Raw genomic sequence first — 56,686 nt, forward strand, 5'->3', positions numbered from 1 at the left:
GTCCTTCAGGTTCGCGGGGATGTCGTTCCAGTGCGCGGGCTTGTACGGCGCGATCACGCCCTTGTCCTTCGCCTGGAACGCCGACGACACGCCGAGATAGACGACGTCGGCGACCGGGCTCTTCTGCTCGGCGATCAGCTGCGCGATCGCCTGGCCCGAGTTCTTGTTGTCGAACGGCACGCGGATGCCGGTCTTCTGCTTGATCGCCGCGATCTGCGCGGCCCAGTCGGCCCATTCGGGCGGGCAGTTGTAGCAGATCGCGGATTCGTCGGCATGGGCCGCGGGTGCGAACGCGACGAGCGTGGCGCAGGCGATGGGGGCTGCGAGCACGCGCAGCAGCGAGGTCAGGCGAAAGGACACGGTGGATCTCCGGGCGGGGTCGGGGTAGCTTGCGCGCGCCGCGCACGATGGCGTGGCGCGCGTGTTCAGGCTTGGTGCAACTGCAGGTCGGCGGCCGGCGGCGCGACCGTCGCGCCGTCGCGTACCGTATGCGGCAGGATCAGCGACGTGCGCTCGATCGTCGCGCCGCCGATGCATTCGACGAGGCGCTGCCATGCATGGCGGCCGATGTCCTGGTTCGGCGTCGCGACGCTCGCGAGCGGCGGCGCGAGCAGCTCGCCGATCGCGATGCCGTCGAAGCCGAGCACCGACAGGTCGTCGGGAATCGAGAAGCCCGCGCGGCGCAGGCCGCGCATCACGACCATCGCGAGCAGGTCGTTGCTGCAGAAGAGGGCGGTCGGGCGCGTGGCTCGCGCGGTGAGGTGCGCGAGCACCGCGTCGGGCAGCTCGGCCGCGTTGAAGTCGACCTCGACCGGCGGCAGCGTCGCGACGCCGGCCTCCTCGAGCGCCTGCGCGTAGCCGAGATGGCGCTGGCGAGCGCGATCCGACGCGGCGAGCGAACCGGCCAGCATCAGCACGCGGCGATGACCGCGTGCCGTCAGCATGCGCACGCCGTCGTAGGCGGCGCTGCGGTTGTCGACCGACACCGACGGGCGGCGTTGCGTGTCGTTGTGCATCAGCACGTAGTGCGGGCCGTCGCGGTCGAGCATGTCGAGCAGCGGATGCGTGTCCGCATCGGCGACGGTCAGGATCAGCCCCTCGACGCGCTGCTCGCGCAGCGTCTCGATCGCGTGGCGCTCGCGCGCCGCGTCGTATTCGGTCGTCATCAGGATCAGCTTGAAGCCGGCCGCGGTCGCGAGTTCGTCGATGCCCTGCAGGCAGTCGGCGAATACCGGGTTCGACAGCGTCGGCAGGACGACGCCGACGAGCCGCGTGCGCTCGCCGCGCAACTGTCGGCCGAGCGGGCTCGGGCGGAACTGCAGCGTGTCGATGGCGGTGCGGATGGTCGCCAGCGTGGCGGGGCTGACGGTATGCGGCGCGTTGATCGCACGCGAGACGGTGGCGATCGAGAAGCCGGCGAGCGCGGCGACGTCCTTGATGGTAGGGGGCATGAAGTTACGCGATGTAAACGTTTTCGACGGGAGAATTATCGAAAGCGTTTGTGACTTCGCGATGACTCACGAGACGTCTGTTTCGTAAAAGATGCGATACAAACATCAGACGGTTGGCGCCCGGCGAGCGGGGCGGATTCGATTGTATCGGCGGATGCTGCGGCGCGGGAGGAAATCGGCGACGGTGTCGCGCCGACGTCGATTGCGGCGCTCGAGTTCGGGTGTGGACAGGGCAGGGCGACATGTTGCATCGCGATGCAATGCGCGCGAATCAGCTAATGCATGTGCAAGCAATGGTAGAATCGCGTCCGCCCTTTTGCCGGGGTGATGAAATTGGTAAACATAGCGGACTTAAACGATTGAGTGCCCGGCCGGAAACGACCGGTGCAGAACCCTTCAAATTCGGTGAAACCCCTGACGCGCGCCTGCGTCGAGGCAACGCCGAGCCAAGCCTCGCGGTACGAGTGCAGCGAGGAAGGTGTAGAGACTAGACGGGGGGCGCCTAAGGCGCACGGGCGGTAATACCGCCCGCGCGCGACGGCGAAGGCATAGTCCAGCGCACGAACGGCGTCGTTTCGACGACGCCGGCTTTGAAAAAAGCAGTGTGACGAAAATCCGCCGCCTTAACTGGCTTGCCGGTTCGAGTCCGGTCCCCGGCACCAAGATCGCTTCCGTGCGATTCCATGAAGTTCCGAAAACCCGCGAGAAACAAGCCGCTCGCGGGTTTTTTGTTTTTCAGGTCGTGCTTCGATGGCGGCGGCCTGTTCCTGTAGCTCCCCCGCGCCGGCCAAACGCAAACGTACCGGCGATTGAAATATCGATTCCCCGCAATTTGCTTCAGGCGTCCGCTCGTCGCCCGAATGAAGCGCGCTTCAACACCCGGCTATCCGCTTTCCGCGCCGAAAAACAGCCTGCGTTCTGGAGAGCACCTTTCCGCCGCAGGCCGCTAACAGCAGAAAAACGGCTCATTACACTGCGCCCGTCGCATCGCCGGGAAACATCGACGCGACGCACCTTCGCAGCACGCAACCGTTGCGACCAGCAAACGAAAGACCTGGGGGTAAATCGTCATGAACATGCGTTGGGGGATCATCGCACCCGCCGCGTTACTTGCTGCCGCGGCGCATGCACAAAGCAGCGTGACGCTGTACGGCAAGATCGAGGACGGCATCAACTACACGAGCAACGCGCGCGGCCACGGAACCGTGCAACTGCAAAGCGGCTACGACTACGGCAGCCGCTGGGGTATCAAGGGCACCGAAGACCTCGGCGCAGGCTACCAGGCGATTTTCACGCTCGAGAGCGGCTTCGACGTCAACAACGGAAAAATGAGCCAGGGCGGCCGGGAATTCGGCCGTCAGGCTTTCGTCGGCATCGCGTCGGATCGTTACGGCACCCTGACGTTCGGTCGCCAGTACGATCCGAGCGTCGACGTCTTCTCGCCGCTCACCGCAAACGGTAACTGGACCGGCTACCTGTTCTCGCATCCGTACGACAACGACAACACCGACTACTCGTTCCGCGTGAACAACGCGGTCAAGTACGTGTCGCCCGCGTGGCACGGTGTTACCGCGGAGGCGATGTATGGATTCAGCAATCAGGCGGGCGGCTTCGCGAACAACCGTCTCTATGGCGCCGCGCTGCAATACCAGCAGGGCGGGCTGACGGTCGGCGCGTCGTATCTGAAGATCAACAACGCACGCAATGCCGATTCGGCCGGGGCGATCACCGGCGACAACACGTTCGATGCGTCGTCGCAGCAGAACATCGGCATCGGCGTGAATTACGCGTTCTCGAATGCGCTCGTGGGATTCACGTATTCGCACGTCGACGTCTACGATCCGACTTCGAACGCGTATTTCACCGGTACGACGCAGCCGGCGGGCGGTGCGTGGCAGTCGTGGAAATTCGACAACTTCGAGGTGAACGGCCTCTATCACTTCACGACAGCGTTCTACGTCGGCGCGGCATACACGTACACCCAGGCCCGCGTGGCGTCGACGGTCGGCTCGTTCAATCCGAAGTGGCATCAACTGAGCGCGAAGCTGAACTACGACTTGTCGAAACGCACGTCGGTATTCGTCGAAGGTGTCTATCAGCATGCGCTGAACGCGCACACTGGAACCGACTTCGACTACGCGTACGTTCCGGGCGCCGCCGATATCTCGTCGGGTCCGAATCAATACGTCGCGCGTGTCGCGCTGCTGCATCATTTCTGACGCTGCTCTCCGGGCGGTTATCGGTCATGTGTGGGTAAAAGTCCTGAACTTCGGGAAATGTCGGCTCGACGGGCCACGGCGGGCCACTTCGCTGCGACGAAAGCGCCGCCGTGTGATACTTGGCACGCACGTCACACTCGACGCCGTCACCGCCATCGCCGCACGTGACGCGGCCGATGGAATAAAACGACGTTTTTCCTCCCGCAAGACCACCCGCCATGACCGATTCGAACTACCACTATTACGAACCGTCGCAAGGCCACGGGCTGCCGCACGATCCGTTGAACGCGATCATCGGCCCGCGCCCGATCGGCTGGATTTCCTCCCGCGGCAACGACGGCACGCTCAACCTCGCGCCGTACAGCTTCTTCAACGCATTCAACTATCGTCCGCCGATCATCGGCTTTTCGAGCACGGCCGCGAAGGACAGCCTGCGCAACGTGCAGGAAACCGGCGAGTTCGTCTGGAACCTCGCGACGCGCGACCTTGCCGACCGGATGAACCAGACCTGTGCCGCCGTGCCGTACGACGTCGACGAATTCGAGCTCGGCGGCCTGACCGCGATTGCGTCGCGCCTCGTCGGCGTGCCGCGCGTGGCGGAAAGCGGCGTCAACTTCGAATGCAAGGTGACCGACGTGATCCGGCTTCGCGATCACCGCGGCGTCGAGACGCCGGCCACGCTGGTGCTGGGCGAGGTCGTCGCCGTGCATATCCGTCACGACCTGCTGAAGGACGGCCTCTTCGACACGTTCGGCGCCGGCATCATTCTGCGCGCGGGCGGCCCGTCCGCCTACGTGCACGTGACGCCCGACAGCCGCTTCGACATCGCGCGCCCCGACGCGTGATGCATCGCATCATCGACGCATCGCGCCTTCGCGCCTTCGCGCGCCGGAACGATCCGGCGCGTGAGCGCTGAAGCACGCGGACGCGCACCGACGAAGCAAAAGACCCCGCCGAAATCCAGGATTTCGCGGGGTCTTTCGCTTCGTACCCTCCGACACGCGTGACAGACGCGCATCGATTCCGCGCTCCCCGACGCGTTGACGCATCGCAGCACACGCAACCGTTCTTCAAACCCACCGGCAACGCCGCTCACCCATCGTCGCCGCCATGGCAAATCTGCTCACCCCGAACGAGCGGGTTGGGCATCGACGTCCGGCACGGCAAGGCATACATTCCCAAGGTTGGCGTGCTTATCCGCGCGCCAGCCTGCGCGTGAGCCGGCAACCGGCCGCGCGCCTTTATCAGCGTGAGACACAATCGAGCGTGGAGACGACACGATGAGCCTGTCAGAGCCATTGCGTCTGCATGTGCCGGAGCCCACCGGGCGCCCGGGCTGCAAGACGGATTTTTCCTATCTGCATCTATCGCCGGCCGGCGCGGTTCGCCGCCCGCCGATCGACGTAGCGCCGGCGGACACCGCCCATCTCGCCCGCAGCCTGGTGCGCGTGCTCGACGATCACGGCGAAGCCCTCGGCCCGTGGGCGCCGGATCTCGACGATGCGCGCCTGATCGCCGGGATGCGCGCGATGCTGAAGACCCGCATCTTCGACGCGCGGATGATGATCGCGCAGCGTCAGAAGAAAATCTCCTTCTACATGTTGAGCCTCGGCGAAGAGGCGATCGGCGCCGCGCATGCGATGGCGCTGCGTCACGGCGACATGTGCTTCCCGACCTACCGCCAGCAAAGCATCCTGATCGCGCGCGACGTGCCGCTCGAACGGATGATCTGCCAGCTGATGTCGAACGAAGGCGACCCGCTGAAGGGGCGCCAGCTTCCGGTGATGTACTCGGACCGCGAAGCCGGCTTCTTCTCGATCTCCGGCAATCTCGCGACGCAGTTCATCCAGGCGGTCGGCTGGGCGATGGCGTCGGCGATCAAGGGCGACACGAAGATCGCGTCCGCCTGGATCGGCGACGGCGCGACCGCGGAAGCCGACTTCCACACCGCGCTGACGTTCGCGCACGTGTATCGCGCGCCGGTCGTGCTGAACGTCGTCAACAACCAGTGGGCGATCTCGACGTTCCAGGCGATCGCGGGCGGCGAGGGGACGACCTTCGCCGGGCGCGGCGTCGGCTGCGGCATCGCTTCGCTGCGCGTCGACGGCAACGACTTCCTCGCGATCTACGCGGCGTCGACCTGGGCCGCCGAACGCGCGCGCCGCAATCTCGGCCCGACGCTGATCGAGTGGGTCACCTATCGCGCCGGCGCGCATTCGACGTCGGACGATCCGACGAAATACCGGCCGGCCGACGACTGGGCCCATTTCCCGCTCGGCGATCCGATCGCCCGCTTCAAGCAGCACCTGATCGCGAAGGGCATCTGGTCGGACAGCGCGCACGACGCGCTCACGGCCGAACTGGAAGCCGAGGTGATCGCCGCGCAGAAGGAAGCGGAGAAGTTCGGGACGCTGGCCGACGATCGGATTCCGTCGCCGGCCTCGATGTTCGACGACGTGTACAAGGAGCTGCCCGCGCATCTGCGCCGTCAGCGCCAGGAACTGGGAGCGTGATCATGGCGCAACATGAAACAACGACGGCGTCGGCCCAGCCGATGACGATGATCCAGGCGCTGCGCTCCGCGATGGACGTGATGCTCGGCCGCGACGACGACGTGGTCGTGTTCGGGCAGGACGTCGGCTACTTCGGCGGCGTGTTCTGCTGCACCGAGGGGCTGCAGGCCAAGTACGGCAAGTCGCGCGTGTTCGACGCGCCGATCTCGGAAGGCGGGATCGTGGGTGCTGCGGTCGGGATGGGCGCGTATGGCTTGCGGCCGGTCTGCGAGATCCAGTTCGCGGACTACTTCTACCCGGCGTCCGACCAGATCGTGTCGGAAGGCGCGCGGCTGCGCTATCGCTCGGCGGGCCAGTTCACCGCGCCGATGACGATCCGGATGCCGTGCGGCGGCGGCATCTACGGCGGCCAGACGCACAGCCAGAGCCCGGAGGCGATGTTCACGCAGGTCTGCGGACTGCGCACGGTGATGCCGTCGAATCCGTACGACGCGAAAGGACTGCTGATCGCGTCGATCGAGAACGACGACCCGGTGATCTTCCTCGAGCCGAAACGCCTGTACAACGGGCCGTTCGACGGCCATCACGAGCGTCCGGTCACATCGTGGCTCAAGCATCCGGGCAGCGAGGTGCCGGACGGCTATTACACGGTGCCGCTCGACACGGCCGCCGTCGTGCGGCCCGGCAACGACGTGACGGTGCTGACGTACGGCACGACCGTCCACGTGTCGCTGGCGGCTGCCGAGGAGACCGGCATCGATGCGGAAGTGATCGACCTGCGCACGCTGTGGCCGGTCGATCTCGACACGATCGTCGCGTCGGTGCGCAAGACCGGCCGCTGCGTGGTGGTGCACGAGGCGACGCGCACCTGCGGCTACGGCGCGGAGCTGGTGTCGCTCGTCCAGGAACACTGCTTCTACCATCTGGAGGCACCGGTCGAGCGGACGACGGGCTGGGACACGCCGTATCCGCACGCGCAGGAATGGGCGTATTTCCCCGGGCCGGCCCGGGTCGGCGAAGCGTTGCGCCGCGTGATGGAGGCCTGAGATGGGGATTCATGTCATCAAGATGCCGGATATCGGCGAAGGGATCGCCGAGGTCGAGCTGGTGGCCTGGCACGTTCAACCGGGGCAGACGATCGCCGAAGACCAGCCGCTCGCCGATGTGATGACCGACAAGGCGGCGGTGGAGATTCCGTCGCCGGTGGCGGGCAAGGTGCTGGAGCTCGGCGGCCGGATCGGCGAGATGATGGCGGTCGGCAGCGAGCTGATTCGTCTCGAAGTCGAAGGCGACGGCAACCTGAAATCGGGCGCGAAAGCACACGATGCAGGCCCGGATGCGACGCGGCGAGCGGCGGCGGTCGACGTGCCTGCCGAGTCGTCTTCCATAGCTGAGGGATCCGAAACACATGCGTCGTCGAAGGCGGCGACGCACGCCGCGTCCCGCGCGCCGGCCGAGCCGCGCCGCGCGGAACATGCGGCGGCGCCGCGCGCGGCGCTCGCGCCGGGCGAACGGCCGCTCGCGTCGCCGGCGGTGCGCCAGCGCGCGTGGGACATGGGCATCGAGCTGCGCTACGTGCGCGGCACCGGCGAGGCCGGGCGGATCCTGCACGCGGACCTCGACGCGTATGCGCGCACGGGCGGCGGCGCCGCGCGCGGATCGCAAGCGCGCGGCTACGCCGAGCGCAACGACGCAACCGAGGTGCCGGTGATCGGCCTGCGGCGCGCGATCGCGCGCAAGATGCAGGAAGCGAAGCGCCGCATTCCGCACTTCAGCTACGTCGAGGAGATCGACGTCACCGAGCTCGAGGCGCTGCGCGCCGAGCTGAACCGGCGCCACGGCGACACGCGCGGCCGGCTCACGCCGCTGCCGCTGCTGATCCGCGCGATGGTGATCGCGCTGCGCGACTTCCCGCAGATCAACGCGCGCTACGACGACGAAGCCGGTGTCGTCACGCAATACGGCGCGGTGCACATGGGCGTCGCGACGCAGACGGACGGCGGCCTCACGGTGCCGGTGCTGCGTCATGCGGAGGCGCGCGACGTATGGTCGATCTCGGCGGAAATCGCGCGGCTCGCCGACGCGGTGCGCGCGAACCGCGCGCAGCGCGACGAGCTGACCGGCTCGACGATCACGATCTCGAGCCTCGGCGCGCTCGGCGGCATCGTGTCGACGCCGGTCATCAACCATCCCGAGGTCGGCATCGTCGGCGTGAACCGGATCGTCGAGCGGCCGATGATCCGCGACGGCGCGATCGTCGCGCGCAAGATGATGAACCTGTCGTCGTCGTTCGACCATCGCGTCGTCGACGGCGCGGACGCGGCCGAATTCATCCAGGCCGTGCGCGAGGTGCTCGAGCGCCCGGCGCTGCTGTTCGTGGAGTGAGCCCGATGAAGAACGAACACACCACGCTGCTCGTGATCGGCGGCGGGCCGGGCGGTTACGTCGCCGCGATTCGCGCGGGGCAGCTCGGCATTCCGACGGTGCTCGTCGAGCGCGACCGGCTCGGCGGCACGTGCCTGAACATCGGCTGCATTCCGTCGAAGGCGCTGATCCACGTCGCCGACGCGTTCGAGCAGGCGCGCGGGCAGGCCGGCGAGGGGATGCTCGGGATTCGCGTGCGCGCGCCGGAGATCGACATCGCGAAAAGCGTCGCATGGAAGGACGGCATCGTCGAGCGGCTCACGCGCGGCGTCGGCGCGCTGCTGAAGAAGCACGGCGTGCGCGTGCTGCACGGCGACGCGCGCGTCGTCGACGGCAAGACGGTCGACGTCGTCGCCGGCGACCACACGACGCGGATCGCCTGCGAGCACCTGTTGCTCGCGACGGGTTCGGAGCCGGTCGAACTGCCGTCGATGCCGTTCGGCGCGCACGTCGTCTCGTCGACCGAGGCGCTGTCGCCCGCGTCGTTGCCGAAGCGGCTGGTCGTCGTCGGTGCCGGCTACATCGGGCTCGAACTCGGATTCGTCTATCGCAAGCTCGGCGTCGACGTCAGCATCGTCGAGGCGGCCGAGCGCGTGCTGCCTGCATACGACGCGGAACTCGCGAAGCCGGTCGCAGATTCGCTCGCGCGGCTCGGCGTCGGGCTATGGACGGGCCACAAGGTGCTGGGCCTCGCGAGCGACGGCGCGGTGCGCGTGCAGGCGCCCGACGGCGCGGAGAAAACCCTGCCGGCCGATCGCGTGCTGGTCGCGGTCGGTCGCCGGCCGCGCGTCGACGGCTTCGGGCTCGAATCGATGCCGCTCGATCGCAACGGTCGCGCGCTGCGCATCGATGACGAATGCCGGACGTCGATGCGCAACGTATGGGCGATCGGCGACGTCGCCGGCGAGCCGATGCTCGCGCATCGCGCGATGGCGCAAGGCGAGATGGTGGCCGAGCTGATCGCGGGACGGCGCCGCAAGTTCACGCCGGCCTCGATCCCGGCCGTGTGCTTCACCGATCCCGAGGTCGTCACGTCCGGCTGGTCGCCCGACGACGCGAAGGCGGCCGGTGTCGACTGCATCAGCGCGTCGTTCCCGTTCGCGGCGAACGGCCGCGCGATGACGCTGCAGGCGACCGACGGTTTCGTGCGCGTCGTCGCGCGGCGCGACACGCACCTGATCGTCGGCTGGCAGGCGGTGGGGCGCGGCGTGTCGGAACTGGCCGCCGCGTTTTCGCAGTCGCTCGAGATGGGCGCGCGGCTCGAGGACATCGGCGGCACGATCCACGCGCATCCGACACTCGGCGAAGCGATGCAGGAGGCGGCGTTGCGCGCGCTGGGACATGCGCTGCACGTGTGAGCATGTGCCGACCCGTGCGGCTGATCGAAGCCCCGCCACGGCGGGGCTTTTTTGCGTGCGCGGGTCGCAGGCGTCGGCGTCGGGTCTCTCGCGCCGGATTCGATGTTGCTTGTCGCGCCGGCAATATCCGGGTCGCCGACGATCGATCAACGTCGAGGCTGCGCATGCGGGCCTTGCCGCGGAAGGTCACGAAGGCACCCGCGTGTGCGCGGGCTGCGCCGTCACGTCGCGATAGAACGCATCGATCGCGTCCACCATCTGCGCAAGTCCCGGCTGTTCGAGCGGATAGTGGCCGGCGTTGTCGAGCATCACGACCTTGACGGGCACGTTGCGGATCCGCGCGAGGAATGGCTCGCTCAGGTGCTTCGGCGTCCAGCGGTCCGCGGCCGGCTGCGTGAGCAGGATCGGGCAGACGCGGAAGTTCTCCGGTTCGATCGCCGGCCGATACGACATGTACGAATCGAGAAAGGCCATCGTCATCGCGTTGCCGGCCGACGTGCGATCGGACAGCCACACCTTCAGCGCGTCGTCGCGGTTGACGAGCGCGTGCATCTTGCTCGCGAGCGACATCGGGATGCGCATCGCGCGCAGCGGCGTCTTCGCGGTGAAGTGCGTCATCGGGCCGCCGACCCGGCTCATGAACAGGTTGCGTGCGGTTTCGTCGCGCACCTGCCGAAGGCGCTGATCGAGGAACGTCATGCCGACGATGCCGTCGACCCTGCCGTTGAGCGCGGCCACATGATAGGTCAGCATGCCGCCCGCGCTCAGCCCGTAGAGCACGATGGGGCGATCGTCCTTCGCGCGCTCCGCGTCGATCAGGTCGCTGCCGGCGCGCACCCAGTCGTCGTAGCGCACGAGCGCGCCGCGCGCCACTTCGGTCATCCCGTATTCGGGCATGTCCACCGCGATCGTCTCGTAGCCGCGTCGCGCGAGCTGCTCGCCGACGATCATCGACATCTGCCGCCCGTTGGTACCGACGCCATGGAACAGGATCACCTTCACTTTCGCCAGAGGATCGCGATACGTGTCGAGGTGGAGGCGATGACCGTTCCAGCGCCACCATGCCTCATTCGGCTCGCGGTCGGCGGTCCACTGGAAGTCGGACGGCAGGAATGCCTGCATGGCACGCCAGACGGGTTGGTCGGCATAGGTCTTGGACATGGCGGCGGACTCCGGTCGATTGCACGAAAGGGCGGGTTGCGATGGAGCCCATCTTGATCCGGCGGCCGGTCGCCGGCCATGCTGGCGTGGGCCAACCGCTTTAGAATCTAGGCCAACACACGTCACGAGGCGTCCGATGAACGTCTGGAACTTTGCCCGCAGCCCGGCTTCCGTCCTGCTGATGATCGCGTTCGGGCGAGCGCGTGCGATCGCGCCGGCGGCCTTGCTGAAGGGCTCGCAACTCACGCTGAAGCAGCTCGCCGATCCGGACTTCACGGTGCTGACCGCGCAGGAACTGACGGTCGCGTCGAACCTGCTCGCGCTGACAGGCGACGAGCCGGGCGTCGGCCTGACGGTCGGCCTGTCGTATCAGCTGTCGGCCTACGGGCTGCTCGGGTACGGGCTGCTGAGCAGCGCGACCGGCATGGACGCCGTTGCGCTCGCCGGCCGCTATCTGGCGCTGACCTATACGTTCGTCGGGATGACGTACCGTCGCGCCGGTCGACACGACGCGATCGTATTCGACGCGTCGCCGGAACTGTCGACGCCGCTGCAGCGCTTCTTCGTCGAGCGTGCGATGGGCGCGACCTGTCGCGTGCTGCGCGACGTGACCGGCGACGCGTTCGAACTCGCGACGTTCGACGTCGCGTATGACGCGCAGCCGGGCGGCCGGCAGGTACTCGGCACGCGGGTCCGGTACGGGCGGCCCGGCAATGCGATCACGTTCGGGCATGCGCAGCTCGAACGGCCGTTGCCGCAGGCCAACGCCGCGACCGCCGCGATGTGCGAGCGCATGTGCGCGGAGCTGGTCTCGCGCCGGCGCACGCGCGTCGACTTCGTGTCGTTCCTGAACGAATACCTCGCTACGCGGCCGTTCGACCGGCCGCCGCAGCTGAAGGACATCGCGACGCTGCTGAACACGAGCGAGCGCACGCTCAAGCGCCGGCTGCGGGAAGAGGGCGCGTGCTTCCGCGACATCTCGAATGCGGTGCGCAGGACGCGTGCGCAGACGCTGATCGCCGAAGGGCGGCTGTCGATCAAGGAAATCGCGGAGGAACTGGGGTTCAGCGACATGTCGTCGTTCTCGCAGGCGTACAAGCGCTGGACCGGTGTCGCGCCGAGCGTGTCGCGGCTGGCCGGAACGGGCGCGTAGCGGGCGGGATGCGGGTTGCGGTTGACCCTCCCGCGCGAACCGTTCATCGTGGCGGTTCCACGCCGATTCACTGGCCTCGCACGGATTGTCGTCGGATCGGAGCAGCTCGCCTGAGCCGCGGCGGGCGGTGACCGCCGAAAGCGCTCTCGCAAGACTGTTTCGTCATACCAGGCGACCGCGCAACCGTGGCGTGCGCGCTGACCTACGATGAAGACATCGCGTCCATCGTCTGCCCAACCATGTGTACCCACTACCGCGCCCCCGATGAAGACCCGGGCATCAGCGAGCTGAGGATCGGCATCGGCGACCTGTTTCGCCGCGACCCGTGGGAACCCGACGTGTATCCGGACTATGCGGCGCCCATCGCACGTGCCGACGGCGACGGTCTCGCGGTCGTCAGCGCGGTGTTCGGTTTCTGGCCGAAGTTCATGCAGCCCGAGCGTCTCGACGAGCGCGGCCGCAAGCGAAAGAAGCTCGATACGGTGAACGCGCGCGCGGAGACGGTCGGTGAGTCGCGACTCTACGGCAACGCCTGGCGCAATGGCCAGCGCTGCCTGATTCCGGCGCGCTGGATCTTCGAGCCGTGCTACGAGACGGGCCGCAACGTGTGGCACCGGATCGGCGTCGACGGCTGGCAACCGTGCTGCGTCGCCGGCCTCTGGCGGCGCTACGAAGCGGCCGACGGCCACGAGCGGATCGGCATGACGATGCTCACGGTCAATGCGGACGATCATCCGGTGTTCGCGCGCATGCATCGGCCCGGCGACGAGAAGCGGGGCGTCGTGATCCTGCGTCGCGACGACTACGACGAATGGCTGCATGCACGCGACGTCGAGGCCGTGCGGCGCATGCTGACACTCCTTCCTGCGGCCGACATGGTCGCCGCACCCGATCCCGTGTCGCCCGCCGGCGCCTGAGCTTTCGTTTTCCATGCATTTGTCATACGCACAACCGACTGCTCCGCGGGTCGGACGTATCCCGTTTTCTCAGACGATTTCCAAAATTCCCGGATTCCGGGTAATCACCGATATCAGCCAAGTTGTATATACAAGATCATCCGCTGGCAATGTCGGCACACGTCGTGCCCGTTGCGCGCCAGCGTGCTGACCGTGCGTGCGTGGCGCATGCCGGCGATCCACGGCGCCCCGCACCCGACGAGCCGAAAAGGGCGGCTCGGCACGTTTTCCGTCTCGTCTCAACCATTTGTGATCCTCAGTATCTTGGAGATTTACCCGTGTCAACGAATCCCAGTGGAAAAGCCGGCGGTCTGATCGAGGTACGCTCGATCGATTTCATTCCCGACGCCGAACGCCACGGCGGACTGCTGAGCCAGTTCACGCTGTGGCTGTCCGCGAACATGCAGATCACGGCCATCGTCACGGGCGCGCTGGCGGTCGTGCTCGGCGGCGACGTGTTCTGGTCGCTGGTCGCGCTGTTGCTCGGCCAGTTCATCGGCGGTGCGGTGATGGCGCTGCACGGCGCGCAGGGGCCGCAGCTCGGGTTGCCGCAGATGATCTCGAGCCGCGTGCAGTTCGGCGTCTACGGCGCGATGATCCCGATCGTGCTCGTGTGCCTGATGTACATCGGTTTTTCCGCCAGCGGCTCGGTGCTCGCCGGGCAGGCCGTCGCGCAACTGCTGCACGTCGACGACGCGGCCGGCATCCTGCTGTTCGCGGCCGTGATCGTCGTGCTGACGGTGTTCGGCTATCGCGCGATCCACTTCGTCGGCCGGATCGCGAGCGTGATCGGCATCGTCGCGTTCGTCTACATGTTCACGCAGCTGTTCGCGAACCACGACGTCGGCGCGCTGCTCGCGAACAGGCACTTCTCGCTCGCGAGCTTCCTGCTGTCGATGTCGCTGTCCGCGTCGTGGCAGATCGCGTTCGGCCCGTACGTCGCCGACTACTCGCGCTACCTGCCGCGCTCGACGTCGTCGGTCGCCACGTTCCTCGCGGTCGGCCTCGGCTCGGTGATCGGCGCGCAGGCGGCGATGGTGTTCGGCGTGTTCGCGGCGGCGCTGGCCGGCAGCCAGTTCGCGCACCACGAGGTGTCGTATATCGTCGGCCTCGGCTCGACGGGCGCCGTGGCCGCGCTGCTGTACTTCAGCATCGCGTTCGGCAAGGTGACGGTGACCGCGCTCAACGCGTACGGCAGCTTCATGTCGATGGCGACGATCGTCAGCGGTTTCCGCGGCAAGGGCGCGGTGTCGTCGAAGAGCCGTCTCGTGTACATCTTCGGGATGATCTGCGTGTCGACGCTGATCGCGCTCGCCGGCCGCCATTCGTTCCTGAAGGAATTCACCGCGTTCATCCTGTTCCTGCTCGCGTTCTTCACGCCGTGGAGCGCGATCAACCTGGTCGACTACTACTGCTTCACGCGCTCGCGCTACGACGTGCCGGCGCTGTCCGATCCGGATGGCCGCTATGGCCGCTGGAACGTGATGGCGATCACGATCTACGTGGTCGGCATCCTGGTGCAGCTGCCGTTCATGTCGACGCACATCTACACGGGCCCGCTCGTCGACGCGCTCGGCGGCACCGACATCTCGTGGATTCTCGGCCTCATCGTGCCGGCCGTGCTGTACTACGTCGGCGCGCGTGCGTCGCGGCGCAGCATCCCCGAGCGCCTGATCCTGCCGCTCGAACGCGGCGAGGTTCATCACTGACGCATCGCGTCGTCCGCCGGGCCGGCTAGCAGCCGGCCTGAGCGGCCCGCCGCCGCGAGCCCGGCTCGACCGGCAGCCGCGTCGTACCTCACCTTCGTTATCCGCGATGCCGGCATGGCAGACCACCGTGCCCGGCGTCGTTCCATTCTCTTTTCATTGAATAGTAGGACTAAGCAGATGAACGCACGAGACATTCGTTCCCGGGCGCGATCGGCGCATGCCGGTCTTCGCATGGCCGTTACGGCCGCATGCCTGGGTGGGTCGGGCGCCGCGCTCGCGCAGGACGGCGTCACGCTGTACGGCGTGATCGACGAATTCGCGCAGTACGTGAATACCGGCAACGGCTACACGGCGGCGATCGGCTCGGGCGGCCAGTGGGGCAGCCGCTTCGGGCTGAAGGGCGGCGAGGACATCGGCGGCGGCCAGAAGATCGAGTTCGCGCTCGAGAACGGCTTCAACCCGAACGACGGTTCGCTGGCAAGCTCGGGCAGCATCTTCAACCGGCAGGCGTGGGTCGGCATCGCGGGGCAGTGGGGCAAGGTGCGTGCGGGCCGCCAGAATTCGCCGCTGTTCAACGACCAGGGCGGGCAGGACGCGTTCGGCGGCGTCACGCAGGCGTCCGGCATGGACAACCTGACCGTGTTCGCGTTCCGCACCAGCAATACGCTGTCGTACCAGAGCCCCGAGATCGCCGGTTTCCAGGCCGGGCTGTATTTCGGATTCGGCGACGCGGGCGGCGTGCGCTCGGCTGGCTCGAGCCAGCAGTTCGACGTGACCTACGAGCACGGGCCGTTCGCGGCATTCGTCGCGGGCCAGTGGCTGAAGAACAAGACCGCGACCACGACCGATCGCACGATCATGGCCGGCGCGTCGTACGCAATCGGCAAGGCGACGGTGTACGGCGGCTTCTCCGCGGTGAAGTGGGCAGACCTCGGGATCGATTCGCGCGTGTACGGGCTGTCGGTCAAGTACCAGCTCAATCCGGCGAACTACGTCGCGCTCGGCTATGCGTACCTGCACGACCAGAGGTCGCAGGGCGACAACGCGGACCAGTTCGGGCTGATGTACGAATACGACCTGTCGAAGCGCACGAGCTTCTATGGCGCGCTGTCGTACCTGCGCAACCGCAACCAGGCTGGCTACACGCTCGCCGGCGCGGCGAACCCGGGCCTGCCGCTCGCGTATCCGGGCGCGAATGCGCGCGGCGTGCAGCTCGGCATCGTGCATCGCTTCTGACGGTGCATCGGGCGCCGGGCCGCGCGGGCTGGCGCCTGTTTCCCGTCACGGGTGCGCGCAATCGCGTGCCTGCATGCGCGCGCCTACATCCCCAGCCGTTCCGCGAGCGAATGACGCTGCATGCAGCGCTCCATTGCGTCGAGGAACGCCTGCTCCGCAGCGTTCATCTTGCGGTCGCGATGCCACAGCAGGAACACGTCGACGTCGACGAGGCCCTCGTCAGGCGGCAGTCGCCACAGGCGTTGCTGCGCGATGTCGTCGCGCACGATGTGCTCCGGCAGGCAACCGATGCCGTAACCGGCGAAGATCAGCCGCCGCACTTCCTCGAGGCTCGGCGACGACGCGACGATGCGTCCGGTGAAGCCCTTCTGGTCGCGGAACACGGTGAGCGGCGACAGGCTGTCGCCGATCTGGTCGCTCGTAAACGACACGAAGTTTTCCGCGAGCAGGTCGTCCATCCGCAATTGGGTCTGCCCGAACAGCCGGTGATGGCGGCCGCAGTAGATCGCGTAGCGCTGCCGCAGGAAGCAGCGCATCTCCAGCTTGTCGTGCGGCGTGCGGCATAGGCCGAGCCCGGCGGTGGCCGTCTTCTGCAGCAGCGACGACAGGATGTCCGACGAGCGCATCACCTCGATCTGCAGGTCGATGCGCGGATACGCGCGATGGAAGTCGGCGAGGAATTCGTCGTAGACGGGCGACTCGATGCGGCTCACCGTCAGCAGCCGGATCGAGCCGGTCAGGTCGGCCGTGCTGTCGTCGAGCTCCGTTTCGAGCCGCGACACGCCGCCGTAGATGTCGCTCGCGATCCGGTACACGGCTTCGCCCGCCGGCGTCGGCGCGAAGTGCGCGCCGCGCCGCTCGATCAGCTTGCGCTCGAGGGCCTCCTCGAGCCGCCGCAGCGCCTGGCTCACGGCCGGCTGCGTCACGTGCAGGCGCGCGGCCGCGCGGCTCACGCTGCGCTCCTGCATGATCACCAGGTAGGTGCGCAGCAGGTTCCAGTCGAGGCGGTCGTTGAGGAAGGGGGCGAGGTCGGCGCGCATCGGGTCAGTCATTAGCTGAATTTATACGCGAAATAATAACTTGAAATTTGACTAATGATGTGCGGTCGCCGATAAAGGAGGGGCGCCGCACCGTGCGGCGCGAGGCCGCGACAGATGGCCGGCCATCACGATATCGCGCGTGCCGCGGCGCGCGCCAGGAGCCCGCATGACCCAGTCCCTTCCTTCCGCCCGCCAGCCGGCGCGTGCCGCGACGGCCGCGTTCATCGGCACGATGATCGAGTGGTACGACTTCTACATCTACGCGACCGCCGCCGCGCTCGTGTTCGGGGAACTCTATTTCCCGTCGCATGACCGCTTCGTCAGCACGATGGCGTCGTTCGCGACGTTCGCGGTCGGCTTCTTCGCGCGCCCGCTCGGCGGCATCGTGTTCGGCCACCTCGGCGATCGCATCGGCCGCAAGAAGGCGCTGATGACGACGCTGATGATGATGGGCGTCGCGACCGTTTGCGTCGGGCTGCTGCCCGACTATTCGAAGGTCGGCATGCTCGCGCCGGTGCTGCTGGTCGCGCTGCGCGTCGTGCAGGGGATCGCGGTCGGCGGCGAGTGGGGCGGTGCGGTGCTGATGGCGGGCGAACACGCGCCGCAGGGTCGCCGCACCTTCTTCGCGTCGTTTGCGCAACTCGGCAGCCCGGCCGGGCTGATCCTGTCGCTGGTCGCGTTCCGCGCGGTCACGTCGATGGACAAGGCCGACTTCCTCGCCTGGGGCTGGCGCCTGCCGTTCCTCGCGAGCTCGGTGCTGCTCGTGGTCGGCATCCTGATCCGGCTCGGCGTGAACGAGTCGCCGGAGTTCGCGCGCGTGAAGGAGACGAACCGTACCGTGAAGCTGCCGGTCGCCGAAGTGTTCCGCTCCGCATCGGGGCTCGTGCTGCTCTGCATCGGCGCGAACACGATCGGGATCGCGGGCGTCTATTTCACCAACACGTTCATGATCGCGTACACGACGCAGTACGTCGGCGTGTCGCGCTCGCTGATCCTCGACAGCCTGTTCGCGGTCGCGATCATCCAGTTCATCGCGCAGCCGATCGCCGCGTGGATCGCCGAGCGCATCGGCGGCGCGCGTTTCCTGAAGATCGCCGCGCTGCTCGCGATGCTGTCGCCGTACCCGATGTTCATGCTCGTGCAGGGCGGCACGTCCGCGTCGCTCGTCGCGGGCATCGCGCTCGCGGTCGTCTGCATGGCCGGTTTCTATTCGGTGATCGCCGGCTTCGTGAGCGGCGTGTTTCCCGCGCACGTGCGCTATTCGGCGATCTCGCTCGCTTATCAGATCTGCGGCGCGATCGCGGGCGGCCTGACGCCGCTCGTCGGCACCTGGCTCGCGCATCGCTTCGCGGGGCAGTGGTGGCCGCTCGCGGTGTTCTACACGGGTCTCGCCGGCGTCTCGCTGCTTTGCATCGTCGCGCTCGACGCGCGCCGCGCGGCCCGGCCGGCCGCCGCCGAAGCGCTCGGCTCGCGCTGAAACTCAACGAACGAATTCATCGGAGTGCAAATGAAAGACCTGCTGGAAATCGACGGTGCCCGCCTGTGGCGGAGCCTGGCCGACATGGCGCGCATCGGCGCGACGCCGCGCGGCGGCGTGCGGCGCCTTGCGCTGACCGACGACGATCGGCGCGGGCGCGACCTGTTCGCGCAGTGGTGCCGCGACGCGGGAATGACGGTGAGCGTCGATGCGGTCGGCAACCTGTTCGCGCGGCGCGCCGGCACCGATGCCCAGGCCGCGCCGGTGCTGATCGGCAGTCATCTCGACACGCAGCCCGAAGGCGGGCGCTTCGACGGCGTGTACGGCGTGCTCGCCGCGCTGGAGCTCGTGCGCACGCTGAACGATGCGGGCATCGCGACCGACAAGCCGCTCGAGATCGTGTCGTGGACCAACGAGGAGGGCGCGCGTTTCGCACCGGCGATGCTCGGCTCGGCGGTGTTCACGGGCGCGCTGCCGCTCGACGACGCGCTCGCGAAGCAGGATGCCGACGGTGTCACGCTCGGCGCCGCGCTGGACGCATGCGGCTACCGCGGCACGCGCGCGCCGGGCGGCGCGCTCGACGCGTATTTCGAAGCGCATATCGAACAGGGCCCGGTGCTCGAGGCGAACGGCACGACGATCGGCGTCGTCACGGGCGGGCAGGCGATCCGCTGGCTCGACGTGAGCGTGACGGGCGTGGCCGCGCATGCGGGCACGACGCCGATGCCGTATCGCAAGGACGCGTATTTCGCGAGCGCGCAGATCGCGCTCGAACTGGAACGGATCGTCGCGGGCTACGCGCCGCGCGGGCTCGCGACGATCGGGCAGGTCGGCATCCGCAACGCGTCGCGCAACACGATCGCAGGCGACGTGACGTTCACGGTCGACCTGCGCCATCATGACGATGCGCAGGTCGACGCGATGGAGCGAGACCTGCGCGACGCCTGCGCGCGCGTGGCCGCCGCGCGCGGCGTTCAGGTGTCGATCGACACCTGCTGGCGCAGCCCGGCGACGCCGTTCGACTGCGCCTGCGTCGAACTGGTCGCGCAGGCGGCGGACGCATTCGGCTACACGAACGAGCGGATCGTCAGCGGCGCCGGTCACGACGCGATCCTGCTCGCGCGCCGCGTGCCGACCGCGATGGTGTTCATCCCGTGCGTCGACGGGCTGTCGCACAACGAGGCCGAAGACGCGTTGCCCGACGACGTGACGCGCGGCACGAACGTGCTGCTCAACGCGGTGCTCGCGCGCGCGGGCGTCGCGACGCGCGTGGCCGCGGCCGCGCACGACGCATGACACGGCGAATCGACGAGGACCCACGATGAAAACCTATTTCCACCCCGAACAGTTGCTGCACCATCCGCGCACCTACCTGTCGCGCGGCAGGATGCGCGAGCCGCAGGAGGTGCCCGAGCGCGCGGCGCGGCTGGTCGCGGCGGTGCATGCGCTCGACTTCGACGTGCGCGAGCCGGCCGACCGCGGCACCGCACCGATCGCGGCCGTGCACGACATGAACTACCTGCGTTTTCTCGAGGAAGCGCACCGCGACTGGAAGCGGATGCCCGACGACTGGGGCGACGAAGTGATGTCGAACGTTTTCGTGCGCGACCCGAACCCGCTGCGCGGCGTGCTCGCGAAGGCCGCGCGCTATCTCGCCGACGGCAGCTGCCCGGTCGGCGCGAACACGTGGCGCGCCGCGTACTGGTCCGCGCAGAGCGCGCTCGCGGCCGCGGCGGACGTGAACGACGGCGCGCGCGATGCGTACGCACTGTGCCGGCCGCCCGGCCATCACGCGCGCCGCGATGCGGCCGGCGGCTTCTGCTACCTGAACAATGCGGCGATCGCCGCGCAGGCGCTGCTCGGCCGCCATCGCCGGATCGCGATCCTCGACACCGACATGCATCACGGGCAGGGTGTGCAGGAGATCTTCTACGGCCGCGACGACGTGCTGTACGTATCGATCCACGGCGACCCGACCAACTTCTATCCGGTCGTCGCCGGTTACGAGGACGAGACGGGTGCGGGCGCCGGCGACGGCTACAACCTGAACCTGCCGATGCCACACGGCGCGCCCGAGTCGGCGTTCTTCGAGCGGCTCGACGACGCGCTGCGCGCGCTCGCGCGGTTCCAGCCCGACGCGCTCGTGCTCGCGCTCGGCTTCGACATCTACAAGGACGACCCGCAATCGCAGGTGGCCGTCACGACCGACGGGTTCGGCCGGCTCGGCGGCGCGATCGGTGCGCTCGGCTTGCCGACGGTGATCGTGCAGGAAGGCGGCTATCACCTCGAGAGCCTCGACGTGAATGCGCGCGCGTTCTTCGGCGGGTTCGCCGGCGCGCGCTGAGCGCTGAGACGTCGATACGTCGATACGTCGATACGTCGGTACGTCGGTACGTCGGTACGTCGGTACGTCGGTACGTCGGTACGTCGGTACGTCGATGCGTCGAAACGTCGATACGTCGATACGTCGATACGTCGATACGTCGATACGTCGGTACGTCGGTACGTCGGTACGTCGAAACGTCGATGCGTCGAAACGTCGAAGCGGCGGCGCGCGATGCGCAGGCCTTCAACGAAAATGCCCGCACCGGAATCCCGGCGCGGGCATTTCTCAATCGCGGTGCCGCGTATCGGCACCATGCGGATCACCGGGCGCTTACGAATTCGCGGCGACCGGCGCGCGGCGGCGCTGGATCATCTGCAGCGCGACGAGCGCGAGCCCCGCCGCCGCGATCAGCCCGCCGACGAGCGGCACCGCCGCGTAGCCGAAGCCGGCCGAGATCGCCGCGCCGCCCGCTGCCGCGCCGACTGCGTTGCCGAGGTTGAACGCGCCGATGTTGACGGCCGACGCGAGGCCCGGGGCTTCGTGTGCGGCACGCATCACGCGCATCTGCAGCGGCGGGACCACCGCGAACGTCGCGACACCCCAGACCAGCAGCGTGACCGCGGCGCCGGCATGGGTGCGCGCGAGCAGCGGGAACGCGGCCATCGTCACGATCAGCAGCACCAGGAAGCCGATCAGCGTGCCGTCGAGCGAGCGGTCGGCGAGGCGGCCGCCGGCGATGTTGCCGATCGAGAAGCCGACGCCGATCAGCACGAGCATCGCGGTGACGAAGCCGGGCGTCGCGCCGCTCAGGTGTTCGAGCGTCGGGGCGACATACGTGTACAGCGTGAACATCGCGCCGGCGCCGAGCACCGTGGTCCCGAGCGCGCCGAGCACGACCGGGCGCGTCAGCACCGACAGTTCGGCACGCAGGTTCGGCATCCTGCCGGCTGCGCCCTTCGGCAGCGCGGCGAACAGGCCGGCGATCGCGATCAGGCCGAGCACCGCGGTCGCCGCGAACGACATGCGCCAGCCGATCATCTGGCCGAGCCAGGTCGCGGCCGGCACGCCGCCGACGTTCGCGATCGTGAGGCCCATGAACATCGTCGCGACCGCGCTGGCCTGCTTTTCACGCGGCACGAGGCTGGCCGCGACCACCGAGCCGAGCCCGAAGAACGCGCCGTGGTTCAGGCTCGTGACGAGTCGTGCGAGCAGCAGCGTCGTGTAGTCGGGCGCGACGGCCGACAGCAGGTTGCCGATCGTGAAGATCGACATCAGCGCGATCAGCGCCGAGCGGCGCGACCAGCGCGCGAGCAGCAGCGTCATCAGCGGCGCGCCGACCATCACGCCGATCGCATACGCGCTGATCAGCATGCCGGCCTGCGGAATCGACACGTGCACGCCGTCGGCGATCACGGGCAAGAGGCCCATCGGCGAGAACTCGGTCGTGCCGATGCCGAACGCACCGGCGGCGAGCGCCAGCAGCGGCAGTGCGGCGCTGCCGCCCGGGCGGGAAGGAGAAGAAGTCGTGGTGTTCACGCGATGCGCTCCGGTAAGCATGGGGCAACGGCACCGGGCCGTTGTGGACAGGGTGAAGTGTGCCTGCGTTACTTTTGCGGAAAAAGCCGTGCTCGGGCGAAATTATCTTGATTTCATGTCAACAATGCGCGATTGGGCTGCACGCGCGTACGGCCCGCAGCGCGGGGCTTCCCGCGCTGCGACGGCCGGCCGCCGGCCGTGCGGACGATCGAACCGTATCCGGAGCAAGGTTTTCGTCGTCGGACGGAACGCGGTGTCCGGGCGGGTGCGCGATCCGCTTGCGCGTCGCGCTCGATACGCGGCGGGTGTTCGGCGTGATGCGGGCGGCAGGCGGGGCAGGCGCGCGCGGGGGGGGGCGACCGGCGTACCGTGTCGTCAGGCCGGTCGGGCGACGGGCCGCACAGCCGGCGGGCCCGGCGCGAGCGCGTCATCCTTCCCGCCAACCCACCCTTTGCCGGCGCGGCTTGCCGCCCAAAAAAATCCCCGGTCACAGGGGGACCGTGGCCGGGGCGGAAAGGCATCCTCTCTTTGGCACGAGGGTGGATGCGGGCGCAGTATATTTCGGTGCATAACGTTTCGAAGTAACGTTAAACGGCCCTTTTTGGCGTCAATTTGAAAATTCCGGCGTGATGGCGTCGATCGTCACCGATTCGAAAGATTGGTCGTGCGCTCGGACGGACGTTCCGGGTGCGCGAAGACGCTAATACCGGCCGTCGTCCGAAGCGACTGCGCGCAGACGGCCGAATCCGCTGCCGCGCGCCGAGGCGAAATCCGCCGGCGTCGCGCGGGTCGCGCATGCTAGGCCGGTCGGTCAGTCCGCCCGTCCGGCCGCGTCGCGCACCGCCTCGAGAAACCGCGCGACGACGGGCGAAGCCGGCGCCGCCGCACCGTCGAACACGAACTCGATGTCGAAGCGGCTCGCGAGTTCGTCGAGTGCGACAAGCCGGACCGTGCGCGGGCACGTCGGCGACGCGCTTTCCGGCACGAATGCGCAGCCCATGCCGGCCGCGACGAGACCGATCAGCGTCGGGATGTCGCTGCCGACCTGCGCGATGCGCGGCGTGAAACCGGCCCGGTCGCACTGGGCCATCAGGAAGCGGTGGTGCGCGGCGGAGCGCTGCGCGTCGAACCAGACGAACGGTTCGTGCGCGACGTCGGCGAGCGTGCGCGGCGCGTGGAAGCGGCCGCCGGGCGGCGCGGGCATCGCGAGCACGAAGCGGTCGCTCAGCAGCCGCACGCCCGACAGATGCGGCGCCTCGTCGCGGCGCCACGCCATGATGCCGCCGTCGAGCTGGCCGCGCATCAGCGCCGCCGCCTGTTCGGCCGACAGCATCGGCGCGATCGACAGCTTCACGTCCGGACACGCGTCGCGAAACGCCTTCAGCACGTTCGCGACGACCGGCAGCGGCAGACAGTTCGGCAGCGCGCCGAGGCGCAGTTCGCCGAGCTGGCCGGCCGCGCTGCGCAATGCGCGTTCGCGGCTGTCCTGCAATGTCGCGAGCAGGCCGGTGGCATCCTGCAGGAAACTCGCGCCGGCCGCCGTGAGCGTGACGCCCGTCGCGCGGCGGATCAGCAGCGGCGTGCCGATCGCATCCTCGAGCTCGCGGATCTGCCGCGACAGCGCGGGCTGGACGATGCCGGCCGCGCGGGCGCCGGCCATCACGCTGCCGGCTTGCGCGACGGCCACGAAGTAACGCAGGTGACGCAGTTCGATCTGGCGCATGCGGTGTCGGCTCCGGTGTTCGGTCTCGATTCGGTGGATATGCCTGTCAAGCATAGCAAGTGCCATCCGATGGTATTGGAAAGCATGGCGGGCGTGCCGTACGATGGTCGTCGTTGCCGGGCCGGTTCACTGGCCCGTGCGTTCTCCTTGCCCCGATTCCCGACCGTGTCCCGCACCATGCCGCTTCATATCCAGACCCCCTATATCCGCTCGCAAATCGCGTCGCGCCGTCTCGGCAAGAACATCCGGCTGAAGCTCGACGCGCTGCAGCCGTCCGGCTCGTTCAAATTGCGCGGCATCGGCGCGGCGTGCGAAGCACGGCATGCGGCCGGCGCGCGCCGGTTCGTGTCGTCGTCGGGTGGCAATGCGGGCATCGCGGTCGCGTATTGCGGCCGCGAACTCGGTGTGCCGGTGCTCGTCGTCGTGCCGGAAACCGCGTCGGCCCGCGCGCGCGAGCTGATCCGCGTCGAGGGGGCGGAGGTGGTCGTGCACGGTGCGAGCTGGGCCGAGGCGAATGCGTTCGCGCTGTCGACCGTCGGTACGCAGGACGCGTTCGTGCATCCGTTCGACGATCCCGTGCTGTGGCAGGGGCACGCGACGATGATCGACGAGATGGCGGCGGCCGGCCCGAAGCCCGACGCGGTCGTGCTCGCGGTCGGCGGCGGCGGGCTGCTGTGCGGCGTGCTCGAGGGGCTCGCGCGCAACGGCTGGCACGACGTGCCGGTCGTCGCGGTCGGGACGGAAGGCGCCGACAGCTACGCGCGTTCGGTCGCGCACGGACACCCGGTCGAATTGCCGGCGATCACGAGCATCGCGACGTCGCTCGGCGCGAAGCGGCCGTGCGACGCGGCGGTCGCATGGGCGAAGCGGCACGCGATCCATCCGGTCGTCGTGTCGGATGCGCAGGCGGTGGCTGCGTCGCTGCGGTTCCTGGACGAGCACCGGATCGTCGTCGAGCCGGCGTGCGGTGCTGCGCTGGCCGCGCTCGAACAACCGGTGCCGGTGCTGGCTTCGGCGTCGGAGATCGCGGTGATCGTGTGCGGCGGCGTGACGGCGACGGCCGAGCAGATGCGGACGCTGAACGCGACGCTGCGGTAACGCGCTCGGGCATGTGACGCAGCGCAGCCGGATCGTGATGCGGACGAAGACGTCGCGGTGAAGTGACGGCGAAGTGACGGCGGGGCGGGACCGATCGCGGGCATCCGCGGAATCGGGGGCGTGTCGTCTGTCGCGACGGGCTGTTTCCGCTCGCGGGTTACGTCACGCCGGGCGCGCGCAGCCAGTGGCCGGGGGCAAGATCTTCTCGCCGGAGGGTGACGGGGCGGGGATCGGCCGGCGCACCGCGCACACGGTGCACGGCGCGGCGAGGGCGCGCGCGGTCAGTTCGCGGACGGCGCGCTGGCGCCGGTCGGTGCGGACGAGGCGACGGGGTCGGCAGCAGCGGGTGCGGACGTCTTGCCTGCCGGCGTCGGAGCAGCGTTCGAGGGCGTCGGCGCGGACGCCGCCGGCGCAGGCACCGTCGATGCCGGCGTGGCAGCGGCAGACGTCGACGTGGCCGGCGTCGAAGCGGACGTAGGCGCCGAAGCGGAAGTGGGCGTCGAAGCTGAAGCGGCTGCGGAGGCTGACGCGGGCGTCGAAGCCGAGGTGGGCGCCGAGGTCTTAGCAGGTACCGCAGCCGAAGCAGGCGCCGAAGCCCGCGCCGAGGCCGAAGCTTGTGCCGAACCCGAACCCGAACCCGAACCCGAACCCGAACCCGAACCCGAACCCGAACCCGGCGCGGCACCCGCCGCAGCCCCCGAACCCACTCCGGCTCCCAACCCCGACCCGACGGCCCGCATCGTCCCCGGCGCGACCACGGCCGATGCCGCAGCAGGCACGGCCGGCACGACCGACGTGCCCGACGTCGGCGCGACACTCGGAACGGACAGCGGCACCGGCGCCGCCGGCGGCGTCGGCACGACCGGCGTCGTCATCTTCATCGGCTCGCCCTGCGGCGTCGGCGCAGGCTCGGGCAGCGGCGTCACGGGCTCCTTCTCGGCCGCCTTCACGGTCGCGCGATCGCGGCGGGCCGGATCGATCTTCAGGAAATGCTCGACGAGATTGAAGAAGCGCTCGTAGAACACGCCGGCGGGAATCGTCTCGCTCGCGGTCTTCACGAGCGCGTCGTCGCTCGACCCGATCGGCAGCGACAGCGAACCGAACACGCTGAGCCCGACGCTCGCCGACGTATTCGACTTCTTCAGCGTGTAGCGGTCCTGCACCGCGTTCACGTACGCGATGCTCGACGAGCCGTCGGCAGTCGCGTCCGCGCACACGACGTGAAACTCGATCACGACGTGCATGTCGTTGCTCGGCTGGAAATTCTTGCTGCCGTCGACCGCATCGTTGCGCGACGACGACACGACATAACCCTGGCTCAGCAGCGCGCGCCGCGCGGCCTCGCAGGACGCGTCGGATTTAGAGTGGAACGTGTGCGCATACGGGCTGCTCGTCGCGTCGAACTGCTCCTGCTGGTAGATCGGCTTGGGTGGCGACGAGCACGCCGCCAGCACGGTCGCGGCCGCGAGCGCGCACGAAACGGAAAACAGGCGAAATCGGTTGTGCATGGCGTCTTTCAATAGGCTCGGCGAGATGCCGCGCGGGGCCGCGGGCGCAACGCACGCGGCGGCGGGGCCGGTGCGATGCGCGTGGCAATCTCGTATGGCCGGGGCGTCATTATAGTTTCGTTTGATGTCGCGCTCGCTTCAACCGGCCGGCGCCGGCCGCGCGGCGGCGAGCAAGCGCGACGCCAGCGGGTGGTGTTCGCCGCGCCGCGAACGGATCGCGTGGATCTCCTCGGTCACGTCGCCCGCGCGGCCGAGCCGGCGCAGCCCGCGCAGCAGCGATGCGTCGTTCGCGCCGAGTTCGCTGAGCGGAAACACGCCGAGGCCGCGCGCCGCGAACACGGCCATCAGCGCGCTGTCCTCGAATTCGCCAGCGATGCGGAGCACGATCCGTTCCCGCTCCAGCCACAGGTCGAGGCGCGCGCGCAGCGCCGAGTGGGCGGTCGGCAGCAGCACCGGCAGCTCGGCGAGGCACGCCGGAAAGCGCTGTCGCGCGGCCGGCGTGACGAGCGCCGCGGGCCCGTACCAGTCGACCGGCGACGCGACGAGCCGCTCGCTCGTCACGCGCAGGTTCGACCCCGACGGCGCGCCCTGGCCGGCCAGCACGAGGTCGAGGTGATGCAGCGCCAGTTCCGCGAGCAGCGCGTCGTGCTCGCCCTCGTGGCACAGCAGCCGCAGCGTGGGCGTGTCGAGCACCGGCGCGAGGAGCGCATGCGCGGCGAGCTTCGAGATCCCGTCCGCGAGGCCGACCGCGAGCCGTACGGTCGGCTGGCTGGCCGCCGCGCGCACTTCGTCGGGAATCAGCCGGCCCATCTCGAAGATGGCCTCCGCACGCGCATACGCGGCCTGGCCCGCGTCGGTCATCGCGACACCGCGCCCGGCCGGGCGCAGCAACTGGTGGCCGAGCGACTTTTCCAGCTCGCGGACCTGCGCGCTGATCGTCTGCACGGCCATGTCGAGCCGCTCGGCGGCGCGTGCGAAGCCGCCTTCCTTCACGACGACCCAGAAATAGTACAGATGGCGGAAATTCAGCATCGGATCGTTATTTCGTAAAAACCGAACCAAAGATCAGATTTTCTCTGATTTTTGCGAAGTCGTGCGCTACCTATCATCGGGCTTTCCACCTTCGAATCGGCCCTTTTCATGGACTCCCTGCTGACGCTTGCCGCCGACCCCGCCGTCTGGGCCGCGCTCCTGACGCTCGTCGTGATGGAAGTCGTGCTCGGCATCGACAACCTGATCTTCATCTCGATCCTCAGCAACAAGCTGCCCGAAGCGCAGCGCGCCCGCACACAGCGCCTCGGCATCGCGCTCGCGCTCGTGATGCGCCTCGCGCTGCTCGGCAGCGTCGCGTGGATCGCGAGCCTGACCGAACCCGTGTTCACGCTGTTCGATCACGCGTTCTCTTGGCGCGACATGATCCTGCTGTCGGGCGGCCTGTTCCTCGTATGGAAGGCGACCACCGAGATCCATCACCACGTGTCGCATGACGGCGACGGCGCGGGCGCGTCCGGCGGCGCGGCCGGCCTGACGATGTGGGCCGCGATCGGCCAGATCGTGATGCTCGACATCGTGTTCTCGATCGACAGCATCGTGACCGCGATCGGCATGACCGAGCACGTGCCGATCATGTTCGTCGCGGTGATCGTCGCGGTGTCCGTGATGCTGTTTGCCGCACAGCCGCTCGCACGGTTCATCGACCGCAACCCGACCATCGTGATGCTCGCGCTGTCGTTCCTCGTCGTGATCGGCATGACGCTGATCGCGGAAGGCTTCGGGTCGCACGTGCCGAAGGGCTATATCTACGCGGCCATGGCGTTCTCGGCGTTCGTCGAGGGCATGAACATGCTGGCGCGGCGTGCGAAGGCGAAGCGCGTGGCGCGCGGCGAAGGTCGCTGAGCCGGGAGGGCGGGCCGTGGCCCGCCCTCGATTCGGAATGTCCGACGAAAGGAGAAACGCGATGAAATGTCCGGTCTGCAAGACGCCCGACCTGCTGATGGCCGAGCGACAATCGATCGAGATCGACTACTGTCCGACGTGCCGCGGCGTGTGGCTCGATCGCGGCGAACTCGACAAGCTGATCGCGCGCGAAACCGGCGACGGGCCGGCGCGCCGCGACGAGGTGCCGGTGCGGCACGATGCGCAGGCGCCGCGCGGGCGTGACGACGGCTGGGGGCGCGACGGCCGCGCGCACGACGACCGTTACCGGCACGACGGCCGGCGTCGCAAGAAGTCGGTGTTCGACCTGTTCGATTTCGATTGACCGCGACGGCGAGCGTGTCCTGCTCGGCACATCGAAAAAAAGCCCCGCCGCGCGTCATGCCCGGCGGGGCTTCGTCATTCGTCATTCGTCATGCGCGTCGCGTGACGAACACGCGCCGACGTTACGCGTTGCCGGCCGTCACGTCGATGCGGCGCGGGCGCGTTTCCTCGCGGCGCGGAATCGTCAGCGTGAGCACGCCGTCGCGCAGGCTCGCATCGATCCGCGACGTGTCGAGGTCGGGGCTCAGCACGAACGTGCGCACGTAGCGCGGCGCGCGGACTTCGGCATGACGCACGCGCAGGTCGGCCGGCGTGTCGATGCGCGTGTCGGCTTCGATCGTCAGCGTGTTGTCGTGCACCTTCACGTCGAGGTTTTCGCGCGGCACGCCGGGCAGGTCGGCACGCAGCGTGACGCGCTGCCTGTCTTCGACGATATCGACGGCCGGCGTGATCGCGGGCCGGCGCGCGGCTTCGGCGGCGGCTGCCTGCGCGGCACCGGTCTGGCGTTCGGTCAGGGTCTGGCTCTGGCTCGTATTCATATCGTTCTCCTGAAGGTTACTGAACGGTGATCGCGCGCGGCTTCGAGGCCTCGCGCCGGCCGACGCGAATCAGCAGGCAGCCGTTTTCATAACGGGCGCTGACGTTGTCGGCGTCCGCGTTCTGCGGCAGCTCGACCACGCGGCGGAATGCGCCGTGAAAGCGCTCCTGCGCGTAGGTGCGTACGTCGTCGCCGGCGTCGTGCGGTGCGGGTTTGCGCTCGCCGCTGATCGTCAGCAGGTCCTTGTCGATCGAGACGTCGAAGTCGGCCGCGGCCATGCCGGGAGCGAACGCGACGATCTCGATCGCGTCGTCGGTCGCGCCGACGTTCAGCGCGGGGAACGCGCTCGGCCGCACCGCGCGGATGCCGGTCGGGGGCTCGCCGAACAGGCTCGCCATCTGCCGCTGCACGCGGGCGAATTCGTCGAACAGGTCGTGACCGAAATGAATACCGCTCATGAGGATCCTCCGGAACATGAGGCGCGAAAGACACGATGGCGCGACGCCGATGGCGAGTGCGACGCACGGTTTTCCGCTGAGTCGAAACGGGGGCAGTGCGCGTGACGGGCACTGCCTGGCAACGGGTAATTAGAGGCCGCCGCGGTGGTTTTCAAGAGGGAAAGTGCAATCGGCATCAACGCGTCGTGACGGGGATCGATGCGACAATCGTCGCGCTATCCACAGACCACGGAGACGGAACGGACATGGACATTCAACGCATCGCGATCGTCGGGGCCGGCGTGATCGGCGCGAGCTGGGCGGCTTTCTATCTGTCGAAGGGCTTCGACGTCGTCGCGACCGATCCCGCACCGCAGGCCGACGCGCGGCTGCGCGACGCGCTCGCGGCCTTCCTCGGCGAGCGGGCCGCCGAACTTTCCGCGCGGCTGTCGTTCGACGCCGATCTCGTGCGCGCGCTCGACGGCGTCGATTTCGTGCAGGAAAACGGCCCCGAGCGGCTCGACCTGAAGCGCGCGCTGTACCGGCAGATGGACGACGTGCTGCCCGCGCGCGTGCCGATCGCGTCGAGCTCGTCGGGCCTGAAGATGTCCGAGATCCAGACCGCGTGCGACAGGCATCGGGAACGCTGCCTGATCGCGCATCCGTTCAACCCGCCGCACCTGATTCCGCTCGTCGAGCTGGTCGGCGGCAGCGCGACCGACCCGAGCGTGATCGCGCGCGTGAAGGCGTTCTACGACGCACTCGGCAAGCAGACGATCGTGCTCAACAAGGAGATGACCGGCCACGTCGCGAACCGGCTCGCGGCCGCGCTGTTTCGCGAGGTGTATCACCTCGTCGGCGAGGGCGTGGTGAGCGTCGCCGATGCGGACAAGGCGGTCGCGTGGGGGCCGGGCCTGCGCTGGGGGCTGATGGGGCAGTGCCTGACCTATCACCTCGGCGGCGGCGCGGGCGGGATCGCGCACTTCCTCGAACACCTGTCGGGGCCGATCACGACGTGGTGGGACGATCTCGGCACGCCGTCGTTCGACCCGGCCGTCGATCGCAAGCTGAACGACGAACTGCGCGCGATCCAGGGCGAGCGTTCGATGCAGGAACTGGCGGCCGAGCGCGACCGGCTGCTCGTCGAGCTGGTCGACGCGCGGCGCCGCAGCTTCCTGCCCTGAGCGCGTCGCCGCGCGGCGTTCCGGTCGCGCCGGGAAGGCTATTGCTGCACGGCCGTTTGCGGTGCCGGCTGCGGCGTCTGCGCGAGCCACGCGGGCAGCGCGGCCTGCACCAGTTCGCGATTGCGCGCGCGCGTCGCGGCATCCGGCGGATAGTTACCGTCGTTGGTCGGCAGTTCGCCGTCGAGGTAGGCCTGCTTCAGCTGGGCGACGACTTCCGCGCGCGTGAGGCCCTGCGCGGGGGCGGCGGCATCGGTTTGCGCAAAGGCGGGGGACAGCAGCGCGGCTGCGGCGGCCGCGACGGCGATTCGCACGACGTTCATGGTGTGCTCCGATCAAGGGGACGGGACAGCGGACGCGCGGCACACTGCCGTGCGTTCCGATGCGGCCCATTGTCGCGAGCGGGGACTGCGCGGACGCTGACGCGTTCCGGGCAAGATGGTCAGTTGCGCGCGAACACCGCGGCGGCGTTGGCGTGAAGGCGGCAGCCAGCGTTACAGCTCGGCCGCTGCCGCGATCAGCGTCGCTTCGAGCGCGAGCGTCGAGCGCGACGCGGCCGCCGGCCGGTCGATCACGTATTCGAGTTCGCCGAGTTCGGGCAGCCCCGCGTCGAGCCGCGCGAGCCCGGCCGGAATCACGTAGCCGGCGAACGCGCTGACGCCGAGCCCCGCGCTCGCGGCCGCGCGCAGCACCGCGATGCTGCTGCTCACGACGGCGATCCGGTAAGGGCGGCCGACCGCCTCCAGCGACTCGAGCACGCGGCGGCGCGATACGCTCGGCTCCGGATGCATCGCGAGCGGCAGCACGGCCTCATGGCCGGTGATCCGCGAATCGGGGCCGGTGCACCAGTACAGCGGTTCGCTGCGGATCACGCGGCCGCGCCGGCTGCCCGCGACGCGTTTCGCGAACACCAGGTCGTGACGGCCTTCGTCGAGCGCATCGAACAGGTCGCCCGACAGCCCGGTCGAGATCGCGAGCTCGACTTCCGGATTGCGCTGCACGAAGCTCGCGAGCGCGGCCGTCAGGTGCGCGGACGCGAAATCCTCCGACATCGCGAGCCGCACCTTGCCCGACAGCGGCGGGCCGCACACCGACGTGACGGCCTCGTCCATCAGCTCGAGGATGCGCACCGCGTAGCGGAACAGCGCGTCGCCGTGCTGCGACAGGTGCACGTTGCGCGTGTCGCGCTCGAACAGCGGCCGGTCGAGCAGTTCCTCGAGGCGGCGGATGTGCTGGCTGACGGTCGACTGCGACAGGCTCACGCGTTCGGACGCGGCGGTGAAACTGCCGGACTGGGCGACGGCGACGAAGCTGCGCAGCAGCTCGGGCGGTAATGGACGCATTGCTAAATCCACTGAATCGGTTTCGACAACTTCATAAATGGCCGGATGGTGCGGCGCTAGTATCGGATCACGCGCTGGTGCGGCCCATGCAAACGGGGCGCACCGGACGCGTAGCCCGTGTCGCGCCGCCGGCTCCATCGGTCAGTCTAAGCCATCCGGCGTCCGGCCCGAAACCGCATCATCCCATCGACCGCCCGAGAACGCGCTCGCACGACGAGCCGCCGGGCCGCGGCGCCCCGCCGCAGGAGACACCCAGTCCGCGCCCGGAACCGGCATGCGGGCCCGACTCCCGCACGCGTCAGGCACCCGTCACGAAGAGACTGGAGACGACTCATGATCATCTACGGAACCGCGCTGCTGGCGTTCTGCCATCTGGCCGGACTGTTCCTCGGCGACCTGCTGGGCGCAGCGATCGGCGTGAAGACCAACGTCGGCGGCGTCGGCATCGCGATGCTGCTGCTGATCTGCCTGCGCCTGTGGCTGCACCGGCGCGGCTGGCTGCCGAAGGAGACCGAGGCCGGCGTCGGTTTCTGGGGCGCGATGTACATCCCGGTCGTCGTCGCGATGGCCGCGAACCAGAACGTCGTCGCCGCGCTGAAGGGCGGGCCGGTCGCGCTGCTCGCCGCCATCGGCGCGGTCGCGATCTGCGCATGCTGCATCGCGGTACTCGTGCGCACCGGGCGCGACGACACGGCCTTCGCGGGCGTGCCGCAATTCGAAGAACAGTAACGGAGGCCGCGATGCTGCAGATGCTCGAAAAAACCGTCGCCCACAACGGGCTCGTCGCGTCGTTCGCGCTGGTCGGCCTGATCATGTGGCTGTCGTCGCTCGCGTCGCGCAAGCTCACCTTCGGCCGCGTGCATGGCTCCGCGATCGCGATCGTGATCGGCCTCGTGCTTGCGTACGTCGGCGGCGCGTTCACCGGCGGCGAGAAGGGGCTGGCCGACGTCAAGCTGTTCGCCGGCGTCGGCCTGATGGGCGGCGCGATGCTGCGCGATTTCGCGATCGTCGCGACCGCGTTCGAAGTGCAGCCGACCGAGGCGCGCAAGGCCGGCCTCGTCGGCGTCGTGTCGCTGCTGCTCGGCACCGTGCTGCCGTTCATCGTCGGCGCGTGCATCGCGCGCGCGTTCGGTTATACCGATGCGGTCAGCATGACGACCATCGGCGCGGGCGCCGTCACCTACATCGTCGGGCCCGTGACGGGCGCCGCGATCGGCGCGAGCTCCGACGTGATCGCGCTCAGCATCGCGACAGGCCTCGTGAAGGCGATCATCGTGATGATCGGCACGCCGGTCGTGGCGAACTTCATGGGCCTGAAGACGCCGCGCTCCGCGATGATCTTCGGCGGCCTCGCCGGCACCGTGAGCGGCGTGAGCGCGGGCCTTGCCGCGACCGACCGCCGGCTCGTGCCGTACGGCGCGCTGGTCGCGACGTTCCATACCGGCGTCGGCTGCCTGCTCGGGCCGTCGGTGCTGTTCTTCACGACACGCGCGCTGGTCGGCGCATAGCCGCCACGCGTGCGATCCGGGCGATCGGTGCGCAAGCGCCGGCGCGTGCGGGCCGCGGCGGGGCCGCATCCATCGCGGCGTCCTCTGAGTCGCATTCGTCAACATCATCAATCGGCGGCGGCGCCAGGCTTAGAATGCCGCTGAACCATCGAAGCGGGAGAACTGTTCATGACGGGATGGAATCACGCGCGGCAGGCGCGCGATGCGCGGCTCGCGGCCGGTGCGGCTTACGCGCACGGCAAGCGGGTCGATGCGCGCGACACCGTCGCGTTGCTCGAAGCGGTGCTGCGGCCCGGCGACCGCGTTTGCCTCGAAGGCGACAACCAGAAGCAGGCCGACCTGCTCGCCACCGCGCTCGCCGACGTCGACAGCGCGAAGATCCACGACCTGCACATGGTGCAGTCGGGCGTCGTGCTGCCCGAGCATCTCGACGTGTTCGAGCGGGGCATCGCGAAGCGTCTCGACTTCGCGTATTCGGGCCCGCAGTCGCAGCGCATCGCGAAGCTGCTGTTCGGCGGCAAGATCGCGCTCGGCGCGGTGCACACCTATCTTGAACTGTTCGCCCGCTACTTCATCGACCTCACGCCGCAGGTCGCGCTGATCGCCGCGGTCAGCGCCGATGCCGACGGCAACCTGTACACCGGCCCGAACACGGAAGACACACCGACCGTCGTCGAGGCCACCGCGTTCAAGGACGGCATCGTGATCGCGCAGGTCGACCGCATCGTCGACAAGGTGCCGCGCGTCGACATTCCGGGCGACCGCGTGCATTTCGTCGTCGAGGCCGGCCGGCCGTTCTACGTCGAGCCGCTGTTCACGCGCGACCCGGCCGCGATCACCGAGACCCAGATCCTGACCGCGATGCTCGCGATCAAGGGCATCTACGAACCGTACGGCATCAAGCGCCTGAACCACGGGATCGGCTTCAACACGGCCGCGATCGAGCTGCTGCTGCCGACCTACGGCGCGAAGCTCGGGCTGAAGGGCAAGGTCTGCACGCACTGGGCGCTCAATCCGCACCCGACGCTGATTCCCGCGATCGAATCGGGCTGGGTCGAGCAGGTTCACTGCTTCGGCTCCGAAGTCGGGATGGACGACTACATCCGCGCGCGCTCCGACGTGTGGTTCACGGGCCCCGACGGGTCGCTGCGCTCGAACCGCGCGTTCTGCCAGACCGCCGGCCTCTACGCATGCGACATGTTCATCGGCTCGACGCTGCAGATCGACCTGTCCGGCCATTCGTCGACGGTCACGGCCGAGCGGATCGCCGGCTTCGGCGGCGCGCCGAACATGGGCAGCGACGCACGCGGCCGGCGTCACCCGAGCGAGCCGTGGCTGAAGGCCGGTGCGGAGGCCGACCCCGACACGCCTGCGGCGCTCAGGCGCGGCCGCAAGCTGGTCGTGCAGATCGGCGAGACGTTCGGCGACAAGAACGTGCCGATGTTCGTCGAGAAGCTCGACGCGCTGAAGCTCGCCGACAAGCTGCAGCTCGACCTCGCGCCGATCATGGTCTACGGTGACGACGTCACGCACATCGTCACCGAGGAAGGGATCGCGAACCTGCTGATGTGCCGCGACAAGGACGAACGCGAGCACGCGATCCGCGGCGTGGCCGGCTATACGGAAGTCGGCCGCGGGCGCGATCGCAGGCTGGTCGAGCGGCTGCGCGAGCGCGGCGTGATCCGCCGCCCGGAGGATCTCGGCATCGATCCGCTCGACGCCGACCGCCGCTGGCTTGCCGCGCGCTCGATCAAGGATCTCGTGCACTGGTCGGGCGGCCTGTATGCGCCGCCGGCCCGGTTCCGCAACTGGTGAGGAAGAGGGCATGGAACAGTTGAACTATCGCTTCACCGCGCGCGAACGCGCGCAGGGCGAACTGGCCACGGCGCTCGTCGGCGTGGTCGCGTCCGGCAATCTCGAGGTGCTCGTCGAGCGCGTGCTGCCGGGCAACGAATGCGAGATCGATATCCGCACCGCGGCGGTCGGTTTCGGCGCGGTGTGGCAGGCCGTCGTGTCGGACTTCGTCGAACGGCGCGCGCCGGGCGGCCTGAAGCTGTCGATCAACGACGGCGGCGCGCGGCCCGACATGGTGTCGCTGCGGCTCGCGCAGGCCGTGCGAGCGATCGAGGGAGGCGCATGATGACCGACGCGATCCACGACGCACCCGCATTCGTCGCGAACCGCGCGAGCTGGTACGAAGCGTCGGCGCGCCAGCGCGTCGACGGGCTGCTCGACGCGGGCAGCTTCACGGAATTTCTCGGGCCGGGCGATCGTGTGACGAGCCCGCACCTGCCGCTGTTCGACCTGCCGCAGCAGTTCGACGACGGCATGGTGGTCGGCCGCGGCCGGCTCGACGGCAAGCCGGTGTTGGTCGCCGCGCAGGAGGGCCGCTTCATGGGCGGCGCGTTCGGCGAAGTGCACGGCGCGAAGCTCACGGGGCTGCTGCGTGCGGCGCGCGACCTCGGCACGCCGGTGCTGATCCTGTTCGATACGGGCGGCGTGCGGCTGCAGGAAGCGAATGCGGGCGAACTGGCGATCGCCGAGATCATGCGTGCGCTCGTCGACGCGCGCGCGGCCGGCGTGCCGGTGATCGGGCTGATCGGCGGGCGCGCGGGCTGCTACGGCGGCGGCGGCCTGCTCGCCGCCTGCTGTTCGGCGCTCGCGGTGTCGGAGCAGGGGCGCATCAGCGTGTCGGGGCCCGAGGTGATCGAGACCAATCGCGGCGTCGAGGAATTCGATGCGAAGGACCGCGCGCTGATCTGGCGCACGATGGGCGGCAAGCATCGCCGTCTGATCGGCGGCGCGGACCGCTACGTGGCCGATACGCCCGACGCGTTTCGCGCGGCCGCGCTCGACCTGATCGGCCGTGCGCCGAACTTCGACGCGGCGATGCTGCGCGCGGAGCAGGCGCGTCTCGAAGCGCGCGTCGAACGGTTCGGCGCATGCAAGGACGCGCTCGACGTGTGGCGGGCGCTCGGCGCGAGCGAGCCGGAAGCGATTCCCGGCATGCCCGACGATGAATTCGCGAAGCTCGCCGATCAACTGCAGGAGGCGCAGCATGACGCTCGATGAAGTTCTGACCTCGCTGTTCCCGAACGGCCACGCGATCACGCGGACCGGCGGCTTGCTGGCGGGCCACGCTGATCTGACCGGCACGCGCGTCGACGTGATCGGCGTCGCCGACCGGCTGCCGTTCGGCATCGACGAAGCCGTGACGCTCGCGTCGCACGTGCTCGACACGATCGGGCGCGGCGGCGACACGCCGATTCTCGTGCTCGTCGACAGCGACAGCCAGCGGATGAGCAAGCGCGACGAGCTGCTCGGCCTGAACGAAGGCTTGTCGCATCTCGCGAAATGCCTGATGCACGCGGAGCTCGCCGGGCACCGGACGATCGGCCTGCTGTACGGCCATACGGCCGCGGGCGCGTTCATCGCGACCGCGCTCGCGACGCGCACGCTGCTCGCGTTGCCGGGCGCGGAGCCGGAAGTGATGGACCTGCCGTCGATGTCGCGTGTGACGAAGCTGCCGATCGACGTGCTGAAGGAGATGGCGCGCTCGACGCCGGTGTTCGCGCCGGGGCTCGACAATCTCGTGAAGATGGGCGCCGTCGACGCCGTGCTCGACCCGGCCCGCGCGCTCGACGCGCAGGTCGCCGAATGGCTCGGCAAGCCGGCCGATCGCAACGACGTGCGTGCGGCGCGCGGCCGGCCGGTCGCGGCCGACGTCGCGCGGCGTGTCGAGGCACTCGCGCGTGCCGCACGCTGACACGCCGCTGCGCCGCCACACGCTCGTCACGCTGACGGCGGCCGGGTGGGGCGCGGCGTGCGCGCGCGATCCCGCGCTGGCGGCCGATCCGCTCGTGCAGGCGTGGGCCGCGCACGACTGGCCGCTGATCGTGCGCCGCGCGTCGCCCGACGAGGCCGATGCGGGGCGCATCCCGCTCGGCTTGCCGCTGCCGCCTTCGGCGGGCAAGCGGCGCATTGCACTGAACGTCGCCGCCGACGCGCTCGCGTCGGTCGGTCCGCTGCCCACGCTCGCCGATGTGCTCGCTGTCGCACCCGACGCATGGCACGCGACGCTGCGCGACCTGGCTGCGCTCGGCGCCCGCTGCGGCGTGCAGGGCCGCGTATTCGGCAGCCTCGCATGGCAGGCGCTGACGGGAGAGCGCTACCTGAGCGCGTCGTCCGATCTCGACATCGTGTTTCCGCTGCCGGACGCCGCATCGCTCGCCGCGCTGCTCGACGGCCTGGCGACACTCGATGAACACGCGCCGATGCGCATCGACGGCGAACTGCTGCGCGACGACGGCGCCGGCGTGAACTGGCGCGAGCTGCATGCGCGGCTGCCTGAAGTCGCGGTCAAGACGGCGATCGCCGTCGAATTGATGCCTGCCGACGCATTCACCGGAGGCACGCGATGAGTGCGTGGGCCGCCTGCCGCGCGCCGGTGCCGTCCGATGCCGAGCGCATCGCCGAACTCGCCGAGCACAGCCTCGTGCTGGAAATCGACACCTATCCGAAGCCGGGCCTCGTCAGTCACGTCGACACCGGCAGTCACGCGGACATGGATGCCACGATGTTCGTGCGCAGCGCGGCCGTGCTGCGGCCGTACTTCGCGGAGCTCGCCGATGCCGGTGCGCGTGACGCCGACATGGCCGTGCTGCGCAAGATCGGGCTGCGCGCGGAACACGCGATGCTTGCCGCGACCGGCGGCGTCAACACGCATCGCGGCGCGATCTTCGGGCTCGGGCTGCTGTGCGCGGCCGCCGGCCGCCGCACGGTGCCGGGCACCGCGGCACGCACGCTGACGCTCGGCGCGTTCGTCGCGCGGCGCTGGGGCACCGAGATCCTCGGCGGCCCGCGGCTGCCCGACAGTCACGGCGAGCGCGCGAGCCGCCGCTACGGCGTCGGCGGCGCGCGTCGCGAGGCGGCCGACGGGTTCACGACCGTGTACGACGTCGGGCTGCCGGCCCTGCGCCGCGCGCGGCGCTGCATGCCGGACGATCCGGAGGCCGCGCGCGTCGACGCCTGCTTCGCGCTGATCGCCGCGCTCGACGATACGAACCTGCTGCACCGCGGCGGGCAGGCCGGCCTCGATTTCGCGCGTGCCACGGCACGCGCATTCGTTGCCCGCGGCGGCATCCGCGCCCGCGACTGGCGACTGCGCGCGGCCGCTGCGCACCGCGCGTTCGTCGCGCGCCGGCTGAGCCCGGGCGGCGCGGCCGACCTGCTGGCGATGAGCGTGTTCGTCGATGCGCTCGAGACGGATGAAACGGACGAGACGGGCGAAACGGGCGAGACGAACGAGGCGGGACGATGACGCTGGCGATCCTCTGTTCGGGGCAAGGTGCGCAGCGTGCGGACATGTTCGAGCTGACCAGCGCGGCGCCGCAAGCCGATGCGCTGTTCGCGCACGCCGGCCGGCTCCTCGGCGACGATCCGCGCGACTGGGTGCGACACGCTGAACCGGATGCGCTGCGTGAGAACCGCGCTGCGCAGATCCTCTGCACGGTGCAGGCGCTTGCGGCGACGATGTTGCTCGAGGCGATGTGGCCGCGGCGTCGTTGCGTCGCGGGGTACAGCGTCGGCGAAGTCGCATCGTGGAGCGTCGCGGGGATGATCGATCCGCACGACGCGCTGGCGCTGGCCGAGGCGCGCGCGCGCGCCATGGATGCCGCGAGCGGCGGCGATGAACGGATGGCATTCGTGCGCGGGCTCACGCGTGCGCGGCTCGCGCAACTCTGCGACGGCCGCGATGCGGCGATCGCGATCGCCAATCCGGGCGATGCGTTCGTGCTGGCCGGGCGGCAGGCCGACGTCGCCGCGGTGGCCGACGCCGCCGCACGCGACGGTGCGCTGCGTGTCGCGCCCGTGTGCGTGCGGATCGCGTCGCACACGCACCGGCTCGCGGCGGCGGTGCCCGCGTTTCGCGCATCGCTGGCCGCCGTGAACGTGCGCCGGCCGCTGCCCGGCACGCGACTGTTTTCGGGGATCGACGGCGCGTCGGTGCTCGATGTCGACGCCGGGCTCGACAAGCTCGCGCGCCAGATCGCGGAGCCGGTCGAGTGGGCGGCCTGCCTGGCCGCGTGCGTCGAGGCCGGCGCGACCGCGTTTCTCGAACTCGGCCCGGGCCGCGCACTGGCCGAGATGGCGGGCAGCGCGTATCCGGCGCTGCCGGCACGCAGCGTCGCGGATTTCCGTTCCGTCGACGGTATCGCGAGCTGGCTCGCGCGCGTCGCGGCCGGCTGACCGGCGGCGGGCGAGCGGCCGGATCACGCGCCGGAACCGCTTCGAATCTGCGTCGAATCCAGTTCGAAATCCGGTTCGAAATCTGCCTGCCGACCGGTCGTTACGCGCCAGGTGTTGCGCCGGCGCAGCAGCGCTGCAGCAGGCGCTTGTCATGCGAATTGGCGTCGCTACAATGGCGCCCGCCATGAGACCAGCCGCCTTCCTCGTCGCCGCGCTTTGCTGCGTGGCGACCGCCCACGCCAGCCCGATTCCGTCCGACGCAGCAGCAGTCGGCAGGTACTTTTCGTATGACAATGCGGCGGCCGACGCGACCGTCGACCTGATCGGTCAGGCGCAGCGTCGCGTGCTGCTGGCCGGCTACGCGTACGTGCCGCCAGCGGTCGCGGCGGCGCTGCGCGCGGCGCGTTCGCGCGGGATCGACGTGCGGGTCGTGCTGGTGCGCTCGCCGCGTGCGGGCAAGTACAGCGGCGCGGGCTATCTGAAATCGGCCGGCATCGACGTCGCGATCGATTCGCGGCACGGCGACCCCGCACCGCGCTTCGTGATCGTCGACGACAGCGTCGCGCTGACGACGCTGTCCGACGACGCGGCCGCGCACGCGGAAACGGTCAACGTGTTCCAGCGCGCGCCGGAACTCGCGCAGTCGTACGCGCAGTCGTTCTGGCGGCTGTATCGGCAGGCCGGCGGGCTCTAAGCGCTTGACGGCGGCCCGCCCCGGGCGAACGCCACCCATCCTTTTCCGTGCAGCGTTCCGCCTGCCGCGCACGCCGGTATGACCCCGCTTGCATCGGCGTGTCCGATGAACCATGCTCGTTGAACAGGTGCCGGCGCGCAGGTCGCGCATCCGGCCCAACGGCAGGGAGCCGATCTTGACCGAGTGTTTTGCCGATCGCGCCGACGCGGGTCGCCAGCTTGCGCTCGCGCTGCACGACTATGCGGGGCGCCGCGACGTCGTCGTGCTCGCGCTGCCGCGCGGCGGCGTACCGGTTGCATTCCCGATCGCGCAGGCGCTGCGCGCGCCGCTCGACGTGCTGGTCGTGCGCAAGCTCGGCATGCCCTCCGATCCAGAATTCGCGATCGGCGCGATCGCGACCGGCGGGGCGATCCACCTGCAGCACGCGGCGATCCGCGCGATGGGCGTGTCCGATTCCCAACTGGCCGACGTGATCGTGCGCGAGACCGCCGAACTGCAGCGCCGCGACACGCTGTATCGCGGCGCGCGGCCGCCGCTGCCGGTCGACGGTCGCATCGCGATCGTCGTCGACGACGGCATCGCGACCGGCGCGTCGATGCGCGTCGCACTGCAGGCGCTGCGCAAGCGCCATCCCGCGCGCATCGTGGCCGCCGCACCCGTCGCGCCGGCCGGCGCCCAGCATGCGTTCGACGATCTGGCCGATGCGTTCGTGACGGTGTCGCAGCCGCTGCGCTTCTTCGGGATCAGCCAGTTCTACGCGCGTTTCGACCAGACCGGCGACGACGAGGTGCGCGCGCTCCTCGATGCGGCCCGCGGGCCGGACGACGACCTCACGTCCGCCTGACCCGGCGCCGGCGCGATCCCGGGCGAACGGCTTCGGCCTGCGCGAACACGCGCTGCAGCGCCGGATGGACGTTGCCGTGCCAGCGCGCACCCGTGAACAGCCCGTAGTGATCGCAATCGTCGATATCGAGGCGCTGGCGCTCGCCGGCCTTGAGGCCGCGGCACATGTCGAGTGCCGCATGCGTCTGGCCGGCGCCGGTGACGGCGTCTCGACCGCCTTCGACCGTCAGCAGCGCGACGCCGCGCAGCGCGGCCGGCTCCACGCGCTGGCCGCCGACTTGCCACGTGCCGTTCGCGAGGCACATCCGCTGGAACACGATATCGACGGTATCCAGGAAGTATTCGGCCGGCATGTCGAGCAGCGCCGTGTATTCGTGCAGCGCGCGCCGCGCGTCGGCCAGCGCCGTCAGGTCGAAGTGCGACGCGGCGCGCGCGTAGTCCTCGATCAGCGTCAGGAAGCGTTGCGGATACAGCAGCGCGATCTCGCCTTGCTGAAGATAGGTCGGGAATACGTGCCGGCCACGGCCGGGGAAGCGGGGCGGCACGATGTCGATCAGGTGGCGGCGGCACCACGTGAGCGAACGGGACGCGGCCGTGGTGCCGAGCGTGGTCGGGTTGATGCGTGCGTCGAGCGGCCCGCCGATCAGCGTGACGCTCGCGGGCGGTGCGTGGCCGCGCGCGGCGCGCAGCGCGAGTGCGCCGAGTGCGGGAACGGTGGCCTGGCATACGGCGACGACGTGCAGCGGCCGGTCGTCGCGGGCGAGCGCGTCGACGAAGCCGTCGAGCGTCGCCACGTACTCGTCGAGCCCGAAGCGGCCCGCCGCGAGCGGGACGTCGCGCGCATTGACCCAGTCGGTCACGCAGACGTCGCCGTCCGCGAGCAGCGCCTCGACGGTCTCCCGCATCATCACGGCCGCGTGCCCCGCGAGCGGCGCACACAGCAGCACCGCGCGCCGCGCATCGTCGCGTGCGAAGCGCCGCAACTGGCAGAACGGCGTGCGCGCGACGATCCGCTCGTCGACGGCCGGCCGCCGGATCTCGAAGCGCGGCGGCCCGGCGGCCGGCCCGAGGAGCGGCTCGAACAGGTCGTCGTAGCACGACGACACGGCGTGCGGCAGCGTCGCGGCGGGCCATACGTCGAACGCGTGGCGCGTCGCTTCGCGCCAGGCGCGCATCCATTCCCGCTGCTGCTCGACGACGTCGTACCACATGGCGAACCTCGAGGCGGAAGGGGGGGAATCTGCATTATGGTCACTCCGGGCGCGCAGCGGGTGTCGGAAACGTGACCGGACGACGCGGATTTCGCCGCGCGTTTCGGCGGCATCGCGCTAGGCACCGGCGCACGGCGCTGCTACAGTCGTCGGTCCCATTCCCTCAAGCGGAGCGTTCGCGATGAAGCTGATCGGCATGCTGGATTCCCCGTTCGTGCGCCGTGTCGCCATATCGGCGAAGCTGCTCGACCTGCCGTTCGAACACGAGTCGGTCTCGGTGTTTCGTCAGTTCGACCGGTTCCGGTCGTTCAGCCCGGTCGTGAAGGCGCCGACGCTCGTGACCGACGACGGTGCGACGCTGCTCGATTCGTCGCTGATCGTCGACTACCTCGACCATCGCGTCGCCCCGGAGCGGCGCCTGTTGCCCGACGCCGCCGACGCGCGGCTGCGCACGCTGGTGCCGGTCGGCCTCGCGCTGGCGGCGGCAGAGAAGACGGTGCAGGTGGTGTACGAGCACGCTTTGCGACCGACCGACAAGCAGCACGCGCCCTGGCTCGAGCGCGTGCTGAGCCAGCTCGAGGCCGCGTACGGCGAACTCGAGCCGCTCGTCGCGGCCGCGAACGGCTGGTTCGGCGGCGCGCGGCTGCTGCAGTCGGACGTGACCGTCGCGGTCGCCTGGCGCTTCACGCAATTCATGGCCGCCGATTATCCGGCGCTCGCGCGGATCGATCCGGCCCGGTATCCGGCGCTGGCCGCGCATTCGGCGCGTGCGGAAGCGCTGCCGGCGTTTGTCGAGACGCCGCTCGCCTGAACGCGGCGTCGATCCCGGCAGCACCGGAACGGCGGCGGGCGAGGGCGGCGCGTCCGGCCCCGCCGCGTCGGAACCGGGCCGGCATTCGGCGCGTATCGACCCAACCGCAGTGCGCGGCGCGTCCGGCCGCGCGTTATTGTTCGGCGCGACGTGCGGAAAACCACGTCGCGCCGCTGCACTTTATGCGCCCGCGCGACCGCGCGCCGCCCGCCCGGCCCCGTCCGGCAAGGACGAGCCGATTGTTCTCCGCCGCTGACAAGTGACTTCGCATTCGCGCCGTTTATCCGGATGCGGGCCGTCCCTAGAATCCACTCCATCGAATATGCATTGCCTGATGGAGCCGATGATGAGAGCGCTGATCGAATCGAGTCTGTACCACCCGTCCGTCGTGTTGCCGCTTGCCGCGCTGACGCAACTGATGGTCGAGCGCGACTTCAATCTCGGCCAGGTCGGCCTGATCGTCGCCGCGCGCGGCGCGCAGGCAGCCGTGTCGCGTTCGCGTGCGCTGATCTTCTGCCGCCACGGCGAAGCGCACGCATGAACCCGCGTCACGTCTACGGATAAAAAACGCCCGGCCGGCGCAAGCCGGTCGGGCGGATCGGGTTCGATCGAGCCCCGGCTTTGGCCGGGGCTTTTTCATGGGCGAGCGGGCGACGCTCAGGCGCGCGCGGGCGACACGACGCCGTAGATTTCCGCGTCGTCTTCCTCGCGCAGCTGGCGCGCCAGCTGGTGTGCCTCGCGGCGCGACGCGACGGCCGGCGGCGAGCCCTTGAGCGGCTGGCGTGCGGTTTCGGCGAGTGCGACGACCGACACGATGCCGATCACGGCCGCGCCCATCATGTAGTACGCAGGCATCATCAGGTTGTGGGTCACGTCGACGAGCCACGCGGTGACGAGCGGCGTCGTGCCGCCGAACAGCGACACCGACACGTTGAAGCCGATCGCGAGCGCGCCGTAGCGGATCTCGGTCGGGAACAGCGCCGGCAGCGCCGACGGCATCACACCGGTGAAGCACGACAGCAGCACGCCGAGGATCAGGAGGCCGCTGAACACCGACGCAGTGGTGCCCGCATGGATCAGCATCATCGACGGGATCGACAGCGCGAGCAGGCCGACGCAGCCGGCCAGCATCACGGGCTTGCGGCCGACCTTGTCCGACAGGCGGCCGGCGGCGAGCGTCAGCGGCATCATCAGCACCATCACGATCAGCACCAGCACGAGGCTGTGCGACTCGTCGAAGTGCAGCGTCGACGACATGAAGCTCGGCAGGTACGACAGCACCATGTAATCGGTCACGTTGAAGATCAGCACGAGGCCGACGCAGAGCAGCAGTGCGCGCCAGTTGCGCATCAGCGTCTCGCGGAAGCGCGCTTTCGGCACGGCCTTGTCCTGCGCTTCCCGCTCCTCGGCCTGGCGCTTGAACGCCGGCGTTTCCTCGAGCTTCATCCGGATGTACAGGCCGATCAGGCCGAGCGGGCCCGCGATCAGGAACGGCACGCGCCAGCCCCACGACAGCAGCGCTTCCTGCGACAGCGACGCGGTGAGCAGCGCGACGACGCCGGCGCCCATCACATAGCCGATCAGCGTGCCGAACTCGAGGAAGCTGCCCATGAAGCCGCGGCGCTTGTCGGTCGAGAACTCGGCGATGAAGGTGGCGGCGCCGCCGTATTCGCCGCCGGTCGAGAAGCCCTGCACGAGGCGGGCCACGAGCAGCAGGATCGGCGCCATGATGCCGATCGACGCGTAGCTGGGGATCAGGCCGATCGCGAAGGTGCCGACGGCCATCATGATCATGGTGGCGGCGAGCACGCGCTGCCGGCCGATGCGATCGCCGAGCGGGCCGAACACCATGCCGCCGAGCGGGCGCACGAGGAACGCGGCCGCGAACGTGCCGAAGGTCGCGAGCAGCTGCGCGGACGGGCTGCTGGACGGGAAGAACACCTTGCCGAGCGTGACGGCGATATAGCTGTAGACGCCGAAGTCGAACCATTCCATCGCATTGCCGATGGCCATCGCGCTGACGGCGCGCTTGAGCAGGCTCTGGTCGACGACGGTAATGTCGTCCGCGGCGAGCGGAGCCTCGCCGGACGACGTGGAGGAAGAAGCAGCGGTCGGGCTGACGTGTGTTGCGGTCAAGGTCATGCACTCCTTTGACTGCGCCGGAACGGGCGGGCCGTCCGACACGGTTTGCCGGCGAGCGCGATGTCGTGTGCTGCGCGTCGGGGCAGGCCATTTAAGCGCTTACTGCACATGAGGCGGTAAAGGGCCGTAAGGGACTGCTTCGACGCGGGCCCGATGGGCCGTCGCGACGGTGCGCTCATGAAGAATGGGCCGCGTGATGCGAGCGGCAGATGCCGGCGCGGACGGAGTCCGGCGTTCCGGCAAGCGCCCCGGAGGGGCAACGAAACGAGAAAAGCGGGCCTGTCGGGCGGGCTTTCCTGTGGATGCAATTTCGGTCGAAGCACCGGCCCGCAATGCGCGGACGGACTTCTTGCGAAATCGAATAGACAGAGATTGAATGTTGAAACAGGCGACATGATAGCACGATGACAGACGATCGTGCAAATTGCCGGGAATCCCCCGTCTGGCGGCGGTTCCGGCGGGGTCGGCTCCGGTATGATCGGCGGCGCGCGGCGGGGTCGCGCGGCCCGCCGGATGGGGGCCGAATCTGCGGGGAACCGGATGACCGAACTGATCAGGATTGCGGCGTTGTTCGCCGTCACTGCACTGGCCGAGATCGTCGGCTGCTACCTGCCGTGGCTCGTGCTGAAAGGCGGAAGGCCCGTCTGGCTGCTGGTGCCGGCCGCGCTGTCGCTCGCGTTGTTCGCGTGGCTGCTGACGCTGCACCCGAGCGCGGCAGGGCGCACGTATGCGGCGTACGGCGGCGTGTATATCGCGGTGGCGCTGATCTGGCTGCGGGCGGTCGACGGCATCGCGCTGACCCGCTGGGATGTGGCGGGCGCGATGCTCGCGCTCGGCGGGATGGCCGTCATCGCACTGCAGCCGCGCGCTTGAGCGCGGCTGCAGGCACGGCTTCGGCTCGTGAGACGCCGCGTCAGGCGGCTTCGGCGGCGTCCGCGTCGGCGGACTTGCGCCATACGCAGGCGCCCTTGACCGACTTGTCGAGTTCGTCGAGCTGGGCCTGGTGCGCGGCCAGTTCGTCGTCGCTCGCCGCGAGCACCGGCAGGTCGAGCGACGCGAGCGCCACGCGCTGGCCGTTCGCCGCGCCGCCGTCGGCGCCTGCGTCGTCGAGCATGTCGATCACGAGGCTGTCCTGGCCGCGCGTCATCGCGAGATAGACCTCGGCGAGCAGCTCCGAGTCGAGCAGTGCGCCGTGCAGCGTGCGGTGCGCGTTGCTGATGCCGAACCGGTCGCACAGTGCGTCGAGCGAATTGCGCTTGCCGGGGAACATCTGCTTGGCCTGCACCAGCGTGTCGATCACGCCGCCGCAATGCTCGGTGAACGGCGGCAGGTCGAGCCGCGCGAATTCGGCGTCGAGGAACCCGAGGTCGAACGGCGCGTTGTGGATGATCAGCTCGGCGTCCTTCACGAAGTCGCGGATCTGGTCGACGACTTCCGCGAACTTCGGCTTGTCGCTCAGGAATTCGGTCGTGAGGCCGTGCACGGCCAGCGCGCCCGGATCGCTGTCGCGCTCGGGGTTCACGTAGATGTGCAGGTTGTTGCCGGTGAGCCGCCGGTTCAGCAGCTCGACGCAGCCGATTTCGATCAGGCGGTCGCCCGTGCGAGGGTTCAGGCCGGTGGTTTCGGTATCGAGAATGATCTGGCGCATGTCGGATAAATCGGGAAAGACGGTAGGGCGGCCTGCGTTCAGGCTGCGATTCAGGCCGCGAGCGATGCGACGCCGCGGTTCGCGAGCGCGTCCGCGCGTTCGTTTTCGGGATGGCCCGCATGGCCCTTCACCCAGCGCCACTCGACCTCGTGCTGCGCGACGAGCGCGTCGAGCCGTTTCCACAGGTCGGCGTTCTTCACCGGGGTTTTCGCCGCGGTGACCCAGCCCTTCTTCTTCCAGCCGTGGATCCACTCGCTGATGCCTTTCTGCACGTACTGCGAGTCGGTATGGACGATCACGCGGCACGGCCGCTTCAGCGCCTCGAGCGCGGCGATCACGCCCATCAGCTCCATGCGGTTGTTGGTCGTGTTCGGCTCGCCGCCGAACAGCTCCTTTTCGCGGTCGCCGTAGCGCAGCAGTGCGCCCCAGCCGCCGGGGCCGGGGTTGCCCTTGCAGGCGCCGTCGGTATAGATGTCGATGGTGTCGGTGGTCATGAGTGTTCTTGATGGGTGGTCGGGGTGGCCGCCGGCGTCAGGCCCGGCGCGAGCACGGGCTTCTTCATCTTGATCGGGCCGACGAGACGCATGCCGCGCACGCGTTTGACGGCGGTGACCATGTAGACGGCGCCGAAGATCGGCCACCAGCGGTCGCCGGCGGCTTCCATGAAGCCGTAGCGGGCAAGCCATTTGTCGGTGACGAGCGGCGGCCGGTAGCAGCCGAAGCGGCCGCGCTCGAGATCGAAGCCGAGCAGCTTGATCCAGTCCTTGAGCCGGATGAACGCGATCTGGTCGCGTGCGGCCGGCACGAACGGGCGGTTGGCCATGCGCCCGAACGACTGCCGCATGCCCCACAGGCTCAGCGAATTGAAGCCGGTGATCACGAGCTGGCCTTCCGGCATCAGCACGCGTTCGGCCTCGCGCAGCAGGCGGTGCGGGTCGGACGTGAATTCGAGCGTATGCGGCATCACGATCAGGTCGACGCTCTGCGACTCGAACGGCAGGTCGAGCAGGTCGCACCAGGTCGTGCTGCGATCGGCCGGCGCATGCTCGGGCGCATGCGCCTCGCGCGCCCACGGATACTGGTAGGGCGCGCTCGCGCCGCTCGCCGGGTCGAGCACGAGGCCGCGATACGGCATGCGGTTCTCGCGCAGCGCGTCGAGCTGCGGCAGGCCGAGCTGCAGCGCGTGAAACCCGAAGACGTCGGACACGATCCGGTCGAGCTGCGCCTGCTCCCAGTCCAGCACGTAGCGGCCGGGTGGCGAGTCGGTCCAGGCGGGCCAGTCTATAATTTGACGATCGGACATAACGATGATTGCGTGCCCATGAACGAGCTGGAATATGTGCCGGTGCCGGCATTCGAAGACAACTATATCTGGCTCGTCTCGGACGGCCGCGATGCGATCGCCGTCGATCCGGGTGAAGCCGCGCCGGTACGCCGTGTTCTTGCCGAACGCGGCTGGCGCTTGACCGCTATTTTACTCACGCACCATCACGCCGACCACGTCGGCGGTGTCGCGGCGCTGCAAGATGGCCAACCGGACGATGTGCCGCTGGTCGTTTATGGCCCGGCGGAAGAATCGATCGACGTGGTCACGCGCCCGCTCGCGGGCGGCGATCGCGTGACGCTCGGCGCACCGGCGCTTGCGTTCGACGTGCTCGACGTGCCGGGTCATACGCGCGGCCACATCGCCTATTTCCAGGCGGCCGGGCAGGGCGCGGCCACGCCTCACGTGTTCTGCGGAGATACACTGTTCTCATGCGGTTGCGGCCGGCTGTTCGAAGGCACGCCCGCGCAGATGCTCGCGTCGCTCGACGCGCTCGCGGCGCTGCCCGGCGACACGCGCGTGCATTGCGCACACGAATACACGCTGTCGAACATCCGCTTCGCGCTCGCGTGCGAACCGGGCAATGCGGCGCTCGCCGCCTGGCGCGACGATGCGCAGGCGCTGCGCGCGCGCGGCGTGCCGACGCTGCCCACGACGATCGCGCACGAACGTGCCGTCAACCCGTTCATGCGGTCGGACAGCGCGGCCATCCATGCGACGCTCGAGGCCGAGCTGCACGAAACGGTGCCGGATCGACTGGCGGCATTCACGCTGATGCGCGAGTGGAAAAACCGGTTCCGATGACGATTTCGGGAGGACTCCAAACCTCAGGTAGCGTCTGTAAAAATTGCTGCAAATGTAGGATTTCGCTGAGTTTTCGGTGTTTTTATTGACGTGAAGCACGCACTTCCGTAGTATCGCCAGCAATTTCCAGCCGTCGGAAGCCGAGATTTTCATGCGACTTATATTGAGTGCGATGGTGGTCCTGCTGCTCGCCGCTTGCGCGAGCCAGGCCCCTGTCGCCAACAACGCCGCCGATTCGCAGGCGACGTCCAACTACCTCCGTAAATCAGCCACCGCCAAAGAAACTGTCGACGTCGACAAGCAATCCGTCGGCGACCTGACCAGTGCCGACTCCGATCTCTGGGGCCGCATTCGCCGCGGCTTCCAGATGCCCGACCTGCAGAGCGACCTCGTCGACATGCAGACGACCTGGTACACGCAGCGTCCCGATTACGTGCAGCGCATGACCGAGCGCTCGCAGAAGTACCTCTATCACATCGTCGAGGAGCTCGAGGCGCGCCACATGCCGACCGAGCTCGCGCTGCTGCCGTTCATCGAGTCCGCGTTCAATCCGCAGGCGCTGTCGGTCGCGAAGGCGGCCGGCATGTGGCAGTTCATGCCGGGCACGGGCCGCACGTACAACCTGAAGCGCAACATGTGGCAGGACGAGCGTCGCGACGTGCTCGCGTCGACGAGCGCCGCGCTCGACTACCTGTCGCGCCTGCATGACATGTTCGGCGACTGGTATCTCGCACTGGCCGCGTACAACTGGGGTGAAGGCAACGTGCAGCGCGCGATCGCGCGCAACCAGGCGGCCGGCCTGCCGACCGACTACCAGAGCCTGCGGATGCCGAACGAGACGCGCAACTACGTGCCGAAGCTGCAGGCGGTGAAGAACATCATCGCGAATCCGCAGCAGTTCGGCCTGACGCTGCCGGAGATCCCCAACCACCCGTATTTCGTGACGGTCACGACGGCGCGCGACATCGACGTGGCGGTGGCCGCGAAGCTCGCGAACCTGTCGCTCGACGAGTTCCGCTCGCTGAACCCGTCGTTCGCGAAGCCGGTGATCCTCGGCGCGACCGAGCCGCAGATCCTGCTGCCGTTCGACAATGCGGCGGCGTTCGAGAAGAACCTGAAGGCCTACAACGGCCAGTTGTCGACGTGGACCACCTACACGGTGAGCGAGCGTGCGCGCCCGGCCGCGATCGCCGAGAAGATCGGCGTGGACGCCGACACGCTGATGTCGGTCAACAAGATTCCGGCCGGCATGCGCCTGAAGCCGGGCTCGACGATCGTCGTGCCGCGCGGCGATGACGACGACGAGGACATCAGCGCGGACGTCGCGGAAAACGGCGTGCTCGCGATGGAACCCGACGTGCCCGACACGCGCAAGATGCTGATCCGCGTGCGCCGCAAGCAGTCGATGGCGGCGATCGCCGGCCGCTACGGCGTGTCGGTCGCGCAGTTGAAGGCATGGAACCGCACGCATCGCGATCTCGCGATGCCGGGCCAGGCGCTCGTGCTGCACGTGCCGGTTGGCCGCGCGGTGCCGGCCGAGCCGGGGCCGGAGCGGATCGCGACGTCGACCGCCGGCGCGCATATCGAGCGCGCGAGCCTGTCCGTCGGCGGCAAGTCGCGCGGCGCGAAGCACGGTGCCGCGAAACCGGCGGCCCGCGTGGCCAAGGCCGCGCCCGCGAAGGCTGCACCGAAGGCCGCTGCGCACAAGGGCAAGAAGTAACGCGGCCGCGATCGCGGCGCGGCGGCCCGACCGGGGCGCGCGATTGCGTTATCATCCGACGAAACGCGTAGCAACGCCGTCACCGAGGTGACGGCGTTTTCGTTTGTGCGCGGCAGCGCGGCCGCCGCTGCGCGCAGTCACAAGGAGAAGCGATGTCGTCGGTGCAGGTGAGGGTGCTCGCGCTGTTTGCGATCGGATATTTCGTGTCGTACGTGTTCCGCGGCGTCAATCTCGGCTTCGCGCCGTTCGTCACGCACGAGCTCGGGCTGTCGGCTGCCGATCTCGGGCTGCTCACGAGTCTCTATTTCCTCGGCTTCGCCGGCGCGCAGATTCCGGCCGGCGTGCTGCTCGACCATTTCGGCCCGCGCCGCGTGGCGGCCGGGATGCTGCTGTTCGCGGCAGCCGGCGCCGCCGTGTTCGGCATCGCGCACGACCTCGGCACGATGATGGTCGGCCGGCTCCTGATCGGCGTCGGCGTGTCGGTGTGTCTCGGCGCGGCGTTCAAGGCGCTCGCGCAGCATTTTCCGGTCGGCCGGCTGCCGCTCGTCAACGGCCTCGTGATGGCGGTCGGCGGCCTGGGCGGCGTCGCGGTCGGCTCGCCGCTGACCTGGCTGCTCGGCGTGACGAGCTGGCGCGTGATCTGCGGCGGCCTCGCGGTGCTGACGATCGTCGTCGCGGCCGCGATCGGCCTCGGTGCGCCGGAAGCCGAGCGGCCGCGTCAGCAGGGCGGGATCGTCAGCCAGTTCAAGGGCACGTGGCACATCCTGGGCAGCCGTGCGTTCTGGAAGATTTCGTCGTTCTCGATCGTCACGCAGAGCGTGTTCTACGCGATGCAGTCGCTGTGGGTCGGCCCGTACCTGCGCGACGTCGCGGGGTTCGATGCGCAGCACGCCGCGCGGCTCGTGTCGGTGCTCGGCTTCGCGATGATGGCGGGCTGTGTCGGCTTCGGCGCGGCGGCGCGCGTGCTCGAGCGCCGCGGGGTGTCCGTCCAGGCATTTTGCGGCATCGGCATGGCGCTGTTCGTCGCCACGCAGGGCGCGATCGTCGCGCGCGTGCCGCTGCCGCCGGCCGTGCTGTGGGCGGCCTACGGGATGTTCGGCGGCGTCGGGATCCTGACCTACGCGGTGCTGGCCGGTCACTTTCCGGCGCATCTGATCGGCCGCGCAAATACGACGCTGACGCTCGTGATCTTCGTGCTGATCTTTGCGTTCCAGATCGGCATCGGCGCGGTGCTGTCGCACTGGCCGGCCGTCGACGGCCATTACCCGGCCGCCGCGCACGTCACCGCGTGGAGCGTGCTGCTCGCGCTGCAGCTCGCGAGCGCGGTCTGGTGCGTGTGGCCCGCGCGCAGCGCTGGCAAGCACGTTGATCCGGCGGTACGCTGACGGGTAGGGCGGCTGCGGAAACGGGGCCGCAGCAACGAGTGTCGTGCGCGACCGCGCGCCGTCACGCGCGCCGCATGCACGATCGGACGGCCATATCGATTGAAGATAAGGCCATTTTCGGGCTATAATTTGAAAGTTTGTGCTGATCAACCTCGCACCCTAGCGCCTACCTCACTCATCCCGTTCATCCGCCGCACGCCGCCTGTCGGGCGATGCCGCGAAGCCTCGTGCGCCACGCGCCGGGTTCGCGTCTCGACAACGCAGGTCGCGTCCAGCTAGCGATTCCGCGCGCCTACGCAGCGCGGCGCTCGCGCGGCAGGGTAAACAGGTCGGCAGCAGGGTGTTCCCCAAGGAGCCTCCCGTGTTGCCGTCTTTTTCTCCCGCCTTGCTTGCACTCGCCGACGGCACGGTCTTTCGTGGTTATTCGATCGGGGCCGAAGGCCACACGATCGGTGAAGTCGTGTTCAACACCGCGATTACCGGCTATCAGGAAATCCTGACCGATCCGAGCTACGCGCGTCAGATCGTCACGCTCACCTACCCGCATATCGGCAACGTCGGCGTCAACGCCGAAGACGTCGAAGCCACGAAAGTCCATGCCGCCGGCCTGATCATCCGTGATCTGCCGACGCTCGCATCGAACTTCCGCATGGACCGCACGCTCGGCGATTACCTGCGCGACGAAGGCGTCGTCGCGATCGCCGGCATCGATACCCGCAAGCTGACCCGGATCCTGCGCGACAAGGGCGCGCAGAGCGGCTGCATCCTGGCCGGCTCGGACGACGAGGCGAAGGCGATCGAGCTCGCGCGCTCGTTCGCGGGCCTCGCGGGCATGGATCTCGCGAAGGTCGTGTCGACCACCAAGCCGTTCGAGTGGAAGCAGACCGAATGGCGCCTCGGCAGCGGCTACGGCATGCAGGAAGCGCCGAAGTACCGCGTCGTCGCGTATGACTTCGGCGTCAAGTACAACATCCTGCGCATGCTCGCGGAGCGCGGCTGCCACGTGACGGTGCTGCCGGCACAAGCGAGCGCGGAAGATGCGCTCGCGCTGAATCCGGACGGCATCTTCCTGTCGAACGGCCCCGGCGATCCGGAACCGTGCGACTACGCGATCGCGGCCACGAAGCAGTTCATCGAGCGCGGCGTGCCGACCTTCGGCATCTGCCTCGGCCACCAGATCATGGGCCTCGCGGTCGGCGCGAAGACGCTCAAGATGAAGACGGGCCACCACGGCGCGAACCACCCGGTGAAGGATCTCGGCGACGGTCGCGTGGTGATCACGTCGCAGAACCACGGCTTCGCGGTCGATGCGGATTCGCTGCCGGCCAACGCGCGCGTGACGCACGTGTCGCTGTTCGACGGCACGCTGCAGGGCTTCGAGCTGACCGACAAGCCGGCATTCTGCTTCCAGGGCCACCCGGAAGCGTCGCCCGGCCCGCACGACATCGGCTATCTGTTCGACCGTTTCACCGCACTGATGGACGCGGCGAAGCAGCGCAACGCCTGACGCAACTGAAGCAACCGAAGAACGGGAGATTCGCATCATGTTCGGCCACGCACTCGGCATCACGGATATCTGGACCTACGTGTTCGGCGTGATCTTCATCATCCTGCTGCCGGGGCCGAACTCGATGTACGTGCTGTCGCTCGCGGCGCAGCGCGGCGTGAAGGCCGGCTATCGCGCGGCCTGCGGCGTGTTCGTCGGCGATACGGTGCTGATGGTGCTGTCCGCCGCGGGCGTCGCGTCGCTGCTGAAGGCGAATCCGCTGCTGTTCTCCGTCGTGAAGTACGGCGGCGCCGCGTATCTGCTCTACATCGGCTCAGGCATGCTGCGCAGCGCGTGGCAGAAGCTGCGCGCGCGTGGCGATGCGCCGGCCGAGGCAGCGCCCGCGGTCGACGGCGAGCGGCCGTTTCGCAAGGCGCTGATCGTGAGCCTCCTGAATCCGAAGGCGATCCTGTTCTTCATCTCGTTCTTCATCCAGTTCGTCGACCCGGCCTTCCCGCATCCCGCGCTGTCGTTCGTCGTGCTCGGGGCGATCGCGCAATGCGCGAGCTTCCTGTACCTGAGCACGCTGATCTTCGCGGGCGCACGGCTCGCCGAGCATTTCCGCCGCCGCCGCAGGCTCGCGGCGGGCGCGGCGAGCAGCGTGGGCGGCCTGTTCATCGGTTTCTCGGTGAAGCTCGCGCTCGCCACCATGAGCTGAGCGCGGCCTGCCGACCGACGACAACGCCACGACAAAGATTACTTACTGAATTCACAAGCCATGCCAAAACGCACAGACATCAAAAGCATCCTCATCATCGGCGCCGGCCCGATCATCATCGGCCAGGCTTGCGAGTTCGACTATTCGGGCGCGCAGGCTTGCAAGGCGCTGCGTGAAGAGGGCTACAAGGTCGTCCTCGTGAACAGCAACCCGGCGACGATCATGACCGACCCGAACACGGCCGACGTCACGTACATCGAGCCGATCACGTGGGAAGTGGTCGCACGCATCATCGAGAAGGAGCGCCCGGACGCGATCCTGCCGACGATGGGCGGCCAGACCGCGCTGAACTGCGCGCTCGACCTGCACCACCACGGCGTGCTCGAGAAGTTCGGCGTCGAGCTGATCGGCGCGTCGCCGGAAGCGATCGACAAGGCGGAAGACCGCCAGAAATTCAAGGAAGCGATGACCAAGATCGGTCTCGGTTCCGCGAAGTCGGGCATCGCGCACTCGATGGAAGAAGCGACCCAGGTGCACGCCGAGATCATGGCCGGCACCGGCGGCAGCGGCTACCCGGTCGTGATCCGTCCGTCGTTCACGCTCGGCGGCTCGGGCGGCGGCATCGCGTACAACCGCGAAGAGTTCGAAGAGATCTGCAAGCGCGGCCTCGACCTGTCGCCGACGCGCGAACTGCTGATCGAGGAATCGCTGCTCGGCTGGAAGGAATACGAGATGGAAGTCGTGCGCGACCGCGCCGACAACTGCATCATCGTGTGCTCGATCGAGAACCTCGACCCGATGGGCGTGCACACCGGCGACTCGATCACGGTCGCGCCGGCGCAGACGCTCACCGACAAGGAATACCAGATCCTGCGTAACGCATCGCTCGCGGTGCTGCGTGAGATCGGCGTCGACACGGGCGGCTCGAACGTGCAGTTCTCGATCAACCCGAAGGACGGCCGCATGGTCGTCATCGAGATGAACCCGCGCGTGTCGCGTTCGTCGGCGCTCGCGTCGAAGGCGACCGGCTTCCCGATCGCGAAGGTCGCGGCGAAGCTGGCGGTCGGCTACACGCTCGACGAGCTGAAGAACGAAATCACCGGCGGCCAGACGCCGGCATCGTTCGAGCCGACGATCGACTACGTCGTCACGAAGATCCCGCGCTTCGCGTTCGAGAAGTTCCGCGAAGCCGATTCGCGCCTGACCACGCAGATGAAGTCGGTCGGTGAAGTGATGGCGATCGGCCGCACGTTCCAGGAATCGTTCCAGAAGGCGCTGCGCGGCCTCGAAGTCGGCGTCGACGGTCTCGACGAGAAGTCGACCGACCGCGACGAGATCGCGATCGAGATCCACGAGCCGGGCCCGGACCGCATCTGGTACGTCGGCGATGCGTTCCGCATCGGCATGACGGCCGAGGAAATCTTCGCGGAAACCGCGATCGACCCGTGGTTCCTCGAGCAGATCGAGCAGATCATCCTGAAGGAAAAGGCGCTCGCG

The 56,686-nt window shown here is 68.8% G+C and carries 54 protein-coding genes (2 of these 54 running past the window's edge); 37 read left to right on the forward strand and 17 right to left on the reverse strand.

Annotated elements, in window-relative coordinates; genetic code table 11:
• Positions 1–360, reverse strand: partial view of an ABC transporter substrate-binding protein gene (locus U5A56_RS25820; RefSeq protein ID WP_321925242.1) — the 5' portion only. 669 nt of this gene lie to the left of the window's left edge; 360 of the gene's 1,029 nt are visible here — the first part of the coding sequence; its start codon is at positions 358–360; its stop codon lies off the left edge, out of view.
• A 65-nt stretch (positions 361–425) separates the two neighbouring features.
• Positions 426–1,451, reverse strand: coding sequence for a substrate-binding domain-containing protein (locus U5A56_RS25825; protein WP_044844945.1), 1,026 nt, complete (start codon positions 1,449–1,451; stop codon positions 426–428).
• A gap of 1,070 nt (positions 1,452–2,521) precedes the next feature.
• Here U5A56_RS25825 and U5A56_RS25830 point away from each other — a divergent pair.
• The 6 genes from U5A56_RS25830 to lpdA all read left to right on the forward strand — a co-directional run bounded on the left by U5A56_RS25830 (position 2,522) and on the right by lpdA (position 9,965).
• Positions 2,522–3,670: a porin gene (locus U5A56_RS25830; RefSeq protein ID WP_321925244.1), complete on the forward strand. Its 1,149-nt coding sequence runs from the start codon at positions 2,522–2,524 to the stop codon at positions 3,668–3,670.
• Positions 3,671–3,888: 218 nt separating this feature from the next.
• Positions 3,889–4,515 carry a flavin reductase family protein gene (locus U5A56_RS25835; protein ID WP_321925246.1) on the forward strand — a complete coding sequence of 209 codons (627 nt, stop codon included), beginning with the start codon at positions 3,889–3,891 and terminating at the stop codon, positions 4,513–4,515.
• Positions 4,516–4,950: 435 nt separating this feature from the next.
• Entirely contained in the window at positions 4,951–6,183 is a 1,233-nt protein-coding gene (locus U5A56_RS25840; protein WP_044844942.1) for a 3-methyl-2-oxobutanoate dehydrogenase (2-methylpropanoyl-transferring) subunit alpha, read from the forward strand.
• A gap of 2 nt (positions 6,184–6,185) precedes the next feature.
• Complete coding sequence (locus U5A56_RS25845) at positions 6,186–7,229, forward strand: alpha-ketoacid dehydrogenase subunit beta (protein WP_321925248.1); 1,044 nt, start codon at positions 6,186–6,188, stop codon at positions 7,227–7,229.
• A gap of 1 nt (position 7,230) precedes the next feature.
• Positions 7,231–8,568, forward strand: a complete 1,338-nt coding sequence (locus tag U5A56_RS25850) for a dihydrolipoamide acetyltransferase family protein (protein WP_321925249.1) — start codon at positions 7,231–7,233, stop codon at positions 8,566–8,568.
• 5 nt (positions 8,569–8,573) lie between these two features.
• Entirely contained in the window at positions 8,574–9,965 is a 1,392-nt protein-coding gene (gene lpdA, locus U5A56_RS25855; RefSeq protein ID WP_044844939.1) for a dihydrolipoyl dehydrogenase, read from the forward strand.
• A 186-nt stretch (positions 9,966–10,151) separates the two neighbouring features.
• Here lpdA and U5A56_RS25860 read toward each other — a convergent pair whose 3' ends face one another.
• Complete coding sequence (locus U5A56_RS25860; protein WP_044844938.1) at positions 10,152–11,126, reverse strand: alpha/beta hydrolase; 975 nt, start codon at positions 11,124–11,126, stop codon at positions 10,152–10,154.
• Positions 11,127–11,262: 136 nt separating this feature from the next.
• Between U5A56_RS25860 and U5A56_RS25865 the strand changes: the two genes are divergently transcribed.
• The 4 genes from U5A56_RS25865 to U5A56_RS25880 all read left to right on the forward strand — a co-directional run bounded on the left by U5A56_RS25865 (position 11,263) and on the right by U5A56_RS25880 (position 16,180).
• On the forward strand, positions 11,263–12,279 hold the full coding sequence (locus U5A56_RS25865; RefSeq protein ID WP_044844937.1) for an AraC family transcriptional regulator: 1,017 nt from the start codon (positions 11,263–11,265) through the stop codon (positions 12,277–12,279).
• 239 nt (positions 12,280–12,518) lie between these two features.
• Positions 12,519–13,196 carry an SOS response-associated peptidase family protein gene (locus U5A56_RS25870; protein WP_044844936.1) on the forward strand — a complete coding sequence of 226 codons (678 nt, stop codon included), beginning with the start codon at positions 12,519–12,521 and terminating at the stop codon, positions 13,194–13,196.
• A gap of 317 nt (positions 13,197–13,513) precedes the next feature.
• Positions 13,514–14,944: a purine-cytosine permease family protein gene (locus tag U5A56_RS25875; RefSeq protein ID WP_044844935.1), complete on the forward strand. Its 1,431-nt coding sequence runs from the start codon at positions 13,514–13,516 to the stop codon at positions 14,942–14,944.
• 177 nt (positions 14,945–15,121) lie between these two features.
• Positions 15,122–16,180 carry a porin gene (locus U5A56_RS25880; RefSeq protein ID WP_321925251.1) on the forward strand — a complete coding sequence of 353 codons (1,059 nt, stop codon included), beginning with the start codon at positions 15,122–15,124 and terminating at the stop codon, positions 16,178–16,180.
• 83 nt (positions 16,181–16,263) lie between these two features.
• Here U5A56_RS25880 and U5A56_RS25885 read toward each other — a convergent pair whose 3' ends face one another.
• A complete protein-coding gene (locus U5A56_RS25885) occupies positions 16,264–17,220 on the reverse strand; it encodes a LysR family transcriptional regulator (RefSeq protein ID WP_044844933.1) in 957 nt (318 codons plus the stop codon).
• A 166-nt stretch (positions 17,221–17,386) separates the two neighbouring features.
• On the opposite strand from U5A56_RS25885, the gene U5A56_RS25890 reads away from it, so the two are divergent.
• From U5A56_RS25890 to U5A56_RS25900, 3 genes are read left to right on the forward strand one after another with little or no spacing between them, the layout of a single operon-like run.
• The gene (locus tag U5A56_RS25890; RefSeq protein WP_044844932.1) at positions 17,387–18,697 is read left to right on the forward strand and encodes an MFS transporter; all 1,311 of its coding nucleotides are present in this window, start codon (positions 17,387–17,389) and stop codon (positions 18,695–18,697) included.
• Between the two features lie 30 nt (positions 18,698–18,727).
• Entirely contained in the window at positions 18,728–19,993 is a 1,266-nt protein-coding gene (locus U5A56_RS25895) for a Zn-dependent hydrolase (RefSeq protein WP_321925253.1), read from the forward strand.
• Between the two features lie 25 nt (positions 19,994–20,018).
• A complete protein-coding gene (locus U5A56_RS25900; protein WP_321925254.1) occupies positions 20,019–21,041 on the forward strand; it encodes a histone deacetylase family protein in 1,023 nt (340 codons plus the stop codon).
• Positions 21,042–21,353: 312 nt separating this feature from the next.
• Here the strand turns inward: U5A56_RS25900 and U5A56_RS25905 are convergent, their stop codons facing one another.
• Both U5A56_RS25905 and U5A56_RS25910 read right to left on the reverse strand, forming a co-directional pair.
• Complete coding sequence (locus U5A56_RS25905) at positions 21,354–22,559, reverse strand: MFS transporter (protein WP_321925256.1); 1,206 nt, start codon at positions 22,557–22,559, stop codon at positions 21,354–21,356.
• 811 nt (positions 22,560–23,370) lie between these two features.
• Positions 23,371–24,282 (reverse strand): LysR family transcriptional regulator, encoded by a 912-nt coding sequence (locus U5A56_RS25910; protein WP_321811730.1) that lies wholly within the window; start codon positions 24,280–24,282, stop codon positions 23,371–23,373.
• A 177-nt stretch (positions 24,283–24,459) separates the two neighbouring features.
• Between U5A56_RS25910 and U5A56_RS25915 the strand changes: the two genes are divergently transcribed.
• A complete protein-coding gene (locus U5A56_RS25915; protein ID WP_321925339.1) occupies positions 24,460–25,380 on the forward strand; it encodes a pyridoxal-phosphate dependent enzyme in 921 nt (306 codons plus the stop codon).
• A 281-nt stretch (positions 25,381–25,661) separates the two neighbouring features.
• Here U5A56_RS25915 and U5A56_RS25920 read toward each other — a convergent pair whose 3' ends face one another.
• Positions 25,662–26,888 carry a DUF2242 domain-containing protein gene (locus tag U5A56_RS25920; RefSeq protein ID WP_321925258.1) on the reverse strand — a complete coding sequence of 409 codons (1,227 nt, stop codon included), beginning with the start codon at positions 26,886–26,888 and terminating at the stop codon, positions 25,662–25,664.
• 138 nt (positions 26,889–27,026) lie between these two features.
• Positions 27,027–27,920: a LysR family transcriptional regulator gene (locus U5A56_RS25925; protein ID WP_321925260.1), complete on the reverse strand. Its 894-nt coding sequence runs from the start codon at positions 27,918–27,920 to the stop codon at positions 27,027–27,029.
• Between the two features lie 108 nt (positions 27,921–28,028).
• Between U5A56_RS25925 and U5A56_RS25930 the strand changes: the two genes are divergently transcribed.
• Positions 28,029–28,784 carry a TerC family protein gene (locus U5A56_RS25930; protein ID WP_044844925.1) on the forward strand — a complete coding sequence of 252 codons (756 nt, stop codon included), beginning with the start codon at positions 28,029–28,031 and terminating at the stop codon, positions 28,782–28,784.
• 61 nt (positions 28,785–28,845) lie between these two features.
• Complete coding sequence (locus U5A56_RS25935; protein WP_044844924.1) at positions 28,846–29,148, forward strand: zf-TFIIB domain-containing protein; 303 nt, start codon at positions 28,846–28,848, stop codon at positions 29,146–29,148.
• A 121-nt stretch (positions 29,149–29,269) separates the two neighbouring features.
• On the opposite strand, the gene U5A56_RS25940 is transcribed toward U5A56_RS25935, so the two are convergent.
• Both U5A56_RS25940 and U5A56_RS25945 read right to left on the reverse strand, forming a co-directional pair.
• Positions 29,270–29,686 carry an Hsp20/alpha crystallin family protein gene (locus tag U5A56_RS25940; RefSeq protein ID WP_044844923.1) on the reverse strand — a complete coding sequence of 139 codons (417 nt, stop codon included), beginning with the start codon at positions 29,684–29,686 and terminating at the stop codon, positions 29,270–29,272.
• Positions 29,687–29,702: 16 nt separating this feature from the next.
• Complete coding sequence (locus U5A56_RS25945) at positions 29,703–30,143, reverse strand: Hsp20/alpha crystallin family protein (protein ID WP_044844922.1); 441 nt, start codon at positions 30,141–30,143, stop codon at positions 29,703–29,705.
• Positions 30,144–30,388: 245 nt separating this feature from the next.
• Here U5A56_RS25945 and U5A56_RS25950 point away from each other — a divergent pair, with 245 nt between their 5' ends.
• Positions 30,389–31,306, forward strand: coding sequence for a 3-hydroxyacyl-CoA dehydrogenase NAD-binding domain-containing protein (locus U5A56_RS25950; protein WP_321925263.1), 918 nt, complete (start codon positions 30,389–30,391; stop codon positions 31,304–31,306).
• 38 nt (positions 31,307–31,344) lie between these two features.
• On the opposite strand, the gene U5A56_RS25955 is transcribed toward U5A56_RS25950, so the two are convergent.
• Together U5A56_RS25955 and U5A56_RS25960 are read right to left on the reverse strand one after the other, a co-directional pair.
• The gene (locus U5A56_RS25955) at positions 31,345–31,626 is read right to left on the reverse strand and encodes a DUF4148 domain-containing protein (RefSeq protein WP_321822483.1); all 282 of its coding nucleotides are present in this window, start codon (positions 31,624–31,626) and stop codon (positions 31,345–31,347) included.
• A gap of 171 nt (positions 31,627–31,797) precedes the next feature.
• Complete coding sequence (locus tag U5A56_RS25960) at positions 31,798–32,646, reverse strand: LysR substrate-binding domain-containing protein (RefSeq protein WP_039322076.1); 849 nt, start codon at positions 32,644–32,646, stop codon at positions 31,798–31,800.
• A 333-nt stretch (positions 32,647–32,979) separates the two neighbouring features.
• Between U5A56_RS25960 and madL the strand changes: the two genes are divergently transcribed.
• From madL to U5A56_RS26015, 11 genes are all read left to right on the forward strand, one after another.
• Positions 32,980–33,375: a malonate transporter subunit MadL gene (gene madL / locus U5A56_RS25965; RefSeq protein ID WP_044844919.1), complete on the forward strand. Its 396-nt coding sequence runs from the start codon at positions 32,980–32,982 to the stop codon at positions 33,373–33,375.
• Positions 33,376–33,386: 11 nt separating this feature from the next.
• Positions 33,387–34,154, forward strand: coding sequence for a malonate transporter subunit MadM (gene madM, locus U5A56_RS25970; protein ID WP_321925265.1), 768 nt, complete (start codon positions 33,387–33,389; stop codon positions 34,152–34,154).
• A gap of 168 nt (positions 34,155–34,322) precedes the next feature.
• Positions 34,323–35,969 carry a malonate decarboxylase subunit alpha gene (mdcA, locus tag U5A56_RS25975; protein WP_044844917.1) on the forward strand — a complete coding sequence of 549 codons (1,647 nt, stop codon included), beginning with the start codon at positions 34,323–34,325 and terminating at the stop codon, positions 35,967–35,969.
• 10 nt (positions 35,970–35,979) lie between these two features.
• Positions 35,980–36,294: a malonate decarboxylase acyl carrier protein gene (gene mdcC / locus U5A56_RS25980; protein WP_044844916.1), complete on the forward strand. Its 315-nt coding sequence runs from the start codon at positions 35,980–35,982 to the stop codon at positions 36,292–36,294.
• Positions 36,291–37,226 (forward strand): biotin-independent malonate decarboxylase subunit beta, encoded by a 936-nt coding sequence (locus tag U5A56_RS25985; protein WP_321925267.1) that lies wholly within the window; start codon positions 36,291–36,293, stop codon positions 37,224–37,226. Before mdcC ends, U5A56_RS25985 begins: the two co-directional genes overlap by 4 nt.
• Complete coding sequence (gene mdcE / locus U5A56_RS25990; protein WP_044844914.1) at positions 37,213–37,920, forward strand: biotin-independent malonate decarboxylase subunit gamma; 708 nt, start codon at positions 37,213–37,215, stop codon at positions 37,918–37,920. The genes U5A56_RS25985 and mdcE overlap by 14 nt, the downstream gene beginning before the upstream one ends.
• A complete protein-coding gene (gene mdcG / locus U5A56_RS25995; RefSeq protein ID WP_321925269.1) occupies positions 37,907–38,575 on the forward strand; it encodes a malonate decarboxylase holo-[acyl-carrier-protein] synthase in 669 nt (222 codons plus the stop codon). Before mdcE ends, mdcG begins: the two co-directional genes overlap by 14 nt.
• Entirely contained in the window at positions 38,572–39,474 is a 903-nt protein-coding gene (gene mdcB / locus U5A56_RS26000; protein WP_321925270.1) for a triphosphoribosyl-dephospho-CoA synthase MdcB, read from the forward strand. Before mdcG ends, mdcB begins: the two co-directional genes overlap by 4 nt.
• Positions 39,471–40,403 (forward strand): malonate decarboxylase subunit epsilon, encoded by a 933-nt coding sequence (gene mdcH, locus U5A56_RS26005; protein WP_044844912.1) that lies wholly within the window; start codon positions 39,471–39,473, stop codon positions 40,401–40,403. The genes mdcB and mdcH overlap by 4 nt, the downstream gene beginning before the upstream one ends.
• A gap of 172 nt (positions 40,404–40,575) precedes the next feature.
• The gene (locus tag U5A56_RS26010; protein WP_321812382.1) at positions 40,576–41,097 is read left to right on the forward strand and encodes a phospholipase D-like domain-containing protein; all 522 of its coding nucleotides are present in this window, start codon (positions 40,576–40,578) and stop codon (positions 41,095–41,097) included.
• A gap of 175 nt (positions 41,098–41,272) precedes the next feature.
• Positions 41,273–41,941: a phosphoribosyltransferase gene (locus U5A56_RS26015; RefSeq protein ID WP_321812383.1), complete on the forward strand. Its 669-nt coding sequence runs from the start codon at positions 41,273–41,275 to the stop codon at positions 41,939–41,941.
• Here the strand turns inward: U5A56_RS26015 and phaZ are convergent.
• Entirely contained in the window at positions 41,928–43,151 is a 1,224-nt protein-coding gene (phaZ, locus tag U5A56_RS26020) for a polyhydroxyalkanoate depolymerase (RefSeq protein ID WP_321925271.1), read from the reverse strand. The two genes, U5A56_RS26015 and phaZ, sit on opposite strands and share 14 nt — an antisense overlap.
• A 181-nt stretch (positions 43,152–43,332) precedes the next feature.
• Here phaZ and U5A56_RS26025 point away from each other — a divergent pair, with 181 nt between their 5' ends.
• A complete protein-coding gene (locus tag U5A56_RS26025) occupies positions 43,333–43,962 on the forward strand; it encodes a glutathione S-transferase family protein (RefSeq protein WP_044844909.1) in 630 nt (209 codons plus the stop codon).
• A 343-nt stretch (positions 43,963–44,305) separates the two neighbouring features.
• A complete protein-coding gene (locus U5A56_RS26030; RefSeq protein ID WP_321925272.1) occupies positions 44,306–44,503 on the forward strand; it encodes a hypothetical protein in 198 nt (65 codons plus the stop codon).
• A gap of 116 nt (positions 44,504–44,619) precedes the next feature.
• Here U5A56_RS26030 and proP read toward each other — a convergent pair whose 3' ends face one another.
• Positions 44,620–46,104 carry a glycine betaine/L-proline transporter ProP gene (proP, locus tag U5A56_RS26035; RefSeq protein WP_321925273.1) on the reverse strand — a complete coding sequence of 495 codons (1,485 nt, stop codon included), beginning with the start codon at positions 46,102–46,104 and terminating at the stop codon, positions 44,620–44,622.
• A gap of 540 nt (positions 46,105–46,644) precedes the next feature.
• Here proP and U5A56_RS26040 point away from each other — a divergent pair.
• Positions 46,645–46,977: a YnfA family protein gene (locus U5A56_RS26040; RefSeq protein ID WP_044844907.1), complete on the forward strand. Its 333-nt coding sequence runs from the start codon at positions 46,645–46,647 to the stop codon at positions 46,975–46,977.
• 40 nt (positions 46,978–47,017) lie between these two features.
• On the opposite strand, the gene dnaQ is transcribed toward U5A56_RS26040, so the two are convergent.
• From dnaQ to U5A56_RS26055, 3 genes are read right to left on the reverse strand one after another with little or no spacing between them, the layout of a single operon-like run.
• Entirely contained in the window at positions 47,018–47,752 is a 735-nt protein-coding gene (gene dnaQ / locus U5A56_RS26045; RefSeq protein ID WP_321801422.1) for a DNA polymerase III subunit epsilon, read from the reverse strand.
• Between the two features lie 50 nt (positions 47,753–47,802).
• Entirely contained in the window at positions 47,803–48,246 is a 444-nt protein-coding gene (rnhA, locus tag U5A56_RS26050) for a ribonuclease HI (protein ID WP_044844905.1), read from the reverse strand.
• Positions 48,243–49,055, reverse strand: coding sequence for a class I SAM-dependent methyltransferase (locus U5A56_RS26055; RefSeq protein WP_044844904.1), 813 nt, complete (start codon positions 49,053–49,055; stop codon positions 48,243–48,245). Before U5A56_RS26055 ends, rnhA begins: the two co-directional genes overlap by 4 nt.
• Before the next feature lie 18 nt (positions 49,056–49,073).
• Between U5A56_RS26055 and gloB the strand changes: the two genes are divergently transcribed.
• The 6 genes from gloB to carB form a co-directional block, all read left to right on the forward strand.
• A complete protein-coding gene (gloB, locus tag U5A56_RS26060) occupies positions 49,074–49,880 on the forward strand; it encodes a hydroxyacylglutathione hydrolase (protein WP_321925274.1) in 807 nt (268 codons plus the stop codon).
• 151 nt (positions 49,881–50,031) lie between these two features.
• Positions 50,032–51,600, forward strand: a complete 1,569-nt coding sequence (locus U5A56_RS26065) for a transglycosylase SLT domain-containing protein (protein WP_321812386.1) — start codon at positions 50,032–50,034, stop codon at positions 51,598–51,600.
• Between the two features lie 152 nt (positions 51,601–51,752).
• Positions 51,753–52,985 (forward strand): MFS transporter, encoded by a 1,233-nt coding sequence (locus U5A56_RS26070; RefSeq protein WP_321925276.1) that lies wholly within the window; start codon positions 51,753–51,755, stop codon positions 52,983–52,985.
• Positions 52,986–53,346: 361 nt separating this feature from the next.
• Positions 53,347–54,492, forward strand: a complete 1,146-nt coding sequence (gene carA, locus U5A56_RS26075) for a glutamine-hydrolyzing carbamoyl-phosphate synthase small subunit (protein ID WP_044844900.1) — start codon at positions 53,347–53,349, stop codon at positions 54,490–54,492.
• 37 nt (positions 54,493–54,529) lie between these two features.
• A complete protein-coding gene (leuE, locus tag U5A56_RS26080) occupies positions 54,530–55,189 on the forward strand; it encodes a leucine efflux protein LeuE (protein ID WP_321925277.1) in 660 nt (219 codons plus the stop codon).
• Positions 55,190–55,249: 60 nt separating this feature from the next.
• Positions 55,250–56,686, forward strand: the 5' portion of a protein-coding gene (gene carB, locus U5A56_RS26085; protein ID WP_321925279.1) for a carbamoyl-phosphate synthase large subunit. 1,818 nt of this gene lie beyond the right edge of the window; 1,437 of the gene's 3,255 nt are visible here — the first part of the coding sequence; its start codon is at positions 55,250–55,252; its stop codon lies off the right edge, out of view.

The sequence above is a fragment of the Burkholderia sp. BCC1998 genome (assembly GCF_905339875.1).
Classification (GTDB): domain Bacteria; phylum Pseudomonadota; class Gammaproteobacteria; order Burkholderiales; family Burkholderiaceae; genus Burkholderia.

Coding starts and splice junctions, on each gene's coding strand:
- U5A56_RS25825 (WP_044844945.1), bottom strand. CDS start 1,451: ATGCCCCCTACCATCAAGGACGTCGCCGCGCTCGCCGGCTTCTCGATC.
- U5A56_RS25830 (WP_321925244.1), top strand. CDS start 2,522: ATGAACATGCGTTGGGGGATCATCGCACCCGCCGCGTTACTTGCTGCC.
- U5A56_RS25835 (WP_321925246.1), top strand. CDS start 3,889: ATGACCGATTCGAACTACCACTATTACGAACCGTCGCAAGGCCACGGG.
- U5A56_RS25840 (WP_044844942.1), top strand. CDS start 4,951: ATGAGCCTGTCAGAGCCATTGCGTCTGCATGTGCCGGAGCCCACCGGG.
- U5A56_RS25845 (WP_321925248.1), top strand. CDS start 6,186: ATGGCGCAACATGAAACAACGACGGCGTCGGCCCAGCCGATGACGATG.
- U5A56_RS25850 (WP_321925249.1), top strand. CDS start 7,231: ATGGGGATTCATGTCATCAAGATGCCGGATATCGGCGAAGGGATCGCC.
- lpdA (WP_044844939.1), top strand. CDS start 8,574: ATGAAGAACGAACACACCACGCTGCTCGTGATCGGCGGCGGGCCGGGC.
- U5A56_RS25860 (WP_044844938.1), bottom strand. CDS start 11,126: ATGTCCAAGACCTATGCCGACCAACCCGTCTGGCGTGCCATGCAGGCA.
- U5A56_RS25865 (WP_044844937.1), top strand. CDS start 11,263: ATGAACGTCTGGAACTTTGCCCGCAGCCCGGCTTCCGTCCTGCTGATG.
- U5A56_RS25870 (WP_044844936.1), top strand. CDS start 12,519: ATGTGTACCCACTACCGCGCCCCCGATGAAGACCCGGGCATCAGCGAG.
- U5A56_RS25880 (WP_321925251.1), top strand. CDS start 15,122: ATGAACGCACGAGACATTCGTTCCCGGGCGCGATCGGCGCATGCCGGT.
- U5A56_RS25885 (WP_044844933.1), bottom strand. CDS start 17,220: ATGCGCGCCGACCTCGCCCCCTTCCTCAACGACCGCCTCGACTGGAAC.
- U5A56_RS25890 (WP_044844932.1), top strand. CDS start 17,387: ATGACCCAGTCCCTTCCTTCCGCCCGCCAGCCGGCGCGTGCCGCGACG.
- U5A56_RS25895 (WP_321925253.1), top strand. CDS start 18,728: ATGAAAGACCTGCTGGAAATCGACGGTGCCCGCCTGTGGCGGAGCCTG.
- U5A56_RS25900 (WP_321925254.1), top strand. CDS start 20,019: ATGAAAACCTATTTCCACCCCGAACAGTTGCTGCACCATCCGCGCACC.
- U5A56_RS25910 (WP_321811730.1), bottom strand. CDS start 24,282: ATGCGCCAGATCGAACTGCGTCACCTGCGTTACTTCGTGGCCGTCGCG.
- U5A56_RS25915 (WP_321925339.1), top strand. CDS start 24,460: ATGCCGCTTCATATCCAGACCCCCTATATCCGCTCGCAAATCGCGTCG.
- U5A56_RS25920 (WP_321925258.1), bottom strand. CDS start 26,888: ATGCACAACCGATTTCGCCTGTTTTCCGTTTCGTGCGCGCTCGCGGCC.
- U5A56_RS25925 (WP_321925260.1), bottom strand. CDS start 27,920: ATGCTGAATTTCCGCCATCTGTACTATTTCTGGGTCGTCGTGAAGGAA.
- U5A56_RS25930 (WP_044844925.1), top strand. CDS start 28,029: ATGGACTCCCTGCTGACGCTTGCCGCCGACCCCGCCGTCTGGGCCGCG.
- U5A56_RS25935 (WP_044844924.1), top strand. CDS start 28,846: ATGAAATGTCCGGTCTGCAAGACGCCCGACCTGCTGATGGCCGAGCGA.
- U5A56_RS25940 (WP_044844923.1), bottom strand. CDS start 29,686: ATGAATACGAGCCAGAGCCAGACCCTGACCGAACGCCAGACCGGTGCC.
- U5A56_RS25945 (WP_044844922.1), bottom strand. CDS start 30,143: ATGAGCGGTATTCATTTCGGTCACGACCTGTTCGACGAATTCGCCCGC.
- U5A56_RS25950 (WP_321925263.1), top strand. CDS start 30,389: ATGGACATTCAACGCATCGCGATCGTCGGGGCCGGCGTGATCGGCGCG.
- U5A56_RS25955 (WP_321822483.1), bottom strand. CDS start 31,626: ATGAACGTCGTGCGAATCGCCGTCGCGGCCGCCGCAGCCGCGCTGCTG.
- U5A56_RS25960 (WP_039322076.1), bottom strand. CDS start 32,646: ATGCGTCCATTACCGCCCGAGCTGCTGCGCAGCTTCGTCGCCGTCGCC.
- madL (WP_044844919.1), top strand. CDS start 32,980: ATGATCATCTACGGAACCGCGCTGCTGGCGTTCTGCCATCTGGCCGGA.
- madM (WP_321925265.1), top strand. CDS start 33,387: ATGCTGCAGATGCTCGAAAAAACCGTCGCCCACAACGGGCTCGTCGCG.
- mdcA (WP_044844917.1), top strand. CDS start 34,323: ATGACGGGATGGAATCACGCGCGGCAGGCGCGCGATGCGCGGCTCGCG.
- mdcC (WP_044844916.1), top strand. CDS start 35,980: ATGGAACAGTTGAACTATCGCTTCACCGCGCGCGAACGCGCGCAGGGC.
- U5A56_RS25985 (WP_321925267.1), top strand. CDS start 36,291: ATGATGACCGACGCGATCCACGACGCACCCGCATTCGTCGCGAACCGC.
- mdcE (WP_044844914.1), top strand. CDS start 37,213: ATGACGCTCGATGAAGTTCTGACCTCGCTGTTCCCGAACGGCCACGCG.
- mdcB (WP_321925270.1), top strand. CDS start 38,572: ATGAGTGCGTGGGCCGCCTGCCGCGCGCCGGTGCCGTCCGATGCCGAG.
- mdcH (WP_044844912.1), top strand. CDS start 39,471: ATGACGCTGGCGATCCTCTGTTCGGGGCAAGGTGCGCAGCGTGCGGAC.
- U5A56_RS26010 (WP_321812382.1), top strand. CDS start 40,576: ATGGCGCCCGCCATGAGACCAGCCGCCTTCCTCGTCGCCGCGCTTTGC.
- phaZ (WP_321925271.1), bottom strand. CDS start 43,151: ATGTGGTACGACGTCGTCGAGCAGCAGCGGGAATGGATGCGCGCCTGG.
- U5A56_RS26025 (WP_044844909.1), top strand. CDS start 43,333: ATGAAGCTGATCGGCATGCTGGATTCCCCGTTCGTGCGCCGTGTCGCC.
- U5A56_RS26030 (WP_321925272.1), top strand. CDS start 44,306: ATGATGAGAGCGCTGATCGAATCGAGTCTGTACCACCCGTCCGTCGTG.
- proP (WP_321925273.1), bottom strand. CDS start 46,104: ATGACCTTGACCGCAACACACGTCAGCCCGACCGCTGCTTCTTCCTCC.
- U5A56_RS26040 (WP_044844907.1), top strand. CDS start 46,645: ATGACCGAACTGATCAGGATTGCGGCGTTGTTCGCCGTCACTGCACTG.
- dnaQ (WP_321801422.1), bottom strand. CDS start 47,752: ATGCGCCAGATCATTCTCGATACCGAAACCACCGGCCTGAACCCTCGC.
- rnhA (WP_044844905.1), bottom strand. CDS start 48,246: ATGACCACCGACACCATCGACATCTATACCGACGGCGCCTGCAAGGGC.
- U5A56_RS26055 (WP_044844904.1), bottom strand. CDS start 49,055: ATGTCCGATCGTCAAATTATAGACTGGCCCGCCTGGACCGACTCGCCA.
- gloB (WP_321925274.1), top strand. CDS start 49,074: ATGAACGAGCTGGAATATGTGCCGGTGCCGGCATTCGAAGACAACTAT.
- U5A56_RS26065 (WP_321812386.1), top strand. CDS start 50,032: ATGCGACTTATATTGAGTGCGATGGTGGTCCTGCTGCTCGCCGCTTGC.
- U5A56_RS26070 (WP_321925276.1), top strand. CDS start 51,753: ATGTCGTCGGTGCAGGTGAGGGTGCTCGCGCTGTTTGCGATCGGATAT.
- leuE (WP_321925277.1), top strand. CDS start 54,530: ATGTTCGGCCACGCACTCGGCATCACGGATATCTGGACCTACGTGTTC.